We start from the raw sequence: 57671 nt of genomic DNA on the forward strand, positions 1-57671 counted from the left end.
CTGTTCGCCGTGCAGCAGGGCGTCGGCGACCTCGTAGACCCGGTCGTCGTCCCAGCCGGGCGCGTCGCCGCGGACCCGCAGGACCGCGCGATGGTCGCCGCGCAGGGCGGCGCCGTCGATGACGACCACCTTCACCCGATCCAGGCGGCGCAGCGCGCCCGGGTCGAGAACCAGCTGTCCGGAATTGGCGAGCCCGCGGCCCAAAATCGCCGCGAACGCCTGTCGGCCCATGTGCGCGGCCCGCGGCACCCCGGCTTCGATGGCCGCGGCCGCGTCGTCGGTGCCGCCGCCGGCCACCAGCGCGCTGACCGCGGCGATCAGCGAGCCGTTCGCCGCGGAATCGACGTAGCTCTCCACCGGCCCGGCCATCGAGCCCTTCGCCTTGTCCATCGCCGCGTCGATGGTTCCCCCGACCACGACGTGCGAAGCCTCGCCGGCCGCCGCGGCCGCCCAGCTGTGCCGGGGCACCTCCGACTTGGCGGACGAGATGACCGGGACCACCGGGGCCTGTGGCCGTTGCGGCGAGGCCAGGTGGGGTTCCCGGTCCCGCCACACCCGGCGGTGCGCCGCCGCCTCGGAGACCTGCAGGGTGCGCTGGGTCAGGTCGAGCATCGGCGTGCCGAACGACTGCGTCAGGCCATGGGCGGCGGCCGTCGTGGCGGCCAGCGCGATGTCGGTGCCCACCCGGCCCAGCCGCTCCTCGAGGATCGAGACCATGCGCGGTTGATGGTTGATGAGTGCGGCCGCGGCCCGGGTGGTCTGCGGCGCCGCGGGCAGCCGGGTCACCCATCCGGTCACCGCGGCGCCCATCGCGATCAGATCCAGTGCCGCCGCGGTGAGAGGCACCAGAATCGCCAGGGGGTTGCCCGGGTCGGCGAAGGGCGCGGACGGCGTCGCCGCCTCCGACTTCGACCAAGTGATGTCGGCGGCGATGGATGCGACGGTCGAGCGCACCTCGTCCAAGACGGCGTCGTGGTCCGTGCCGTCGGACAGTTCAACCACCAACCGGCCCAACGCACCCTCGACGTGCGCCTCGGCCACGCCCGGGATTCGGCGCACCGGCTCCTCGACGGCGGGCGCGTACTCGCCCCAGCGGGGGAACGGCAGCAACGGGTCCAGGTCCAGGTGCACGCGTTGCCCGCTGTGCCAGCGCACCGGCGGCGTGATCGGGGCGGCGGCGTTGTCGGTGGACGTGTCCGCACCGATTGCCCGGCCCGTGGTTTGAACCACCGATTGCAGGACGGGGCCCGCGAGCTCGGCGACCGGGCCGGCCAACGTCTGCAGCGCGCCGGCGGCCCCCGCCGCAGTCGACACGCCTGCCCGCACCACCTGCGCGGCTCCGCCGGCCACACCGGCGACGACGTCGGAAACGCCGGGAATCTTCACTCGTCACCCTTCAACTACGTCTCCCGCGCCTAATGATCCTGGCGTGTGAAGGACCTGTCCACACGTGGGGCGGGAAGGTAAACCGTCCGACGACATCGATGACGATGCGGGTCGATGCAGGTCGGGCTTCCCAAGATGGCAAGGGCTGCGATCACGTCCCTGGGACAAACATTACCGGGTTGCAGACAAACCAAACGCGCTGAACAAGTCGGGGTCGAGAAAGACGGTGATGCCGGCGATCCCGTCGCGACCGGGGGTCAAGACGTGGATCGAATGGGCCCGCAACACGTGATCGGCGGCGCGGCGGTACTCGGCGACGGCGGGTTGCGCGTTCGCGGCGGTCGGAACCATCGCGATATCGCCGGGCTGCGCCACGGCACGCTCGGCAAGGAACTTCAGCACCGTGTCCCGGCCGGCGAACCACACTGGGAGGGGCGGCATTTCGAGTTTGACGTCCGCCTGCAGCAGCGCGGTCAGCGCCGCCATGTCCGCGTTTTCGAATGCCGCGCAATACCGGTCGAGCAGTTCGCGCCGCCGGGCGTCGCCCGGCTCGGCCATCTGTTCCTCGCTGGGGGACAGCTCGGCGAGGTGGGCCCGGGCGCGCTGTAGCGAACTGTTGACCGCGGCCGGCGTGGTCTCCAGAAGCTCGGCGACCTCGGCGGCGCTGAACTGCACGACGTCGCGCAGGATCAGCACCGCGCGCTGGCGCGCCGGAAGCTCCTGCAGGGCGGTCATCACGGCCAGCCGCACGCTCTGCTTCGCGGTGAAGTCCTCCTCGGGGCTCTTGAACATCATGTCGTCCGGGATGGGTTCGAGCCACGCGTGCGCGCCCGCCGCACCGAGGTCGGCGTCCGGGTCCATCGAGCCCTCGCCCAGCCCGGCCGGCAGCACGCGGCGGGCGCGGTTTTCCAGCGCGCGCAGACAGGCCGTCGTCGCGATCCGGTACAGCCAGGTCTTCAACGCCGCGCGTTCCTCGAAGGCCTGATAGCCCCGCCAGCCCCGCAAATACGTCTCCTGCACGAGGTCTTCGGCGTCGTGCACCGAGCCCAGCATGCGGTAGCAATGCGCGATCAGCTCGGCACGAAACGGCGCCGCCCGCTCGACGAACTCCTCCTGCGCCGGCAATGCCCTCTCCTCTCGGCCGCGTGGTGAACCTACTCCTGTAGAGACATCCGGCCGCCGAAATTCATCGGCCGGCAGCGATGAATTCGGCCGCCCCGCCGTATCTCAATTAGTGAAGTCGCGGCACGGCCGCAGTCCACGCGAGGAAGCGAGCACGACATGAACCAGACCCCAAACCCCGGCGCCGACGGGTTCGCCGGCAGCACCGCGATCGTGACCGGGGCCGGCCGCGGCTTCGGCCGCGCGATCGCCACCGCGTTGGCGACCGCCGGCGCCGAGGTCGTCGGCGTCGCGCGCACCCGATCGCAGCTCGAGGAGGTGCGCGCCCAACTAGGCGACACCTTCACCCCGGTGGTGGCCGACGCCGCCGATCCGGCGACTCCCGGCCGGCTCATCGACCGGCACCGGCCGCGCACCCTGGTGCTGTGCGCCGGGGCGGCGCCGCGGATGGCGCCGCTGCAGGATCAGACCTGGGAGTCGTTCAGCGACAACTGGAACTCCGACGTCGCGCAGGCGTTTCACTGGGTTCGTGACGCGCTGCGGCGCCCGCTGGCGCCGGGCAGCTCGGTGATCGTGATGTCCAGCGGCGCCGCCCTGGCCGGATCACCGCTGTCCGGTGGCTACGCGGGCGCCAAGGCGACCGTACGGTTCCTCGCCGGCTATGCCGCCCTCGAATCGCAACGCGCCGGGCTCGGGATCGGCTTCACCGCCGTGCTGCCGCGGTTGACCCCGGCCACCGGCCTGGGCGCGGCCGCCGTCGCCGCCTACGCCGAGCGCCAAGGCGTCGACGTCGACACCTTCTTACAGGCCGCCGGGCCCGCGCTCACCGCCGAACAGGTGGGCAAGTCGGTGCTCGAGATCGCCGCCGCCGGTCCGGACCACGACGCCTACCTGCTCACCTCCGCCGGCCTCGCGCCGCTGACCTGAAAACACCCGAGTTCGAAAGGCGCACAACGATGAACACACCCCCGATCGTGACGGCCCAGGAGTGGGCGAGCGCGCATCGAGAGCTGCTGGAAGAGGAGAAGAAGCTCACCCGGGCCCGTGACGCGCTCGCGGCCCGGCGGCGCCGGATGCCCTGGATGGAGGTGGACTCCGACTACCGGTTCGAGGGACCCGAGGGCACGGTCAACCTGGCGGGTCTGTTCGGCGGCAGGCGCCAACTCATCGTCTACCGCGCGTTCTACGGGCCCGACATCGACGGCTGGCCCGAGCGCGGTTGCCGGGGCTGCTCGATGATGGCCGACCACGTCGGCAACCTGGCCCACCTGAACGCCCGCGACACCACGCTGGTGTTCGCCTCACGCGCGCCGCAGGCCGACATCGCGCGCCTGAAGGAGCGGATGGACTGGAAGATGCCCTGGTACACGATCACCGACGGCTTCGACGCGGATTTCGGCGTGGACGAATGGCACGGCACCAACGCCTTCATCCGTGACGGCGATCGGGTGTTTCGCACCTACTTCATCAACAACCGGGGCGACGAGGCGCTGGGGACCACCTGGAGCTTCCTGGACATGACCGCGCTCGGACGCCAGGAAACCTGGGAGGATTCGCCGGAGGGCTATCCGCAGACCGCTCCCTACGAGTGGTGGGACTGGCACGACGCGTACGGCGAGCACGAGCCCTCACGCTGGTTCGGTGACCCCGACCCGAACAACCCCAACGACATCCGGCCACCGAAGAGCTAAGTGGCACAGGCTGTTTGGCACGGCCCGAAAACACGAATGCGCGGTAGCCGTCGAACGGCTACTCGCGCAGTTGTTCCGCCGAGAATTCGTCGGCTATAAAATTCGGTGGTTCGCCCTGCCGACCTGGTAGCCGGTGGGGAACGATTTCTCGATGACCTGCAGTTGGTGATCCACCCGGGATTCGAGCTCGAGGACCACGCAGTCGCTGAGCGCCTTCGATTCGAGAACTATGTACCGCTGACCACAATCGGTGATCGGGTCGCCCGAGTGCAATTTCTCGACCGGCACCGACTCCGGAGTTCCATCTGCCTCCATCCATGACACGTTAGGTCAATTCCGCAAGCGAGGGAATAGACCGCTACGTGGCGGCGCCGGCCTGGCGCTGCTTGAAGAACACGCTGACGTGAACGATCAATCCGTCGTCGTCCCGCTCGAAGAGGATGCATTCGGGCCACGTGGTCGCGACGCCATCGATCTCGAACGTCTCGGACAGCTCGGCGTAGGAGGTTCGGGCGTCGACGTGCGAGATCCGCCGCACCTGCAACCGGTGGCCCTGCAGAGCGGTGCATACCTTGCGCAGGTAGGCGACGTAGTGCGCCTTGCCCTCGACGACGTCGCAGAACGGACCCTCCCGGGTCAGGCCGTCCTCGGCGAGGGTGCCGGCCAGTCCGTCCCAGTCGTGATCGGTCAGGCATTGCAGGTAGCGCTCGACCGCTTGACCTTCCGCCGCGTCGCCCATCGCGCCTCCGCTCCTGCGCTCCTGGCATTGCGCCGAGCGTAACGCTGCGGCGGAAAAACCGGCAGAATGTCGCCGTGGCGTTACATGCGCGGGCCCGGTCGCTGCTTTTCGTGCACGCCGACCGGACGCTGTCCGAGCGCGTGCCCGCGCCGCCCGATGCGGTGCGCGGCTTCTACGTGGACCTGGACAACATCAGGCTCGTGCACCCGCTGATCGTGTCCGTGGAAACGTTGTCCCGCGGCGAAACCCCGGAGGGCTACCAGCAGAGCTATCGGGTGGTCGATCGAATCCCCTTGGGGCCGTTGACCATCCGCACCGCATATCAGGCCCGGCTGCGAGTGCCGGCCGCCGGTGACGTGCTGACGGAGGCCGCCCAGTCACCCGGGGTGCGGTTACGCGGCACGGTGAGTTTCGTGCCCGACGACGGCGGCACCCGGGTCACCGAGCGCATCCGGATCTCCGCGCCGCGGCTCCTGGCCGGGGTGACCGTCCGCGAGGCGGTCAAGGCGCACGCCGAGATGCTGGCCGGCATCCGCAGGCACTTCGAAGTCACGCACCCGCGAAATCGATGACGCCGCGAATGTTGCGGCCCTCGCGCAGATCCACGAACGCCTCGTTGATCTGGTCGAGCCGGTAGTGGCGGGTGACCAACTCGTCGAGTTTCACCGCGCCCGCCTGATACAACGACAGCAGCATCGGCACGCTGGTGCGCGGATTCATGCCGCCGTAGAGCGCGCCCCTGAGCTGTTTGGCCGACAGCGTCATCTCCTGCAGGACCAACGGGACCGGGGGTTCGGTGAACGGGGTGATGCCGGTGAGCACGCAGATCCCGCCTTTGCGAAGCAGCGCCATCGCCAACGGAAGCAGGTCCACGTGCACCACGCCCGGGCAGACGACGACGCGGTCGGCCATCAGGCCGGCGGTGATCTCTTTGACCAGAGGTATCGCCTCCTCGGCGGAGGCGGCGGTGTGTGTGGCGCCGAAGACCTTGGCCGAATCGCGCTTGGACTCAACAGGATCCACCGCGACGACGTATTTGGCGCCCACGGCGCGCGCGCCTTGCAGGGCGTTCATCCCGACGCCGCCCGCGCCGATGACGACGACGGTGTCGCCGGGTTCGGTGCCCGCCGAGATCGTCGCGGAACCCCAGCCGGTGCTCACCCCGCACGACACCAGCGAGGCGGCATGGAACGGGATCGCGTCGTCGATCTTGATGACGGAGCGTTCCGATAGCACCGCGTATTCGGCGAACGTGCCGAGTTGCCCGTAGGCCAACAGGTTTTCGTCACCGAGGTGGCGCCGGCAGGTGCCGTCGGTGGGCATCTCCCGCACAAACAGGCTTGCGCCGATGTCGCAGATGTAGCTTTGGCCGTTGACACAGAACCGGCAGCTGCCGCACGCGGGGATGAAGGAGAGCGCCACGTGGTCTCCCGGCCGCACCGAGGTCACGCCGGGCCCGACTTCTTCGACGACGCCGGCTCCCTCGTGACCGCCGAGCAGCGGGAACCAGTCCGGCGCCGGCTGGCCGCTCGCGGCCAGCGCCTCGGGGGTCGGCACCACATCGCCGGTGAACAGATGATCGTCGGAGTGGCAGATCCCGGCAACGGCCATGCGCACCAGGACTTCACCGCCGCGGGGCGGATCCAGCTCGATCTCGCGGATCTCCCAGTCCTGGCCGACCCCGCGGATCACAGCGGCGCGACACTTCATTGCGACCTCCCTGATGTCTCATGGCATTCCCGCGGCGGCGCCAGCCGGGCCCGCAGCTCCCGCTTGAGCACCTTGCCGTAGCTGTTTTTTGGTAGCTCGTCGACGAATTCGTAGCGCTTGGGACGTTTGAACCGGGCGATGCGCGTCAGCAGGTGCGCGTCGAGCGCCGCGGGGTCGACGGGATCGCCTCTGCCGACGACGAATGCGACCACCACCTCGCCCCACTCGGCGTCGGGGGCGCCGACCACGCACGCCTCCGCGACCGCGGGGTGCTCGAGCAGGACCTCCTCGACCTCGCGCGGGTAGATGTTGCTGCCGCCGCTGATGACGACGTCCTTCGACCGATCGCGCAGCGTGAGGAAACCGCGCGCGTCGAACGAGCCCATGTCGCCGGTGTACAACCAGCCCTCTTTGAGCGTGGCGCGGGTGGCATCGGGGTTGCGCCAGTAGCCGGACATGACCGCGTCGCCGCGGCAGACGATTTCGCCGATCTCGTCGACGGGCGCCGGGTCGCCGCCGGCGCGCAGCACCGCGACGTCCATCCCGGACCGCGCATAGCCGACCGATCCCAGGACGGCGTCGTCGCCGGATTCGTGGTCGCTGCGGCGCAGCCCGGTGATGGTCATCGGTGACTCGCCCTGCCCGTAGATCTGGGCGAAGATCGGGCCGAACGCCGCAATCGCCTTGCGCAGGCTTTCGACATACATCGGGCCGCCGCCGTAGACGATCGACTTCAGGTTGGCCGGGCGGGCGCGGCCCGTGCCCACCAGGCGCTGCACCATCGTCGGGGCGAGAAACGCGCTGCCGCCGGGGTGATGCTCGCACAGATCGAGGAACTCGTCGGGGTCGAATGCGCCCGAGGCGGGCACCACCTGGCGGGCGGCGCGCAGCACGTACGGCAGGACGTAGAGCCCCGAGCCGTGCGACATGGGCGCCGCGTGCAGGAGGCTGCACCGTTCGTCCGGGTCGTCGATGTCGGCGAGGTGGGCCACGGTCATCGCGGTCAGGTTGCGGTGCGACAGCATCGCGCCCTTCGATCGGCCGGTGGTCCCGCTGGTGTAGAACAGCCAGGCGAGCGCCGACGGATCGGTGCGCGGCTTCGCCGACGGGGCGACGGTGAGCCGCCGCGAGTAGTCCTGCGAGTCAAAGGTTTCCATCGGCGTCGTGGTGATCGGCGCCAGTTCGCCCGCAATCGCCGTGGAGGCGAACACCCGCGCCGCGCCCGCGTCGTCGAGGATCTCGGCCATCTCGCGCGGATGCAGCTTGTAGTTGATGGGGACGACGACGCACTCGGCGGCCCAGATCGCGAACATCAACTCGATGATCTCGGGACGGTTGTGGGTCGCGATCGCGAGGCGGGCACCGGCCGCGTGCTGTTTTCGGATCGACGCGGCCAGGCGTAAGGCCCTGTCGCGCAGCTCGATCCAGGTGTACAGGCGCCGGGTGCCGTGATACACCGCGCCGCGGTGGGGGTGCCGGCTCGCGGCCTGATCGAGCATCGCGAACAGGTTCACCGCTCCGTCCACCGCGAGGACAAGGCGAACTCCGACAGATACTTCGTCGAACTCCATCCGCCGTCGACCACGATCGTCTGGCCGTTGATGAAACTTCCGCCCGGCGAGCACAAGAACGCGACCGTGCTGGCGATGTCGTCGACGCGGCCCAACCGCGGGTGCGGCGTCATCTCGGTGTTGATCTTGCGGAATCGCTCGTCCTGCAAGCGCTTCTCGACCATCGGTGTGACCGTGACGCCCGGCGCGACAGCGTTGCAACGGATGCCGGACGCGCCGTACTGGCAGGCGATGTGGGTGGTCAGCGCGGTCAGCCCGCCCTTGGCCGCGGAGTAGGCCCCGCCCCGCAGGCCGCCGACGACCGCGAACGTCGATGTCACGTTGATGATCGCCGAGCCGGGTCCCATGTGGGGCAGCACGTCACGCGCGAGCCGAAACGGTGCCCGTAGCATCAAACCCAGGAAGTAGTCCAGGGTTTCGTCGTCGGTTTCGTGCAGCGGCTTGGGGCTGCCGACTCCGGCGTTGTTGATCAGGAAGTCGATGTGGCCCCATCGCTGCACGGCGAGGTCCACGATGCGTCGCGGCGCGTCGTCGTCGGTCAGGTCGACGGCAAGTGTGGCAACGCGATCCGGATCGCCGATGGCCGTGTGCAGTTCGGCCAGCCGGTCCTGGTCGCGGCCCGTGCCCAGGACCGCCATGCCCATCTCGGCGAGTTTGGTGGCGCAGCCCAGGCCGATGCCGCTGCTTGCGCCCGTGACGATTGCGACCTGCATCTCACCCATCCTTAGTCTCCACCCGCGTGAGCGCCGCCCGGATCCGATGCTTGAGCACCTTGCCCGCGTCGTTCTTCGGCAAGGCATCCCAGATCACGACCTGTTCTGGCGCCTTGAATTTGGCGACGCCCTTGCTCACCAGCAGCGCAAGCAAACTCGCGACGTCCGGGCGCTGCGCGCCCGCGGGGACGATCACCGCGCAGGCCCGCTCCCCGGTGCGCTCGTCGGGCAGCCCGACCACAGCGATCTCGGCGATGCCGGGATGGTCGGCGAGCAGGTCCTCGACCTCCTTGGCCGAGATGTTCTCGCCGCTGCGGATGATGACGTCCTTGGCCCGTCCCGTCACGACGAGGTACCGGTCTCCGGAACCGGTCGAGACCCAGCGCCCGAGATCCCCGGTGCGGAAAAACCCATCGACATCGAAGGAATCGTCTTCGGGATGGCGGTAGCCCAGCAGCATCTGCGGCCCGCGCAGGTAGATTTCGCCGTCACCGGCGGGTGCGGCACCGTGGGGGACGAGCTTGATCTCGGCGATGCCGGCCCTGCCGTCGGTATCCGCGGCGCTGTCGGCTTCGTCGGGCCGGGGCGCGCCGACGGTCGCGACGGGCACCTCGGTGCAGCCGTACACCCGGGTGACCACCGCGCGGTCGAAATAGTCTGCGGCGCGCCGGATCAGCGACGGCGATACGGACGCGCCGCCGCAGATGAACACCTTCAGGTCGGGCAGGCGGGTGCCGAGGCCTTCGGCGGCGGACAGCAGCTGCTGCAGAAACGGCGTGGCCCCCGCCATATGGGTGCACCGTTCGGCGTTCATCAGCGCGACCGCCTGCGCCGGATCCCACCGGTCCATCAGCACCGCGGTGGTGCCCAGCAGCAGCGGGCATTCGAAGGCATAGATCGAGCCGCCGATATGGGCGACCGGCGACGGGACCAGGAACGTGTCGCCGGGCTCGATGCTCCAGTGCTCGCGGAGCTGGCGGATCAGGGCGTGCAGCGAATTGTGGGTGTGCAGGACGCCTTTCGGGCGGCTGGTGGTCCCCGAGGTGTACAGGATCATCCGCGCGGCGTCGGGATCGAGCGCCGGAAGCGTCGCGGGGTCCGGCGCATGGTCGAGCAGGTCCGGATAGGGGGTGTGCGGACCGGCGTGCCCAGTTTCGCGCAGCACAACGACCTCGGGCGCGTTGTCCATCGCGGCCGTCACCCGTTCGAGCATCGCCCCGTAGTCGTGGCCGCCGAATCGGTGCGGGACGAATAGCATTGCGGTGCCGGCGTCTTCGAGAATGAAGCGCAGATCGTGGTCGCGCAGCGACGGAAGGATCGGGTTCACCACCATGCCGGCCAGCGTCGCGGCCAGATAGATGACGGCGGTCTCATGCCAGTTCGGCAGCATGAAGGACACGACGCTGCCGGTGGGCATGCGCGCCAGCATCGCCGCGGCCAGCGCGCCGGCCTGCGCGTGCAGTGTGGCGCAGTCCAGCCGAACATCCTTGTCCACCAACACCGTTCGGTGCGGCGACGTCTGCGCGGCCGCGCGCAGGGAATCGGCGAGCGTGGTGTGCACCCACAGTCCGCGCCGGTAGGCCTCTGACGCATGCGCCGCGTCGTGGCGGGCCCGGGCGAGCAACTCAGCCGGCCTGACCGGTGACGCGACGCATGGTCATCGCATACCGAAACCTCGACGACAGGTGGGTGTTGATCGTCACCTGGGCCACCTCGCCGTCGGAGGTCGTGTAGGTGCGCCGCATCTGCAGTGCGGCCGTTCCCGCGTCCACGCCGAGGCCGTCGGCCAGTTCCGGGGAGAGCAGGACGGCCGCGATCTCCTGGTGCAACTGGGCGACGCTCACGCCGAAAAGATCCTCGATCAACGGGAAGATAGGGCCGGCATGGCGTTGCAGCAGCCTGCCCACCGCGGCGAAACTGCGGCTGATGTAGTACTCCGTCCGGCACATCGGCACCGACGCGCCGTCGGCCTGCCGGTAGCCACGCACCGAGAGCCACTGGGTGCCGGGCTCGAGTCCGGTCCGGGCGGCGAGGTCGTCGTCGATCGTCACCATCGCGTTGGATTCGATGGTCAGCTGCGCGCCGGCGGCGAACGCGAGCAGGTCGTCGATCGACATCGCGTCCTGGGCATAGGAACTCGACGCCGGGCGGGGTACCACCCGGGTGCCCGCCCGCGGCCGGGAGGCGACCAGGTTGTCCTCGCGGAGCCGGCGCAACGCTTCGCGAACGGTGTAGCGGCTCACCGCGAAGCGCTCACACAGTTGGTGCTCGGTCGGCAGCTGCGACCCCACCGGGTAGACCCCGTCGACGATCTCCTTGCGCAGCGTGCGGGCGATCTGCAGGTAGCGGTGGTCGCCCGCGATGGCCTGGGACATCAGTGGCCCGTGGGGCGCAGGGCGAGCACGCTGCCCTCGCCGTCGGCCGAGATGTACAGCGTCCCATCGGCCGCGGCCGTGATGCCGGCGAACGGACCCTGTGGCCCCGAAAACGGCGGCATGCCGCGCAGTGGCTTGGCAGTCACGCCCGGCGGGGGACCGACCGGCAGCCCGGACGCGATCGTCCGGCGTCCGTGGCCGGCGAGGTCGAAGGCGATCAGTTCCTTGGCGCCGGCATCGACCACGTAGAGCACACGGTCGCGGACCAATATGCCCTGCGGCCGTTGCAGATCGGCCACGACGGTGTCGGCCCGCGACCCGGCCGGCCGGACCACCCGGCCCGCGCCCGCCTCCGCCACCAGCGGGGCTCCGTCGGCGTCGATCGCGACCCCGACCGGCTCGCGCAGATCGGTCGCCAGCACGTCGACACCTCCGGACCGCAGCGACAACACCCGCCCGGTCCCCAACTCCGCAACCACCACACCGCCTGGAGTCACCGCGACACCGTAGAGCTGGTCGAAACCGTCGGCCAGCACCTCGGTTTCGCCGGCTTCGGGCCGGTAACGGGCGACCTGGCCGCCCGAGGTCGTGACGACGAACTCGCCGGGCCCGCCGGCGGCGAGGCCGCGCAGGAACCCGGGATAGCCGGGGCTGAACAACATTCCCGCGGTCTGCAGGGACCCGTCGGGCAGGGCGACATAGAAGTACGTGCCGTCGGCGATGTAGAGCTGCCCGTCCTGGCCCACGGCCAGGTCCAGCGGCCAGTTGAGTCCGCCCGGCAACACCGATGTCGTTGCGCCGTCGGGCGATATCTCGGTGATCTCGCCACTGAAGTTGGAGACGAACAGCCGGTCGCCGACGAAGGTGCAGTTGTCCAGCCCCGGATTCAGCTGGGCGAGCAGGCGACGTTCGCCGCTGCGGGGATCGATGCGCAGCACCTGCCCGCTGGCCACCTGGGTGGAGACGAGGTAGCCCCGGGCGTCGAACTTCACCGAGTCGGGCACGCCGAGATCTTTTGCGACACAGTGTGGCTCGCCGCCGTCGGGGTCGACGCGCCAGATTTCGTTGGCGCCCATCACCGGGAAGTACAGCAGGCCGTCGGGACCGACCTCCATCGCGTTCGGTGAGGGCACGTTCTCCAAGAGCACCCGTGGCGGGCCGCCCGACAGGTCGAATTCGAGCAGCCGCCCGCCCTCCCGGCATTCACCGATGAACAACCGGCCGTCATAAAACGTGATGCCGTTGGCCGACGGGACGTCGTCGCGCAGCACCCGCGTCCGGCCGCTGGTCTCGCGCACGCTGACCCGGCCGTCCATCACCTCGGTCGCGTACAGGTTGCCGCGGGGATCGAACGCGACGTCGTCGGGTGCCACGATGTCGCCGCCCTTGGGGCTGGCGGTCACCAGTTCCCCGGTGCGGTGGTCCAGCGCGCTGATCTGACTGCCGGTCACCTGCGCGATGTAGATGCGGCCGTCCGGGCCGGTGCGCAGCCCGTTGGCCCCGAACAGCCGGCTGGGCGCGGTCAACCGGTCGAGTTCCCAGCCCGGAGCGACGTCGATCGCGTCCGGGACTACGTACCGCGTCGGCTGCGTTGAGAGGGCCCTTGAAATGGACATGCTCGTCGAGGTCCTTCCGTCAGCCGGTTGGGCTGGACGTTATCAATTCCTCCTAGTCCAGACAATAGCCACTATGGTGTCCCGGCTCGATCTTGACAGCGAAGTCCGCCGGTCGGAATAGTGTTCTCCCAGGGACAGAATGCCATATTTTGTCCGGACAAACTGGTAGCGAATGTCGCGGCCGGCGCGGGACGGCGCCGTCGGCGGCCGAAAGCAGGTCATGGACGATCAATTCGGGCACCTGAAGCTTGATGGTCGCGTCGTGGTGGTCGCCGGCGCCGGCGGAGGCGGCATCGGCACCACCGTCACAGCCATGACCGCCCGGGCCGGGGCCACCGTGATCGCGGTGAGCCGATCGAAGGAAAACCTCGACGAGCACATCGCCCCGCTGGCCGCCGCCCACGGCCTGGCCGTGGTGCCCGTCACGGCCGACGCGTCCACCGACGAGGGCATCGCCGCGGTGATGGACCACGCGCGCCGCGCCGACGGAAGCTTGTACGGGCTGGTCAATGTCGCCGGCGGCGCCGAGCCGTCGACGTGGATGCCGTCGACGCGCGTGACCCGCGGCGACTGGCGCAAGATCTTCGCCGACAACCTCGAGACGGCGTTCTTCATGAGCCAGGCCGTGGCGGCCGAGCTCGTCGCGCAAAGATTGCCGGGGTCCATCGTGTCGATCTCGTCGATCAGCGGCATGAACACCGCGCCGTTTCACATCGCCTACGGGACCGCCAAGGCCGCGATCACCGCGATGACCCGCACGATGGCCCTCGAGTTGGCGCAGGCCGGAATCCGGGTCAACGCCGTCGCGCCCGGCGTCACCGAGACGGCGGCCTCGCGCACCTACGTCGACGAGGACCCCGAACGGGATCGGCAGGCGATCGCCATGGGACGGCGGGGCCGGCCCGAGGAGCAGGCCGGCGCCATCCTGTTTCTGCTCTCGGAGATGTCGAGCTATATCACCGGCCAGACGCTGTTGGTCGACGGCGGCCTGGACCTCAAATGGAGCCATCTCGGCGCCGACAACACGTCGCTCTTCTTGCGTGACGAATCCTTCCGCGCGGCCATTAGGAGGATGTGATGACCGATCTCGCCAAGGGCACGAATTCCGCCGGGGCCGAGGAACTCTCGTCCCCGATGACGATCGGCGTCGAGGCATACATCTCCGAGGACTACGCCCGCGCCGAGCGCGACAAGCTGTGGCGGCGGGTCTGGCAGCAGGTCGGCCGCGTCGAGGAACTACCCGAGGTGGGCAGCTATTTGACCTACGACATCCTCGACGACTCGATCATCGTGGTGCGCACCGGCCACAACGAATTTCACGCGCACCACAACGTGTGCATGCACCGCGGCCGCCGGCTGATCGACACCCCCGAGGGCGCCAAGAACGCCTGTGCCCGCACCCGAAAGTCGTTCGTCTGCGGCTTTCACGGCTGGACCTATGGCTTGGACGGGGCGTGCACGCGCATCCGCGAGCAACAGGACTGGCAGGGAGCGCTCACCCCGGACAACACCCACCTTCGACCGGTTCGGGTCGACACCTGGGGCGGCTGGTTGTGGATCAACATGGACCCCGACTGCGAGCCGCTGGCCGATTACCTGTTCCCCGCCGCGAAGATCCTCGACCCGTTCGGGTGTGAGAACTTGCGCTACAAGTGGCGCAAATGGCTTGAATTTGACTGCAACTGGAAGGTCGCGCTGGAAGCGTTCAACGAGACCTACCACGTCTACACCACGCACCCCGAGTTCAACAAGTTCGGCGAGTTCAAGGGGTGGGCGAAAGCCCAAGGCAGACACAGCAACATCGGCTACGACGCCCCAGAGGACATGGAGGCCACCAAGTCCAAGATCCGCCTCGGCATCGGCGCCGACCCGCGGGTGTCCACCGCGGAGATGCAGGTGTACACGATGGAGGAGACCAACGCCACCACCACCCAGACGCTGGTGAACGCGGCCAAGCGACTCGTCGACGAGTTGCCCGAGGGGACGCCGGCCGACAAGGTCCTCGAGCACTGGCTGGCATCGGCGCGCCGCGACGACGAGGCCCGTGGCGTCGTCTGGCCGACGATTCCCGCCGACATCCTCGGGCAGGCCGGCACCGCGTGGCAGATCTTTCCGAACTTCCAGATCGGACAGGGCCTGACCAGCGCGCTGTGTTACGGCGCGCGACCGCACCCCAGCTACAACCCCGACAAGTGCATCTTCGAGGTGTCGGTGTTCGAGCTGTACCCGAAAGGCCAAGAGCCCCAGACCGAGTGGGAGTACACCCCGGTCGGGGATCCCCGTTGGCGGTCGGTCCTACCGCAGGACTTCTCCAACATGGCGGCCGTGCAGCAGGGGATGAAGTCACTCGGCTTCGCCGGCACCAAGCCCAACCCGTACCGCGAACGCAGCACCGTCAACCTGCACTACCAATTGTCGAGATACATGGGTACCGGTGAGCCCCAGGAACTGTCACGCAAGGAGTCACCATCGGCATGACCATGCACCAGGACAGCTGCGGGCCCACCCAGACGCCCGACGACGTCGACATCGCCGCGCTGCGCGAGAAGTACCGGCTGGAACGCGAAAAGCGGCTGCGCAAGGAAGGTTCCAAGCAGTACATCGAACTGGAGGACGACTTCGCCGGGTACTACGAGGTCGATCCCTACACCCCGGCCGCGCCACGCGACCCGATTTCGGAGGACATCGACGTCGCGGTCCTCGGTGGCGGCTTCGGTGGATTGCTGTCGGCGGCCCACCTGAAGAAGGCGGGCGTCGACGACGTACGCGTGATCGAACTCGGCGGCGACTTCGGCGGTGTCTGGTACTGGAACCGGTACCCGGGCATCCAGTGCGACAACGAATCCTACTGCTACATCCCGCTTCTCGAAGAGCTCGATTTCATGCCGTCGAAGAAGTTCGCCGACGGCGCCGAGATTTACCAGCACTGCCGCAACATCGGCAAGCATTTCGGCCTCTACGATTCGGCGATCTTCTCCACCCAGGTGCGCGATCTGCGTTGGGACGAGGAGATCAAGCGCTGGCGAATCGGCACCAACCGCGGCGACGACATCCGCGCCCGGTTCGTGGTGCTGGCGTCGGGCCCCTTCCACCGGCCCAAACTGCCCGGCATTCCTGGGATCAAGGACTTCAAGGGCCACGCGTTCCACTCGTCGCGGTGGGACTACGACTACACCGGCGGCGACAGCGGCGGCAACCTGCACAAGCTCGCCGACAAGCGCGTCGCCGTCATCGGCACCGGCGCCACCGCGATCCAGATCGTCCCGTTCCTGGCCCGAGACGCCCAGCACCTCTACGTCTTTCAGCGCACCCCTTCGACCGTCGACGAACGCAACAACGCGCCGACCGACCCGGAGTGGGCGAAGTCGTTGCGGCCGGGCTGGCAGCGGGAACGGCAACGCAACTTCCACTCCTGGACGTTCGAGGGCATGGCGCTGGGTCAGCCGGACCTGGTGTGCGACTTCTGGACCGAACTCGGGCGCAACACCGCGGCCCGGGTGCTCGCGCTGGACGACCCCGCGTCGCTGACGCCCGAGCAGTTCATGGCGATCCGCGAGGAAGAGGATTACAAGCTGATGGAGCGGCTGCGCCGCCGCATCGACGTGATCGTCGAGGACGCGCAGACCGCCGAGGCGCTCAAGCCCTACTACCGGTTCCTGTGCAAGCGGCCACTGTCCAACGACGAGTACCTGCCGATGTTCAACCGGCCCAACGTCACCCTCGTCGACGTCTCCGATTCCAAAGGGGTGGAACGGATCACCGAAAAGGGGCTGGTGGCGGGCGGCGTCGAGTACGAGGTCGACTGCATCATCTATGCCAGCGGCTTCGAGATCACCACCGAGATCAGCCGCCGCTATTCCATGGAGACGATCGAGGGCCGCGACGGGCTGTCGCTGTTCGACCACTGGCGCGACGGCTACAAGACGCTGCACGGGATGACCAGCCGCGGCTTCCCGAACCAGTTCTATACCGGTTTTACCCAGGTCGGCATCTCCGCCAACATCGCCGCCAACTACGAGCTGCAGGGCGAGCACATCGCCTACATCCTCGCCGAGGCGTTGAAGCGGGGCGCGACCACCGTGGAGCCCAGCGCGGCCGCCCAGGAGCAGTGGTGCGCGACGATCCGGGAAACCGCCGTCGACAACTCGGCGTTCGACGCCCAGTGCACGCCCGGCTACTACAACAACGAAGGCGGCGGCGGGGGAGAGGGCATCCGGTCACACCTGGGCGAACCGTACGGCCCCGGCTTTTACGCGTTCGAGGACTTGCTGCGCGTGTGGCGTGACAAGGGCGACCTGGACGGGTTGGTGCTCGGCACTTGAGCGAAACCCCTGCAGAGCAACTACGATTCGACGGCCGCGTCGCCGTGGTGACCGGGGCCGGCCGCGGGTTGGGTCGCGCCTACGCGCAGCTGCTGGCCTCGCGTGGGGCGAAGGTGGTCGTCAACGACGTCGGCGGCGGCCTCGACGGCGAAGGGGTCGACGCCGGCCCGGCGGAGCGGGTCGTCGCCGAGATCACCGCGGCCGGCGGACAGGCCGTCGCGTGCAGCGCTTCGGTCGCGACCGCAGCGGGCGGCGACGCGATCATCGCGACCGCGCTCGAGCACTATGGCCGCGTCGACATCCTGGCGCACAACGCCGGCAACGTCCGCCGCGGCTCGCTGAAGGAGATGAGCTACGAGGACTTCGACGCCGTGCTCGACGTGCACCTGCGCGGCGCGTTCAACGTGGTGCGCCCGGCGTTCCCGCTCATGTGCGGGGCGGGCTACGGCCGCATCGTGCTGACGTCGTCGATCGGCGGCCTGTACGGAAACCGCGACGTGGCCAACTACGCGGCGGCCAAGGCGGGCGTCATCGGGTTGTCCAATGTCGCCGCGCTCGAGGGCGCCGCCGAGGGCGTCCGCTGCAACGTGATCGTGCCGGCGGCGTTGACGCGCATGGCGGACGGCATCGACACCTCCGCCTACCCGCCGATGGGACCGGAACTCGTTGCGCCCGTGGTGGGTTGGCTCGCGCACGAATCCTGCTCGGTGACCGGGGAAATATACATCGCGCTGGCGGGCCGCGTGGCCCGGGCGGTCGTCGCGGAGAGCCCCGGCGTGTGCCGGTCGTCGTGGACGATCGAGGACGTCGGCAGCCATCTGGACGCGATCCGCTACGCGGAGGCGCCGCTGATCTTCCCGGTCGTCCCGGATGGCCATGACGAGCACATCCGCTACAGCTTCGAGCTGGCGCAGAGGTCAAGCGAACTCCATGGCTCGCCCGATCAAGGAGCGCTCAATGGCTAGCCCCGCGGGCCCGATGGCCGGTGTGCGCGTGATCGATCTCACCGCGATGGTGATGGGGCCCTACTGCACCCAGATCATGGCCGACATGGGCGCCGATGTGATCAAAGTCGAACCGCCCCAAGGCGATAACACCCGCTACATCTCGGTCGGCCCGGCGCCGGGCATGAGCGGGGTGTTCGTCAACGTCAACCGCGGCAAGCGCAGCGTCGTGCTGGACCTGCAGACCGACGCCGGAAAGCGGGCGCTACGCGCTTTGGTCGAGACCGCCGACGTGTTCATCCACTCGATGCGCGCCAAGGCGATCGCCAAGCTCGGCTTCGGCTACGACGACGTCGCCGCGATCAATCCCAAAGTCGTCTACACCAATTGCTACGGGTACGGGCGACGCGGACCCGATCGCGACCGCCCGGCCTACGACGACACGATCCAGGCCGAATGCGGCCTGCCGGCGGTGCAGCAGCAGTTGACCGGCGAGGCCGACTACGTCGGCACCATCATGGCCGACAAGATCGCCGGGCTGACAGCGCTGTACGCAACGACGATGGCGTTGTTCCACCGCGAGCGCACCGGGCAGGGCCAAGAGGTCGAGGTCGCCATGTTCGAAACCATGGCGTCGTTCATGCTCGTCGAGCATGCCAACGGCGCCCTGTTCGATCCCCCGCTGGGGCCCGCGGTGTATCCGCGCACCGTGGCGCCCAACCGCCGTCCTTACCGCACCAGCGACGGCCACATCGCCGCACTGATCTACAACGACAAGCACTGGAACGCGTTCATGAACGCCGTGCGGCCGCCGTGGGCCAGCGAGCTCTACGCGACGCTGGAACAGCGCGCCCGCGAAATCGACACCGTCTACGGGCTGGTGGCCGAGACCATGAAAGAGCGATCCACCGCGGAGTGGTTGGAGCTGCTGCGCGAACTCGAGATCCCGGCCGCGCCGCTCAACACGCCCGGCGCGCTGTTCGACGATCCGCATCTCAAGGCCGTCGGCATGTTCGAGACCGTGGACACCCCGCACGGGCCGGTGCGCTTCCCCGGCGTGCCCACCTGGTTCTCCCAGACACCGGGCCGTGTCGCGGGGCCGGCGCCCGAACTCGGCGCCCATACCGAGGACGTGCTCGCCGAAATCGGCGCGAGCGGTCCCGGACTCGCACGAAACACACCGCCAGAGCACGATTTTGCGTCTGCTCGCCAGGGAGAGGAACTTCAACAATGACCGTGCCGGTGTACAAGCGCATTCTCGACCTGTTCGAGGCCGAGGGGGTGAACACCCTGTTCGGGATCCCGGACCCGAACTTCGTGCACATGTTCGCCGAGGCCGACGCGCGCGGGTGGTCGGTGGTCGCGCCGCATCACGAGTTGAGCGCGGGATTCATGGCCGAGGCGGCGTCACGGATGACCGGCAAGCCCGGGCTGTGCATCGGGACGCTCGGCCCGGGCATGGCCAACATGGCCGGAGCGATCCAGTGCGCGCTCGTGGAGAACTCGCCGGTGATCTTCCTCGGCGGCCAGCGCGCCCGCATCACCGAGCGCCGGGTGCGGCGCGGGCGCATCCAATTCGTCCGCCAGGAGCCCCTTTTCGCCCCGTCCGTCAAGTACAGCGCGTCCATCGAGTACGCCGACCAGACCGACGAGATCATCCATGAGGCCATCCGCCGGGCCATGTCCGGCACTCCCGGCCCGGCCTACGTCGAATACCCGTCGCACGTCATCCTCGAAGAGCTCGACGTGGCCGATCCGCTGCCGCCGCATCGGTATCGCCTCGTCAACCAGGGGGCGGGCGCCCCAGAGATCGCCAAGGCCGCCAAGCTGATTCGCGAAGCGAAGAGCCCGATCCTGTTGGTGGGCCACGGCGTGCACACGTCGCGCACCGGCCCCGCGGTGAAGGAGCTCGCCGACCTGATGGCCTGCCCGGTCATCCAGACCTCCGGGGGTACTTCGTACATCCCGGGCCTGCAGGAGCGGACCTTCCCCTACCTGTTCTCCCCGGCCGCCAACGAGGCGGTCGAGCAATCCGACCTGTGCGTCGCGTTGGGAACCGAACTCGGTGAGCCCATGCATTACGGCCGGACCCAGCATTGGGCGGGCAACGACGCGAATCGCAAATGGGTGTACGTCGAGCAGGACCCGGCCGCCATCGGCGTCAACCGACAGTTCGACGTGCCGCTGGTCGGCGATCTGCGCGGCGTCGTGCCGCAGCTGGTCGAGGCGCTCCGGGACACGCCGCGCACCCCGTCGCCCAGCCTCGAGAAGTTGGTCAAGGCCGACGCCGAGGAGCTCGCACAGCTCGCCGAGACCGCGCCGTCGGGTCGTTCGCCGATCCACCCGGCGCGCTATGTCGTCGAGGCCACCAAGGCGTTCAACGAACTCGACGACGCCATCATGGTCCGCGATGGCGGCGCGACCGTCATCTTTCAGTGGACCTACTCGCAGGCCAAACCGCGCGATGTCATCTGGAACCAGAACTTCGGCCACCTCGGCACCGGCCTGCCCTACGCGGTCGGGGCTTCCGTCGCCGAGGGCGGCAAGCGCCCCGTCATGCTGCTGACCAGCGACTCGGCCTTCCTCTTCCACATCGCGGAACTGGAAACGGCTGCGCGGCAGAACCTTCCGCTGGTGTGCGTGGTGGGCGTCGACCACCAGTGGGGCCTGGAGGTCGGCGTCTATAAGCGCACGTTCGCCCAGCCGTCACCGCAGCCCGGCGTGCACTGGAGCAAGGACGTCCGGATGGACAAGATCGCGCAGGGCTTCGGGTGCCATGGCGAGTTCGTCGAGAAGGAATCCGAGATCGGGCCGGCCATCGCACGCGCCTACGCCAGCGGCAAAGTCGGTGTGGTGCACGTGTGCATCGACCCGAAGGCCAACTCCGAGGAGATGCCCAAGTACGACCGATTCCGTACCTGGTATGCAGAAGGCACCCAGTGAGCGCCGCAACTAAGGAAGAGTGCTAGCTATGCGCGAATACCTGAAGTTCTACATCGACGGACAATGGGTCGACCCGGTGCGGCCCAACCCCTTCGAGGTGGAAAACCCGGCGACCGAGCAGGTTTCGGGAAAGATCTCGCTGGGGTCGGCGGCCGACGTCGACGTGGCGGTTCAGGCCGCCCGGCGCGCCTTCGCGGGCTGGTCGCTGAGCACCCGCGAACAGCGCCTGGACCTGTTGCAGTCCATCCTCGCCGAATACCAGAAGCGGGCCGACGATCTCGCCGAGGCGGTCACCGAGGAGATCGGCGCGCCGCCCTCACTGGCTGCGGGCCCGCAGGTCTTCCTCGGCATCGGCCACCTCACGACGGCCATCGACGTGCTGAAGAACTTCCCGTTCTCCGAACACAAAGGGGAGACCCTGATCGCCAAGGAGCCGATCGGTGTCTGCGGCTTGATCACGCCGTGGAACTGGCCGATCAACCAGGTCGCCGTCAAGGTGTATCCGGCGCTGGCCACCGGCTGCACCGTCGTCCTGAAACCCTCTGAGGTCGCGCCATATTCGCCGTACATCTTCGCCGAGATCCTGGCTGCCGCGGGCGTGCCGGCCGGGGTGTTCAATCTGGTCAACGGTGACGGCGCGGGCGTGGGCGCGGCGCTGGCGAGCCATCCCGACATCGACATGGTGTCGTTCACCGGGTCCACCCGCGCCGGCATCGAGGTCGCCAAGAACGCCGCCCCGACGGTGAAGCGAGTGACCCAGGAACTCGGCGGCAAGAGCCCCAACATCGTCCTCGACGACGGCGGCTTCGCCGACGGCGTCCGCGCCGGCGTGGCCAACATGATGCCCAACTCCGGGCAGAGCTGTAACGCGCCGTCGCGCATGCTGGTGCCGAATTCACGGATGGCCGAGGCCATTACGATCGCGCGCGAGGTGGCCGAACAGGTCAAGGTGGGCAGCGCCGACGACGCGACGGCGATCGGGCCCGTGGCGTCGAGGACGCAGTTCGAGAAGGTGCAGCGGCTGATCCAGCAGGGCATCGACGAGGGCGCGACCGTGGTCGCGGGCGGCCCGGGCCGACCGGCGGGGCTGGACACGGGGTACTACGTCAAGCCGACCGTCTTCGCGCATGTCACCAACGACATGACGATCGCGCGCGAGGAGATCTTCGGGCCGGTGCTGTGCATCCTCGGCTACGACGACATCGACCAGGCCGTCGAGATCGCCAACGACACCGAGTACGGCCTCGCCGGCTATGTCTCCGGGGCCGACCTCGACAAGGCGCGCGAGGTTGCCCGCCGGATCCGCGCGGGATGGGTGACGATCAATCACGCGTTCGACATGAACGCGCCGTTCGGCGGCTACAAGCGCAGCGGCAACGGCCGCGAATGGAGCGAATTCGGCTTCCACGAGTACCTGGAGGTCAAGAGCACCCTGGGCTACGCGCCCGGCAAGGCCTGACGCCCGACCCCGAAATCCGAACGCAGCGCAGCGCAAAACCGTTGCGTGTCCTCCACGCGATCCCGCGCGTCCGCCCTTAAGCTGGCTCCGTTCACGAGGAGGGGCAGCGACGTATCGGCATCAACCATGGCGCCGGGCGGGATGGTAGTCACGGCGCGCTGACAGCGAGCATCGAGCCGGGCGGGTCTCACCCCGCACCGGCTCGTCGTTCTCGGCCCCGATGGGTCGCCCCCGTGCGCCGGGTCGGCCGGCTGGGGGTCTGGGACGGGCCGGAGGGGCGCAGCGGAATCCCGGCGCTCGACGGCCTGCGCGCGATCGCCGTTGCGCTGGTGCTCATCGGGCACGGCGGCATCCCCGGCGTCAGCGGCGGATTCATCGGCGTCGACGTCTTCTTCGTCCTGAGCGGATTCCTCATCACCTCGCTGCTGCTCGACGAGCTGGGACGCACCGGTCGCATCGACCTCACCGGCTTCTGGATCCGGCGCGCGCGGCGACTCCTGCCGGCGCTGGTGTTGATGGTGCTCACCGTGGCCGCGGCCCGGCAGCTGCTGCCCGAGCGGTCGCTCACCGGCCTGCGCGACGACGCCATCGCGGCGTTCGTGTGGCTGGCGAACTGGCGGTTCGTCGCCCAGAAGACCGACTACTTCACCCAGGGCGCACCGCCGTCGCCGCTGCAGCACACCTGGTCGCTCGGCGTGGAGGAGCAGTACTACTTCGTCTGGCCGCTGCTGCTGATCGCGGTCACGCTGGCGGTGGCGGCGCGCGCGAGGCGCCGTTTCACCCGGGCCACCGTCGGCGGCGTGCGCTTCGCGACGTTCGTCATCGCCACCGTGGGGGCCCTGGCGTCCGCGGCGCTCGCCATCGTCATGGTGTCCGACGGCACCCGCGACCGGATCTATTTCGGCACCGACACCCGCGCGCAGGCGCTCCTGGTCGGCGCGTCGGCAGCGGCCCTGCTGGTGCGGGATTGGCCGTCGATGAACCGCGGCTGGTGCATGATCCGCACGCGGTGGGGGCGGCGCGCCGCCCGGATTCTGCCGCTGCTGGGCTTGGCGGGTCTGGCGGCCGCGACCCACTACGCCACCGGCGCCAGCGGCGAATTCCGCCACGGCTTGCTGATCGGCGTCGCGATCGCGGCCGTGTTCGTCATCGCCCCGGTCGCCCTGGAGCAGCGCGGCGTCGTCGCGCGCGCGCTCGCGTTGCCGCCGCTGGTGTGGCTCGGCACCATCTCCTACGGCGTGTACCTGTGGCACTGGCCGATCTTCTTGGCGCTCAACGGCGAACGCACCGGATGGTCCGGGCTGCCGCTGTTCGCCGCGCGGTGCGCCGCCGCGGTGGTGTTGGCCGCGGCGTCGTACTGGGTGCTCGAGCAGCCCATCCGGCGCTGGCGGCCGGCGCGGGTGCCGCTGCTACCGCTGGCGGCGGCGACCGTCGCCAGCGCCGCGGCGGTGACGCTGTTGGTGGTTCCGGTGGGAGCCGGGCCGGGGCTGCGCGAGCCGGGCTTGCCGCCCGGAGTCTCCGCGGTCGCGGCCGTCTCGCCGTCACCGCCCGGCGAAAGCCGGCCGCGGGATCCCAACCGCCCGTTCACCGTATCGGTGTTCGGGGACTCGATCGGGTGGACGTGGATGCACTACCTCCCGCCGACGCCGGGATTCGCGTTCCTCGACCACACCGTCATCGGATGCAGCCTGGTGCGCGGCACCCCGTACCGGTATGTGGGCCAAACCCTCGAGCAGCGATCCGAGTGCGACGGCTGGCCGATCCGATGGGCCAGGCAGGTCGCCCAGGACCAACCCGACGTCGCGCTGCTGATCATCGGCCGCTGGGAAACCGTGGACCGCGTCAACGAGGGCCAGTGGACCCACATCGGCGACCCGACCTTCGACGCCTACCTCAACGGCGAGCTGGAGCGGGCGCTGACCATCGCCGGCTCCACCGGTGTGCGGGTGGTGGTCGCGACCGTGCCCTACAGCCGCGGCGGTGAAAAGCCGGACGGCCGGCTGTATCCGGAGGACCAGCCGGACCGGGTCAACCTGTGGAACACCATGCTGCGCAAGACCGTCAGCCACCACCCGAACGTCGCGATCCTCGACCTGAACAAGAAGCTGTGCCCCGACGGCGTCTATACCGCCAAGGTCGACGGCATCAAGGTGCGCAGCGACGGCGTGCACCTGACCCCGGAAGGGGTGAAGTGGCTGACGCCGTGGCTCGAGGAGTCGCTGCGCTAGCCGCTAAGTGCCTGTGCGGCAGCTGATCTCCATGCTGTCGCTGTCGCGGACCTGGAAGTTGAAGCTGACGTAGCCGTTGGCCTGGTCGCGCACGCGGTCGAGATACGGGGCCATATCGGCCGAGCTGGCGTTGTCGGCGATGACCAACGCACCCGTGGACAGCCGGGGCTCCAGCAGCTCGATCACGGGCAGGTACAAATCTTTCCAACCGTCGAGCAGCAGAAAATCGACCGCCCCGTCCACGCTTTTCAACGTGCTCAGCGCATCGCCCTCCAGGATCGTGATCACATCGTCCAAGCCCGTCTCGGCGAACGTCTTCTTCGCGGCCGCGATCTTGGCGGCGCTGAGCTCGGTGGTCACGACGCGGCCGCTCCCGTTGTCACGCACCGCGGCGGCCAGGTGAACGGCGGAAATGCCGAACGACATCCCGAATTCGACGACCGTCGCCGGGCGGGTGGCGCGAACCAACGAATACAGCAGCCGGCCGGCTTCGGGCGTCACGGGGATGTAGAACTCGCTCATCGCGTCGGCCCGCTCCTGGGCGGACATCGGTTGATCGAAGGTGCCACGCCGCTCGCGCAACAGCGACATCTGGTTCTTCGACTCGGCGTACATGCGGTCGAGCGTCGATGCGACCCGGGGATCCTGCAGCGTTGTGGTCATCTCGCCGAGCCTAGGCGTGCGGCCTGGGTGGGCGCTGGGAGCCCGCCGACGGCGCCACGCTCAGCGCAAATGAGTTTGACGAGCCCGGGCCGCGGTGCCACTATGGACTCCGCAAGCACCTCGGTAGGTGAGGCGTCTGCATGGATACAGGCCACTGACCCCGAACGTCGAGAGACGCCCCGGGTCAGGACAGCTCTTCCCGGACCCAAGGGTTGAGCCCAAGTGGCTTCTGGAACGTTCCGGATACGCCGTGCAGTGCCGAAGCTCCGACGAGAGGGGTGCGACCGGCGGCTTTGGTGCCGTCGGTCGTTCCTGCCTCTCTCGTTCAGGTGAATGTGACGACACCCGCGTGTGTCCCGGCCGTGAGGAGGTGAGGGCGAGATGAGTCCCGGCGATAGTCCGCATCCGAAATTCGTTTTGTCCCGATCCGGCTCCGGCATTCCTTCCGCCGCCTGACCTTGCGTTTGGTCCTGCGCGGCTGACACGTCCCACGGACAGTGTCGATGCCGATCGGACCCCTGGCAGGAGAAGATCATGGCTTTTGTTGTTACGCACCGTTTTTCCGCCGTTCCGCGGGGACGCCGGCGGTCGATGCTGCGCGCGGGCCGGTTGCTGGCCGACAAGCTGCACCTGCGGACCAACCTGACCCCGCAGGAGCGCGCCAACCTGTACGTCTCGCGGATGCCGATCGCGGTGGTCACCGCCTCGCTGGGCGGGCACGCGTCGGGACGCCCCGACAACCACTGGTGATTCGCCCCACGCATCGAGTGCATCCGCATGCCCTCACCCGTGGTGAGAGCGATTCGTACAGCGAGGACCAGATGACGTCGATCCACACCGGCGGCGGCCGTGGCCTGGGTTCGGGCCGCACGGCCGCCGCCGCGGAGAACCCGCGCGCCGAGGCGCCGGCGTCGACGGTGCTCGACACCGCGCACGTCGGCGACATCGTCGGCGCGTTCGGTCGCATCGGGCGCACCGACGGGACCGTGACCGGCAGCTGGCGGCGGCTGAAGACACTGGCGGTCATCACCGGTCCCGGCCTGATCGTGATGGTCGGCGACAACGACGCCGGTGGCGTCGCGACCTACGCCCAGGCCGGCCAGGACTACGGGATGGGCCTGCTGTGGACGCTGGTGCTGATGATCCCGGTGCTCTACGTGAACCAGGAAATGGTGCTGCGGCTGGGCGCGGTCGCCCGGGTGGGTCACGCGCGCTTGATCTTCGAACGGTTCGGCAAGTTCTGGGGCGCCTTCAGCGTCGGCGACCTGCTGATCTTGAACGCGTTGACGATCGTCACCGAATTCATCGGTGTGTCAATGGCTCTCGGGTTCTTGGGTTGTCCGAAGTTCGTCGCCGTCCCAGCGGCCGCGGTGCTGTTGTTCGCCGTCGTGGCCGGGGGTTCGTTTCGCCGCTGGGAGCGGTTGATGTTCCTGTTGATCGCGGTGAACGTGCTGATCATCCCGATGGTGCTGCTGGCGCATCCGGCCCCGAAAGCGACTGCGGCCGGGCTGATCCCGCAGTTCCCCGGCGGGCTGAACTCGACCGTGCTGCTCCTGGTGGTCGCGATCGTGGGGACGACGGTCGCGCCGTGGCAGCTGTTCTTCCAGCAGTCCAACGTGGTGGACAAGCGCATCACCGCGCGCTGGATCCCTTACGGCCGGGCCGATTTGGTGATCGGGATCGTCGTGGTCATGGTCGGGGCGACGGCGCTGATGGCGGTGACGGCCTTCGGGATGGCGGGCACCGCCGACGCCGGGCACTTCACCGACGCCGGAGCGGTCGCCGCGGGGTTGTCGCGGCATCTGGGCGGCACGGTGGGGGCGCTGTTCGCGATCATCCTGCTGGACGCGTCGCTGATCGGCGCCAACGCCGTCGGCCTGGCGACCACCTATGCCGTCGGCGACGCCCTGGGCAAGCGGCACTCGTTGCACTGGAAGATCGGCGAGGCGCCGGTGTTCTACGGCGGCTACGCGGTGCTGCTTGCGGTGTCGGCCGCGGTGTCCTTCAGCCCCGACCACGTCCTGGGCCTGGTGACCCAGGGCGTGCAGGCGCTCGCCGGCGTGCTGCTTCCCTCGGCCACCGTGTTTCTGGTGTTGCTGTGCAACGACCGCGCGGTGTTGGGACCGTGGGTGAACACGGTGCGGCAGAACATCGTTGCGTGGAGCATCGTGTGGTGTCTGGTGCTGTTGTCCCTGGCGTTAACGGCGACGACCTTCTTCCCGGACCTGTCCACCGCCACCATAGAGACCGGGCTCGCCGCCGGCGCCGCGGTCGGCATCGCCGGCGGCGCGGTGATGGTCGTCGTCGGCCGCAGGCATCGCAGCCTGGCCGAGGCGGAAGCCATCGTGCGCACGCTCGGAGGCGGGCTGGACCCGGAGCAGGTCGACGAACTCGACGACGCCGCATCGCTCACCCGTGCCGAACGGCGGGCCGTGCGCCGCCAGGACCGGGCCGGCTGGGTCACCCCGAACCTGGCCCTGCTCGACCGGCCCGCGATGTCGCCGATGCGCCGGGCGGGGTTGTTCACCCTGCGCGGCTACCTCGTGGTCGCCGTCGCGTTCGTCATCATCAAAATCGTGCAGGCAGGGGTCGTCGGGCCGGTCTCGTCATTGTGAGTCGGTAGGCAGCAGAACGATTTTCCCGTGGGTGTGCCGTCGCTCGAGTTCGGCGAAGGCGTCGGCGACCCGGTCCAGCGGATAGGTCGCGGCGATGTCGAAGTCGACGGCGCCGGAGGCGATCAGGCCGGCCATCTCGGCGAGCACCTCGGGTGTCGAGGCGTCCATGCTGCCCTCGGTCTTGGCGCCCACCTCGCCGGCCTTCTGGAAGGCGATGATGGTGTTGATCCGCTCCGGCGCGACGCCGAGGTCCACCGCGAGCTGGACGTAGTCCGGGCCGAACAAGTCGATGAACGCGTCGATGCCGTCGGGCGCCGCGTCGCGCAATCGCCCGGCGAGCCCGTCACCGTAGGCGATCGGGACGACGCCATGCGCGCGCAGCCAGTCGGCGTTGCCGGGGCCCGCGATGCCTAGCACGCGCGCCCCGCGCAGCGCCAGAAGTTGCACCACCAGGCTGCCCACCCCGCCCGCGGCCGCCGACACGGCGACCGTCTCACCGGCCTGCGGCGCCACCGCGCGCACGGCCGCGTACGCGGTCACGCCGGCCACGTAGAGCGAACCCGCCGTCTCCCAACCGAGTTGGGCGGGCTTACGAATCAGTTGACCCACCGGCACGGCGGCGTGGGTCGCGTGGCTGGACCGGCGCAGGCTGAATCCCAAAACCTCGTCGCCGACCGCAAATTCGGTGACCCCGGGCGCCACCGCGGTCACGACACCGGCGAGGTCGCTGCCCTCCCCGGAGGGAAAGGTGGCCGGGAACCTCTCGTGCATCGCCCCGACCCGGATGCCGGCCTCGCCGGGATTGATTCCGGCCGCGCGGACCTCGACGACAACCTCGCCCGGTCCGGGCGTGAGCATGTCGATGTCCGCCACGTACAACACCTCACGCCCCCCGTACCGGTCGAACCGTACGGCGCGCGCCGCTGCAGCGGTCATGCCGATCTCCTCACCGCGACGATGCCCCCACCCACGCCAGCATAGGCACGCAAAGAGCTACCCACCGGCGGCCCGTTGGGCATATGTTCGTAGCAACTCGGGCACGGATGACGCGTGGAAGGAACATGCGTGGGGGCTCCTCGAATCGGTATCGCCGGCCGGGTCGTGTGGCACGCGGCCGCGATCGTCGCGGTCGGCGCCGCGAGCACGGGCTGCGGCGGCTCCGACAAGCCCCCACCGCCGTCGGCGGCGGAGTCGGGCCCGTCCGCATCCCCGACCGACTCGGGCGCGGTCACCGGGCCGCCGCCGGGGCAACCCGCCGATTACGGCTACCTGCTGATCAAGCCGGGCGACGTGGGCGGGGGTCTCACGGCACCCCAGTCGCCGATGCTCAACCCCAACAACGCGCCGGGGGTCGCGCAGCTGTTCGCCAACGCCGACAGCGGCCGCCGGCTGTGGGACACCATCGTGGTGACCGCCGACCCGTCGGCGGCCGCGGCCGAACTCGCCGGCAGCAGAGCCGAATACGCGGGCAAGGTGGTCGGCGACTGGCGGCCGCTCGCCGTGGGCGCCAACGGGTCGGCGATTTCGGGTGCCTCGCCCGACAACTCCCAAGCCATGACGGTCCTGCTGTTCACCGAAGGCAAGGCGCTCGTCACCCTGGAATTCGACAGCGCACCCGACGACCCGTTCGACCCGGCCGTGACCGTCGACATCGCGCGCAAGCAAGACGATGCGATCAAGCGGGGACTGCCCGGTTAGCACCGCACGGGGCTACACCAGGCCCAGCAGGCGTAGGTCGGCGACGTACTTGTCGATCAACGCCGCCGACAGGTGCGGAATGTCCTCGTCCGCACCGATTTTGGCCGTCCGCACCGCGTGGCGGAAGACGTCGGTGGGGGCCGGCGCTCCCCGCAGTGGCGTCGCGGGTTCCCGGTAGGCGTCCAGCAGCGGCAACACCGAATGCTGGCGCTGCTTGTCCGGTAACGCGCGAAGCGCCGTGGTGAAGCGGCCCAGCCATTCGTCATAGTCCTCGATGCGCCGGATGTCGTGTCCGGCGGCGATCAGCCAGTCGACGAACACGTCCAGGGAGACGCCGTCGTCGTGTGGGTTCATCACGTCATAGGAGCGGTACTCGCCGGATTCCTCGGCCGCCATCTGTTCGCCGAGCGTGGTGACCGCTTCGGCCACGAAGTCGGCGGGCAGCCCGTCGTAGTGGGCCACGGCTCGGTTTCCGTGTTCGTCGGTCCGGTAGAACGTGGTCGGCGCGATGCCGGTGGTCAGCAGGCTGAACATCAAGCGGGTGAAGGCATCTGGCACGTTCAGCTGCCCGGCATACCGGCTGTGCGCGAGGATCATGTCGGAGCGGAAGACGGCGACCGGCAACCCGCACAGGTCGTGCGCCTCACGCAGCAACACCTCACCGGCCCACTTGCTGTTCGCGTACCCGTTCGCATAGCTGTCGTCGATCGGGCGTACCGCGCTGACCGCGCGGATGTCGCCGTCTTCGGCGAACTCGCCGGGATCGACCGTCATCGCCACGGCGACGGTCGACAGATAGGTGACGGGCTTGATGCGCGTCGTGATCGCCAGGCGGATCAACTCGGCGGTGCCGACGACGTTCGGACCGAACAGTTGGTCGTACGGCAGCACGTGGTTGACCAACGCGGCCGGGTGGACGATCAGATCCACGCTCTGGGCCAGGCGCTGCCAAGTCGCTTGGTCCAGGCCGAGATTGGGCTCACCGATGTCGCCGACGATGACTTCCAGGTGCTCGGCGGCCAGCGTCCGGAACCGCTCCAGCAACTGCGGATCCCCGCTGTCGAAAACGGCCTCCAGCCGTTTGCCGGCCGTCGCGGTGTCCGTCGCGCGGACGATGGAGACGAGCTTCCCGCCGGTCTCGGCGAGGCGCTCGAGCCATTCGAGGGCCAGGAAGCGGCCGAGGTAGCCGTTGGCGCCGGTCAGCAGGACCGTGTGGGGTGTGCCGGTCGCGCGCGGCAGGTTCGGTGCGGCGGCCAAGGTCGTCGCGTCGATGAACTTGTCGAGGGTGAGCTCCGCGGCGCGGACCTCGGCGGCGTCGCGTCCGTGCACCGTCGCGAATGTGGGCCGCCGCGATCCCGATTTGCGTTCGGATTCAACGTATTCCGCGAGCTGGCCCAGGTCGGTGGCGGGCCCGGTGATCATTCCCACCGGCACGTCGACGTCGAAGATGTCGCGCAGCAGGTTGGAGAAGGTCAGCGCCGACAGGGAATCGCCGCCGAGTTCGATGAAGAGTGCGTCGGGGGCGGGCGGGCCGCCGGCCACACCCAGTAGCGCCTCGGCGGCCCGGGTGAGGGTGAAGACGACGGGGTGTTTGTCCGCCCCCTCGCGCAGCGCACGCAACTCGGTCACGCGGTTTTCGGCCAGCTCGGCGTAGAGCTGTTCGAGCCGGTCGGCGTAGCGCTCCTTGAGCTTCGGCCGCAGCAGCTTGCCCACGCCCGAGAGCAGGCCGTTGTCCTCGCTGAACGGCTCGGTCTCGACGACGAAGTCGACGGGCACCTCGTAGGACTGCAGTTCGGCGAGTTGCGCCGACTGGCGCAGGGATTCGGCGACGGCGGCCTTGAGGCCCTCGGGATCTCCGGTGAATCGCTCCGCGGCGTCGGCCGTCGGCACGACGACGGCCAGCAGATAGGGGCGTTCGCTGTTGCCGTATACGAAGATCTGGCGGATCAGCGGCGCGCTGGCGAAGACGGCCTCCAGGCGGGCGACGGCGACGAACTCGCCCTGCGCCAACTTCAACACGTTGTTGCGGCGGTCGACGTAGGCCAGCCGGTCCGGCTCGAGCTCGGCCATCACATCGCCGGTCCGGTAGTAGCCGTCGGGATCGAACGCGTTGGCGGTGACGTCCGGTCGTTTGAAGTAGCCCGGCGTCGCGGTCAGCGACTTCACCAGCAATTCGCCACGCGGATAAGGCTTGTCGGTGTGGAAATAGCCGAGTTCGGGAACGTCGATGAGCTTGTAGTCGAGCACCGGGGGACGGGTCATGCGCCCGTCCTTGGTCACCATGCCGACCTCGGTCAGCCCGTAGCCGTCGAGAACGTGGACGTCCAAACAGGTTTCGACGAAGGCCCGCATCTCCGCGGCCAGCGGCGCCGTCCCGCAGAAGGCGGTCACGATGCGCCCGCCGAGGACCTGCTCACGCAGCTCGGCCCGCGCCCGGGCCTCGGCGGAGCCGGCGTCGGCGCCCGAAGCCACGAGTCGGTCGACGGCGCTCTGGTAGCGCTGGTAGAGCATTTCCGCCACCCGGGGTACCAGGCCCATCTCAGTGGGGCGCACCAGGTTCCAGTCGTCGAACAACGTGGACAGGTCGCTTTCCGGCACGAAGTAGCTGGTGCCGCCGGCCTGGAACGCGGTCGACAGCGGTATCCGGCCACCGAGGTGATTCAGCGGCATGAAGTTGACGTTGAACACGGGTGTGTCCGCGAAGTCGGGCATCAGCTCGTTGGTCCACACCTTGGCCAGCATCTGCTCGGTGTACATGGCGCCCTTGGGTAACCCGGTGCTGCCCGAGGTGTACATGATCATCGCCAGCCGCTGATCGGTATCACCGGTGTACATGGGCTCGGGCGGCAGGGCGCGTCCGCGTTCGATGATTTCGTCGAGGGTCTCGATGGTCACCGCCGCGCCGGCGGCCGCCAGCGTCGCCTGGGCGCGCTGCAGCGCCTCGCGTTGCTCGTCGACCTCGGGCTGGTAATCGAAGACCACGAGCCGCCGCAACGACGAGCTGCCCGACGCCGCCTCGACCGCGAGGTCGAGATAACCGACGCCGGCGGCCAGTATCGACGGCTCGACCTCGTCGACGATCGGTCGCAGCCGTGAGGGGGTCGTATTGTGTTGCAGCGGAACGGCAACCAGCCCGAGGTAGCCGCAGACCAGGTCGAGTGTCAGATATTCGGCGCTGGCGAAACCGACCGTCGCGACGAAGTCCCCGGGCGACACGGGGTTCGCGGCGTCGTGCCGCCACGCGGCGGCGATCGCGCGCACATCGGCCCACAGCTCGCGGTAGGTCATGGTGTCGAAGCGGGGGAGCAGTCGCGTGGTGGTACGCCCGGTCGCGGGGTCGGTGCTCAGTGTCCTGGCCCGCCAGCCCACCGCGGGCCGATCGGCGTAGCCCTCGACGAACAGCTCCAGAATCTGGGGCAGGCGCAGGCCCGGTTGGCGCGCCGCCTGCTGCAGCGACAGATCGGGTTGGGCGTTGCGGAACTGTTCGTCGGTCGCGGCCAACTCGCGGATGCGGGCGGCTACCCGCTCGCGCGCCGGGCCTCTAGAGCTAACTTTCGTGCGCTTCGCATCGCCGGTCATGGCCCGCCTCTCGTTCAAGTGCCTCGCTCCAACGAGAACTCACCGCCGCGGGCCGGTCTTCCTGTCGGCGCGTGTGACGACGGTCACACGCCGGGGACTGGGGGTGACGCTCAGGCCACGACCTGGATGGGGTCGCCGACGTTGACCTGGTTGAAGTACCAGGCGGCGTTGTCGGGGCTGAGGTTGATGCACCCGTGGCTGACGTTGGCGTAGCCCTGGGAATCGACCGACCACGGGGCCGAGTGGACGTACACGCCGCTCCAGGTGACCCGGACGGCGTACTGCGCGGTGATCTTGTAGCCCTCGGGGGAGCTGAGCGGGATGCCGATCGTGCGCGAGTCCATCACCACGGTGCGCTGCTTCTCCAGCGCGGTGAAGCTGCCCATCGGCGTGGGCCTGCTGGGCTTGCCCATCGACGCGGGCATGGTGCGCAGCACCTCTCCGTCCCTGCTGACGGTGAAGGTGTGCTTGGAGATGCTGGCGACACCGAGCAGCGCATCGCCGGTGTCGAAGCCGGTCGTCAGCGCCTGCACACCCACCGAAACGTGCGTGTGGGGGGCCCAGTACTGGTCGGGGACCCACTGCACCACCGTGTTGTGAACCCACTCGAAGTGCCCCGGCGTGCCGCCCGGCGACGTCACACGAATCGACCGCTCGACGGCGGCCCGATCGGCCACCGGTGCGGTGAACGTCACCACGACGGGGTGCGCCACGCCGACCACGGCGCCGTCGGCGGGCAAAATCGAGGCGACCTCGGGTGCGGCGTGCGGCGTGGGCACGGCGGCGCTGCCACGGGCCGCCGATCCCACCAGGCCCATGACCGTGATCGCGACCATAACAAATAGATAACGAACACCTCGACGCATAGCGTCCACCCTTCGAGATGGTGCGATCAACACACGGTCATTCTACGGGTTACCCACGAATCACCGGTTTCAGCAAACAATGACAGCCCACTGGACCCGCTGCGGTCACGATTCGACTGCCGATTGGGCTCGATTGGGTCAGCGGCGCGCAGCCCGGGTGGCACGCGCTTCGAAAACGGCACCGATACACCGATTTTCGCGGCCGCAGCCCCCAAATCGTGCCCGGGCGTGGTCGAAGGTGCCGCCGCGGGCTTGGCGCACCCGTCGGGCGCGCGTTAGCCTCAGCGAGATCGGCGCCCAAGCCCGAGCCCGGAACCCGAGGAGTGCGGTGCTCTTCCGCCAGCTGGAGTACTTCGTTGCGGTCGCCTCCGAGCGCCACTTCGCCCGGGCCGCCGAGAAGTGCTTCGTCTCCCAGCCGGCGCTGTCTGCCGCGATCGCCAAGCTGGAGCGGGAGCTGAACGTCACGCTGATCAACCGTGGCCACAGCTTCGAGGGCCTCACTCCCGAAGGCGAGCGGTTGGTGGTGTGGGCCAGGCGGATTCTCGCCGAACACGACGCCTTCAAGGCCGAGGTCGACGCCGTCCGTTCCGGCATCACGGGGACGCTTCGGCTGGGCACCGTGCCGACCGCATCGACGACCGCGTCGTTGGTGCTCTCGGCGTTCTGCTCGGCGCACCCACTGGTGAAGGTGCAGATCCTGTCCCGGCTGGCGGCGACCGAACTGTACCGACGCCTGCGCGAGTTCGAGCTCGACGCCGCGATCGTGCACGCGGCACCCGACGAGGCGGACGTGAACCTGGTCCCGCTGTACCAGGAGCGCTACGTGCTGCTGTCGCCCGCGGAGATGTTGGGATCCGGGGCGGCGACGATGACCTGGGCCCAGGCCGCGCAATTGCCGCTGGCGTTGCTCACCCCGGACATGCGCGACCGTCAGATCATCGACAAGGCGTTCGACGATCATGGCATCACCGTCAGTCCGCAGGTCGAAACCGACTCCGTCGCTTCGCTATTCGCTCAGGCGTCCGCCGGAAAGTGGGCTTCCATCGTGCCGCACACGTGGCTGTGGACCTCCCCGCTGGGCCCGGAGATCCGGGCGGTGGAGATGGTCGATCCGGTGCTCAAGGCCGACGTCGTGTTGGCGACCAACGCGAGCGGACCCGGTTCGCCGATCGCGCGTGCGCTGGCGGCGTCGGCCGCGGGCCTGGCGCTGAACGAGTTTTTCGACGCCCAACTCCTGGGCGTCACCCGCCGCCGCTGACCGCCGCCGCGCGAGCCGGGTTCAGGCCGGCCAGATGACCGCTTTCCACCCCGGCGGCCGGATCGAGCTCGCAGTCGATGACCGAGGGCGCCCCGGAGCCGATCGCCTCGGTCAGCGCCGCGCGCAGCTCATCGGGTGTGGCGACGTGATAACCCTTGCCGCCGAACGCCTCTGCGATCAGCTCGTGGCGCGCCCGGGCGTTCAGCACGGTGGGGGCCGGGTCCGACGGGTGTGCCGCGGTCTCGTCCCCCCGATAGACGCCGCCGTTGTTGAGGATGACGACGGTCACCGGCAGCCGGTAGCGGCAGATGGTCTCGATCTCCATCCCGCTGAAGCCGAACGCGCTGTCACCCTCGATCGCGACGACCGGCCCGCCGGTCTCGACGGCGGCCGCGATCGCGTAGCCCATGCCGATCCCCATGACGCCCCAGGTTCCGGTGTCGAGCCGGTGCCGCGGCAACTCCATGTCGATGACGTTGCGCGCCAGGTCGAGCGCGTTGGCGCCCTCGTTGACGACGTACACGTCCCGGTTGTCCTGCAGCACAGCGCGAATCGCGCCGAGGGCGTTGTAGAACCGCATGGGGTGCGGGTCGTCGGCGAGGCGCTCGCGCATCTTGGCGTCATTGCGCGCCTTGCGGTCGGCCAGCTCGGTCGCCCATTCCGTTGGCGCGGCGAACGGGCGGGCGGTCACGGCGTCACACAGCGCGGACATCGCCGAGCCGATGTCGCCGGCCAACGGCGCGGCGATCGGCTGGTTGCTGTCGAATTCGCTCGCCGCGATGTCGACCTGCACGAATTGGGTGTCGGCGGACCATTGCGGCGACTCCCCATGGCCCAGAAGCCAATTCAGCCGCGCGCCGATCAGCAGGACGGCGTCGGCCCGTGAGATCGCCAGCGACCGTGCGGTGGCCGCGGACTGCGGGTGCGAATCGGGGAGCAGCCCCTTGGCCATCGACATCGGCAGGAATGGGATGCCGGTGGCTTCGACGAATCGTCGAATCTCGTTGTCCGCCTGGGCGTACGCCGCGCCCTTGCCGAGCACGATCAGCGGCCGCCGCGCCCGGGCCAGGACTTCCAGCGCGCGGTCGACCGCGTCGGGAGCGGGCAGTTGACGGGGAGCGGGGTCGACGACCCGCCATATCGTGCCGGCGGCGGCCGAGGCCTCCAGGGCCTGGCCCAGGACGTCGCCGGGGATGTCGAGGTAGACGCCGCCGGGACGCCCGGAGACCGCGGTGCGAATCGCGCGCGCGACGCCGCGACCGATGTCCTCGATCCGGTTGACCCGAAAGGCCGCCTTCGCGAACGGCCGTGCGGCGTTGAGCTGGTCGAGGTCCTGGTAGTCACCGCGTTGCAGGTCGACCAGCGCCCGATTGCTCGAGCCGGAGATCTGGATCATCGGGAAGCAGTTCGTCGTGGCGTTCGCCAGCGCGGGCAGAGCGTTGAGGAAACCGGGCCCGGATGTCGTGAGACACACGCCGGGGCGGCGGGTGAGGAATCCGGCGGCCGCCGCGGCGTTGCCGGCCGAGGCTTCCTGCCGAAAGCCGATGTAGCGGATGCCCGCCGCCTGCGCGGTCCGGGCGAGGTCGGTTATCGGGATGCCGACGAGGCCGTAGATGGTTTCGACGTCGTTGGCCATGAGCGCGTCCACCACGAGGTGGAAGCCGTCGATCACGCGGGTCGACCCCCGCGCGTCGCTTCCCGACGCCGAAACGGTGGACATGGGCGACTCCTCGGTGCGCGGGCGGTAATGACTAGCCATCACTGTGACCCCGGCCCCCGGCGCGTGTCCAAGTCGAAGCCGCTATCCGATGATCGACGGCGTCTATCGCCACAGCTCAGAGGGGCGGCGTTGCGCTTCGATAGCCGACGGTTATCGGTCGTAAGCGGATCGGTATTGGACGCGCCGCGAGCCCGCCCGGCAGGGTGGCATCGACGGCACAAGGACGGCAACAGAGGGGAAGGAGCGCGGTGATGGGATCCGATTCGACAACCGGCGGCGAGGTCACGGCGTCCACCGGCCCGCGCATCGCCGACCTGGTCGAGGCGGCGGCGCGGCGGGCGCCGCAGGCGTGCGCGCTGGTCGTCACCGCCGAACGCGTCCCGGTCAGCTACCACGACTTGACCCGACTGGTCGACGATCTGGCCGCACAACTGGCGGCCGGCGGCCTGGTCCCGGGCGACCGGGTCGCGCTGCGCGCCGGCAGCAACGCCGAATTCGTCGTCGGGCTGCTCGCCGCGTCCCGGGCGGATCTCGTTGCGGTTCCGCTCGATCCGGCGCTGCCGGGCACCGAGCAGCGCGCCCGCAGCGAGGCGGTGGGCGCGCGGGCGGTGCTCGTCGACCGGCTCGGCGATGACGAGACCGCCGGGGCGACACCGCCGGCCTGGCCCATCGCGGTGAGCGCCGGACCCGACGGCGCCGCCCCGGCCGTCACCCTGACGGTCAGCGCCGCACCGCAGCGCGACGTGTCGACGCCGCAGGGCCTGCGCGACGACGACGCCATGATCATGTTCACCGGCGGCACCACCGGCATGCCCAAAATGGTGCCCTGGACGCGCCACAACATCGCCGGCTCGGTCGCGGCCATCGTCGCCGGATACGCCCTGGGGGAACGGGATTCGACCGTCGCGGTGATGCCGCTCTACCACGGGCACGGCCTGCTCGCCGCCCTGCTGGCGACCCTGGCGTCCGGGGGAACGGTGTTACTGCCCGCGGGTGGGCGATTCTCGGCGCACACCTTCTGGGACGACATCGAGGCGGTCCGGGCCACCTGGTACACGGCCGTCCCGACGATCCATCAAATCCTGTTGGAACGCGCCCGCACCGAGCGGCCCGCCGGCGCCGGCGGCCTGCGGTTCATCCGCAGCTGCAGCGCGCCGCTGACCGCCGAGACGGCGCAGGCCCTGCAGGACACGTTCTCGGCCCCGGTGGTGTGCGCATTCGGGATGACCGAGGCGACCCACCAGGTGGCCACCACCGCAGTCGAAGGCGCCGGGCACAGCGAAAACCCGGGCGCCACACCGGGTCTCGTCGGGCGCTCGACCGGACCGCAGATCCGGATCGTCGGACCCGACGGTCAGTCGCTGCCCGCCGAGACCGTCGGCGAGGTCTGGCTGCACGGCCCCACCGTGGTGCGGGGCTACCTCGGCGACCCGTCGATCACCGACGCCAACTTCACCCAGGGGTGGCTGCACACCGGCGATCTGGGCACCCTGTCGCCGGCCGGCGACCTCGTGATCCGCGGCCGCATCAAGGAACTCATCAACCGCGGCGGGGAGAAGATCTCGCCGGAGCGGGTCGAGGCGGTGCTGGCCAGCCACCCCGGCGTGCTGGAGGTGGCCGTGTTCGGCAAGCCGGACACGCTGTACGGCGAGACCGTGGCCGCGGTGATCGTCGCGCGCGGATCCGCCGCGCCGACGGCCGACGAGCTGGCGTCGTTCTGCCGTGACCGGTTGGCCCCCTTCGAGGTGCCGACCGACTTCCAGCAGGCGGCGGAGTTGCCGCACACCGCCAAAGGCTCGCTGGACCGGCGCGCCGTCGCCGAACGGTTCGCTCGCGGGGCCTGAACGCTCAGACGCCGGCGTTGACCCGCGCCGCGGCCGATTCCGGCATCGGCTCGTAGCGGGCGAACGACCGGGTGAACGAGGCGGCGCCGTGCGCCAGTGACCGCAGGTCGATGGCGTAGCGGGTCAGCTCCACCTGGGGCACCTCGGCCTTGACCACGGTGCGTTCGTTGCCCGCGGTGTCGGACCCGAGGACTCGGCCGCGCCGGCTGGACAGATCGCCCATCACCGCGCCGACGAAATCGTCGGGCACCAGCACCGAGATCTCGTCGATCGGCTCGAGCAGCGCCACCTTCGTCGCGGCCGCGGCCTCCCGCAGCGCCAGCGAGCCGGCCATCTGGAACGCGAAGTCCGACGAGTCGACGCTGTGCGCCTTGCCGTCGAGCAGGGTGACGCGGATGTCGACCACCGGGTAGCCCGCGTGCACGCCCTTCTCCATCTGGGCGCGCACACCCTTCTCGACGCTCGGAATGAACTGACGCGGCACCGCCCCGCCGACCACCTTGTCCACGAACTCGAAGCCCGAGCCCTCCGGCAGCGGCTCCACCTCGATGTCGCACACCGCGTACTGGCCGTGACCGCCGGACTGCTTGACGTGACGGCCATGGCCTTTCGCCTTGCCGCTGAAGGTTTCTCGCAGCGGGACGCGCAGCTCCACGGTGTCCACGGTGACGCCGTACCGGTTGGCCAGCGCGTCGAGCACCACCCCGGCGTGGGACTCACCCATGCACCACAGCACGACCTGGTGGGTTTCCTGGTTCTGCTCGATCCGCAGCGTCGGGTCCTCGGCGGCCAACCGGCCCAGCCCCACCGACAGCTTGTCCTCGTCGGTCTTGGCGTGGGCGGCGATCGCGACCGGCAGCAGGGGTTCGGGCATGGTCCAGGGCTTCAGCACCAGCGGCTCCGACTTGTCCGAGAGGGTGTCGCCGGTCTCGGCGCGGCTCAGCTTGCCGATCGCGCAGATGTCACCGGCCACCACGGCCGCGGCCGGGCGCTGCTGCTTGCCCAGCGGGAAGGACAGGACGCCGACGCGCTCGTCCTCGTCGTGATCGGGGTGCGCATGCCCGTTTCCATTAGACGTGCCGAAGAACGACGCAAAATGGCCCGACACGTGAATCGTGGTGTCGGGCCTGATGGTCCCGGAGAACACCCGGACCAGGCTGACCCTGCCGACGTAGGGGTCCGACGTCGTCTTCACCACCTCCGCGAGCAACGGCGCGTCGGTGTCGCACGTCAGGCCGGCGCGGGGCGCCCCGACTTGCGTGAAGACCTCCGGCAGCGGGTGTTCCATCGGCGACGGGAACCCGCGGGTGGCGACCTCCAGCAACTCGTAGGTGCCCACGCCCGTGGTGCTGCACACCGGGATCACCGGGAAGAACGACCCCCGGGCGACGGCCCGCTCCAGGTCGGCGATGAGGACGGCTTCGTCGATGGACTCACCGCCCAGGTACCGCTCCATCAGCGACTCGTCCTCGGACTCCTCGATGATCCCTTCGATCAGGGCCCCGCGCGCTTCCTCGATCTGCGCGGCGTCCGACGGGTCCGGCGCCTGCACGCTGCGCTTGCCGTCGGCGTACTCGTAGCGCGCCTGCGACAGCAGACCGATCAGCCCGCGGCAGGAGGGCAGCCCGGTCGGCAGGTACAACGGTAAAACCTTGTCGCCGAACGCATCCTGCGCCGCGGCCAGCGCCTCGGAATAATTCGCGCGGGTGTGGTCGAGCTTGGTGATCACCACGGCGCGGGGCATGCCGACCTGGTTGCACTCCTGCCACAGCGATTTGGTGGGCTCGTCGACGCCTTCGTTGGCCGCGATCACGAACAGCGCGCAATCGGCGGCCCGCAGCCCGGCCCGCAGCTCCCCGACGAAGTCGGCGTAGCCGGGCGTGTCGATCAGGTTGACCTTGACGCCGTCATGCGACAGGGAGGCCACCGCGAGGCCCACCGATCGTTGTTGACGGATCTCGGCCTCGTCGTAGTCGCAGACCGTGCTGCCGTCCGCCACCGAGCCGCTTCGCGTCAGCACGCCGGCGGCGACCAACAGCGCTTCGACGAGCGTGGTCTTGCCGCCGCCGGACGGTCCCACCAGAACCACGTTGCGAATCTCGCCCGGACCGTTGGCGGTAGGAGCGTTTGCCGCGCCTTGGGAAGTAGTTGTCCTGTCTGCCATGACTTCCTCCAGGTTGCCGGGGCGCGTGGTCGCTGACCTAGCTAGCACCTATCTAGCTACCATTCACCCAACTCCCGTCGACCACAAGACCGTCGGGCCAGATCGAACGGCCGGCCGATCAGGGATGCCAGCTCGACCAGCGGTGCACGGCGACGGCGATGACCGGGCCGTCCAGCGAAACCGATTGATACTGAGGGTATTTCGCGCGCAGCAGCCGGCGGCCCGATTCCAGTGCCCGGCCGTCGTCGTGGATGGTGGCGACACCGTCGGCCCGCACCCACCACAGCCGCGCCCAGTCATCGGAGTAGTGGTCCACCAGCAGGCTCACCCGCGGGTCGGCCTCGATGTTGGCCAGCCGGCGCAGCCGCCGCGTCGTCTTCGGTTTCGCGTCGACGGCCGTGTACACCACGTCCCGGCCGCCCGGGTCGGCGGCGACCGCGAACACCACCGGCACCAGGTGCGGCGCCCCGCCCGGGGTGACGGTGGCCAACCGCGCGACCGGCGACTCGATGAATCGGGCCCGGGGGTCGAATTCGCCCACCGCGTCAGCTTAGGGGCGCGCCGGGCGTGACAGCAGGGCCGGCGCGAGCCTGGGACATGCCGTGCACAGCTACCTGCATTACGGTTATGTACACGAATTGTGCCGCCCAGAGCCTGAGGCCGGGACAGTTTGTTGGTTACGGCGAAGCAGGAGGGTGACACCGATGAGCAAATCGCACCACCGCTCGGTCTGGTCCAGGATGGTCAGCGTGGTGGCCGTGGTCGCACTCGGCCTCGGTCTGGACGCCGGTATCGGCCTCGGAATGGCCACCGCGTCACCGCCCGCCCTGCCGCTGGACCCGTCGGCGATGGTCGGTCAGGTGGGGCCGCAGGTGGTCAACATCGACACCAAGTTCGGCTACAACAACGCCGTCGGTGCCGGCACCGGCATCGTGATCGACCCGAACGGTGTCGTGCTGACCAACAACCACGTGATCTCGGGGGCCACCGACATCAGCGCCTTCGCCGTCGGCAACGGGCAGACCTACGCCGTGGACGTGGTCGGCTACGACCGCACGCAAGACATCGCGGTGCTGCAGCTGCGCGGTGCCGCCGGGCTTCCCACCGCCGCGATCGGTGGTGAGGCCAGGGTGGGCGAGCCGATCGTCGCGCTGGGGAACGCCGGCGGTCAGGGCGGAACCCCCAGCGCGGTCACGGGCAAGGTCCTCGCGCTCAACCAGAGCGTCTCGGCGACCGACACCCTGACCGGCGCGCAGGAGAATCTGGGCGGCCTCATCCAGGCCGACGCGCCGATCAGGCCGGGCGACTCCGGTGGGCCCATGGTGAACAGCGCCGGGCAGGTGATCGGTGTGGACACCGCCGCCACCGACAGCTACAAGATGTCCGGCGGGCAGGGCTTCGCGATTCCGATCGGCCGCGCGATGGGTGTCGCCAACCAGATCAGGTCCGGCGCCGGCTCCAACACCGTGCACATCGGCCCCACCGCGTTCCTCGGCCTGGGCGTGATGGACAACAACGGCAACGGCGCGCGGGTCCAGCGGGTGGTCAACGGCGGGCCCGCCGGGGCGGCCGGGATCGCCGCGGGCGACGTCATCACCGGGGTCGACAACGTCGCGATCACCGGGGCGACGTCCATGACCGAGGTGCTCGTCCCGCACCACCCCGGGGACACGATCGCCGTGCATTACCGCTCCACCGACGGCGGCGACCGCACCGCGAACATCACACTGGCGGAGGGGCCGCCGGCCTGACACACCCGGCGACGACATCCGGCCGGAGGCCAATTCGTTTGCCCCCGGCCGTGATTCGTCTCCCAGGAGTGGGCGTGATTCCGAATGTCGCGCCTCGGGTACCCGTGGCATCGTGGATTTGATGAACGACGCAAAAGAAGCTGTCGAGCACCATCCCGAAGGGGGCAGTCACGTCCAGGACGGCGTCGTCGAGCACCCCGACGCCGAGGACTTCAACAACGCCGCCGCGCTACCCACCGACCCGACCTGGTTCAAGCACGCCGTGTTCTACGAGGTGCTGGTGCGGGCGTTTTTCGACGCCAACGCCGACGGCGCCGGTGACCTGCGCGGACTGCTGGGGCAGCTGGACTACCTGCAATGGCTGGGCATCGACTGCATCTGGCTGCCCCCGTTCTACGACTCGCCCCTGCGCGACGGCGGTTATGACATCCGGGACTTCTACAAGGTGCTGCCCGAGTTCGGGACGGTCGAGGATTTCGTCGCGCTGCTCAACGCCGCGCACGAGCGGGGCATCCGCGTGATCACCGACCTGGTGATGAACCACACATCGGATTCGCACCCCTGGTTCCAGGAGTCGCGCCACGACCCCGACGGCCCGTACGGCGACTACTACGTGTGGAGCGACACGAGCGAGCGCTACACCGATGCCCGGATCATCTTCATCGACACCGAGGAGTCCAACTGGACCTTCGACCCGGTGCGCAAGCAGTTCTACTGGCACCGGTTCTTTTCGCACCAGCCGGACCTGAACTACGAAAACCCGGCCGTGCAGGAAGCCATGATCGACGTGCTGCGGTTCTGGCTCGGCCTGGGCATCGACGGGTTCCGGCTGGACGCGGTGCCCTACCTGTTCGAACGGGAGGGCACCAACTGCGAGAACCTGCCGGAGACGCACGCCTTCCTCAAACGCGTCCGCAAGGTCGTCGACGACGAATTCCCGGGGCGGGTGCTGCTGGCCGAGGCCAACCAGTGGCCGGCCGACGTCGTCGAGTACTTCGGCGACCCCAGCACCGGCGGCGACGAATGCCACATGGCCTTCCACTTCCCGCTGATGCCGCGCATCTTCATGGCGGTGCGCCGGGAGTCCCGGTTCCCGATCTCGGAGATCCTGGCCCAGACGCCCGAGATCCCCGACATGGCGCAGTGGGGGATCTTCCTGCGCAACCACGACGAGTTGACGTTGGAGATGGTCACCGACGAAGAGCGCGACTACATGTACTCGGAGTACGCCAAGGATCCGCGGATGAAGGCGAACGTCGGCATCCGCCGCCGCCTGGCCCCACTGCTGGACAACGACCGCAACCAGATCGAGCTGTTCACCGCGCTGCTGCTGTCGCTGCCCGGCTCGCCGGTCCTGTACTACGGTGACGAGATCGGCATGGGCGACGTGATCTGGTTGGGAGACCGCGACGGGGTGCGCACCCCGATGCAGTGGACGCCGGACCGTAACGCCGGCTTCTCCAAGGCCAATCCCGGCCGGCTGTACCTGCCGCCCAGCCAGGACTCCGTGTACGGCTATCAGGCGGTCAACGTGGAGGCCCAGCGCGACACGTCCACGTCGCTGCTCAACTTCACCCGCACGATGTTGGCCGTGCGGCGCCGCCACGAGGCCTTCGCCATCGGGAGTTTCGAGGAACTGGGCGGCTCGAACCCGTCGGTGCTGGCGTTCCTGCGGCAGGTGTCCGGCGACGGCGACACCGTGCTGTGCGTCAACAACCTGTCGCGGTTCCCGCAGCCGATCGAACTGAACCTGCAGCATTGGAGCGGACGCACGCCGGTCGAGCTGACCGGGCAGGTGGAGTTTCCGCGCATCGGTCACCTGCCCTACCTGCTGACACTGCCGGGACACGGGTTCTATTGGTTCCGGCTGAGCGGATGCGAGGAGGATGCATGACGATCACTCGCGCCGGCGTCAATCCAGGCAAGAAAGAGGAGCGGCGCTGATGACTTCCCCGGAGAAATTGCCCTGGTCCGAGTGGCTTCCACAGCAGCGTTGGTACGCCGGGCGCAACCGCGAACTGTCCAGCGCCGAGCCGAGCGTCGTCGTGGCGCTGCGCGACGATCTCGACTTGGTGCTCGTCGACGCCTCCTACGCCGACGGTTCCCGGGACCGCTACCAGGTGATCGTGAGGTGGGATTCCGCCCCGGTCGTCGAGTACAGCAACGTCGCCACCATCGGCGCCGCCGACGACCGGACCGGCTTCGACGCGATGTACGACGCCGACGCGCCGCAGTTTTTGCTGTCGCTCATCGACTCGTCGGCCGCGCGCGGCGCGTCGGGCGTCGAGGTGAGATTCGCCAAGGAGCCCGACGCCGAGCTGCCGCTGGAGGCGATGGCGCACGTGTCCGACGCCGAGCAGTCCAACACGAGCGTCATCTTCGACCGCGACGCGATCTTCAAGGTGTTCCGCCGCGTCAGCGGCGGCATCAACCCCGACATCGAGCTCAACCGCGTGCTGGGCCGCGCGGGCAACCCGCACGTCGCCCGGCTGCTGGGCACCTACGAGATGACGGGTCCGGGCGACGAGACGTGGCCGCTGGGCATGGTGACCGAGTTCGCCGCCAACGCCGCGGAAGGCTGGGCGATGGCCAGCGCCAGCGTTCGCGACCTGTTCGCCGAGGCCGATCTCTACGCGTACGAGGTCGGCGGCGACTTCGCCGGCGAGTCCTTCCGCCTCGGCGAGGCCGTGGCGTCGGTGCATGCCACCCTGGCCGAGACCCTCGGCACCGCGCAGGCGGTCTTCCCGGTGGAGAACGTGCTGGCGCGGCTGTCGTCGACCGTGGCCCTGGTGCCCGAGCTCGAGGAGTTCGCCGCGACCATCGACGAGCGGTTCCGCAAGCTGGTCGCCGAGACGATCACCGTGCAGCGCGTCCATGGCGATCTGCACCTGGGGCAGGTGCTGCGCACGCCGGAGAGCTGGTTGCTCATCGACTTCGAGGGTGAGCCGGGGCAGCCGCTCGAGGAACGCCGCGCGCCCGATTCGCCGCTGCGCGACGTGGCCGGCGTCCTGCGGTCATTCGAATACGCCGCCTACGGGCCGCTGGTGGACCAGGCCGATGACAAGCAGTTGGCGGCCCGGGCCCGCGAGTGGGTCGAACGCAACCGCACCGCGTTCTGCGACGGCTACGCGGCGGCCTCCGGGATTGACCCCCGCGATTCGGCGCAGCTGCTGGCCGCCTACGAACTGGACAAGGCCGTTTACGAAGCCGGCTACGAGGCCCGGCACCGGCCCGGCTGGCTGCCGATCCCGTTGCGTTCCATCGCCCGCCTGACCGCCGTCTGAGCGGCGATCGCAAGCGCGGCGTAGCCGGGCGCAGTCGCCCGTCGGCAAGCGGCGTGCGCTGCACGCGCCGCCGCCGTCTGGAACCATGTGCGTGTGCCGAACGAGATCAATAACAGTGAGTCGCGGTTGTCCTGGGTGCTGGCGGTGCTGGCGGGGATCCTGGGAGCGACCGCCTTCACCCATTCCGCCGGCTACTTCGTGACCTTCATGACCGGGAACGCCCAGCGGGCCATGCTCGGGTATTTCCGCGGCGACGTGTTGCTGTCGGTGACGGCGGGCGTGTTGATCGTTTGCTTCGTCTCAGGCGTGGTGATCGCCTCGGTGTGCCGGCGGCATTTCTGGGTGGCGCACCCGCATGGGCCGACGGTGCTGACGACGTTCAGCCTGCTGGCGGCCACCATGGTGGACGTCATCGATGAGGGCTGGGAAGAGAATCTGCTCGATTTCGCGCCGATCATGTTGGTGGCCTTCGGCATTGGGGCCCTCAACACATCGTTCGTCAAGGACGGCGAGGTGTCGGTCTCGCTCAGCTACGTGACCGGGACGCTGGTCAAGATGGGCCAGGGCATCGAACGCCACCTCGCCGGTGGGACGGCGGCCGAATGGCTGGGTTATTTCCTGCTGTTCGCCAGCTTCGTGGTGGGCGCAACCGTGGGCGGGTTCATCAGCCTGTTCGTCAACGGGACGTGGATGCTGGTGGTGGCCACGGTCGTGTGCGCGCTGACCACCGGCTACACCTACTTCCACTCCGATCGGCGCGCCCTGCTCGACGCGGGTGAAAAAGAGCATCGGCAGTAGCGCTGACCGGTGCGCTACTGCCGATGCTGGCTTGCCGGGATTTAGGTCGCCGGCTGCGCGGGTTGCGCCGGCTGTGCCGGTTGCGCGGGTTGCGCGGTGGTGTTGCTGGCCAGCAGCACCTGCTGCATGTCGGGCTTCATGGCCATCAACTGCTGGTTCCAGTAGGGCCACGAGTGCGTCCCGTTGGCGGGGAAGTTGAACACCCCGTTGCGCCCGCCCGCGGCCGCGTAGTTGTTCTGGAACTGCTCGTTGGTGCGCAGCGTCAGGCCCTCCAGGAACTTGGCCGGCATGTTGTCGCCGCCCAGGTCGCTGGGAGTGCCGTTACCGCAGTAGACCCAGATGCGGGTGTTGTTGGCGACCAGCCGCGGAATCTGGACCATCGGGTCGTTGCGCTTCCACGCCGGGTCGGTGGACGGGCCCCACATGCTGTTGGCGTTGTAGCCGCCCGCGTCGTTCATCGCCAGGCCGATCAGGGTGGGCCACCACCCCTCGGACGGGTTCAGGAACCCGGACAGGGCGGCGGCGTAGGGGAACTGCTGCGGGTAGTAGGCGGCCAGGATCAGCGCCGAGCCGCCCGACATCGAGAGCCCCACCGCGGCGTTGCCCGCCGGGGAGATCTGCTTGTTCGCCTGCATCCACAGCGGCATTTCCTGGGTCAGGAAGGTCTCCCACTTGTAGGTGTAGTTCTGCCCGTTGCCCGACGACGGCTGGTACCAGTTGCTGTAGAAGCTGGACTGGCCGCCGACCGGCATGATCACCGACAGGCCGGACTGGTAGAACTCCTCGAAGGCGGGGGTGTTGATGTCCCAGCCGTTGTAGTCGTCCTGCGCGCGCAGGCCGTCCAGCAGGTACACGGCGTGCGCGCCGCCGGGCTGGAACTGGACCTTGATGTTGCGGCCCATCGACGGCGACGGAACCTCGAGGTATTCCACCGGGAGCCCCGGCTTGGAGAAGGCGCTCGCGGTGGGGAAGCCTCCGGTGGCGGCGACGAGACCGGACAGCAGGGAGGCCCCCACGGCAGCGATCGCCAGTCGGCGCGGCATGTTCGCCCCCGCGCCACGCAACTTTCGCACCTTTTCGATGAACGACATAGCTCTCTACCCATCCCAACTTTCATCTGCCGCACCATGCGGTGGAATCTGTTCTCGGGGAGTGAAACACAGCGCGAGCGCCGAATTCGGTTGTCGCGGCCGCAGCGACAGATCGCGGTTAGCTAACGATTGCGAGTCGGCCAGACATCGTCACGTTCGGGTCACGATCGGCTCTCGGAACCGCGCCGGCCCTTGCGCCGTGATGGCGGGCGCGCTAGCACCGCCGGTGGCGCTCTAGGCGACCAATCGGCGCAAAAGCGTTGACGCAGTGGTGATTCCGAGCACCGCCGCCACCACCAGCACGACGATGCCGACCGGGCTGAACGGGGTTCCGATCAGCAGCGCCCGCAGCGCGTCGACCTCGTAGCTGAGGGGATTGACCTTGCTCAGCGCGCGCAACCACGCCGGCATCACGTCGACCGGGTACAGCGCGTTGGAGGCGAAGAACAGCGGCATGGTGATCGCCTGTCCGATGCCCATCAGGCGATCGCGGTTGCGCACCAAGCCGGCCAGCGTCATCGACAGGCACGCGAAGAACGCGGCGCCGAGCATGACGACCCCCATCGCCGCCGCGATCCGCAGGGGATTGATCGTCAGGCCGACACCCATCAGGTACGCCAGCGCCATCACACCGACGACCTGGGCCACCGAACGCACCCCGGCCGCGAACGCCTTGCCGGTGATCAGCGCCGATGCCGGCGCCGGCGTCACCATGAGCTTGGCGAGTACGCCGGCGTCGCGATCCCAAATGATCTGTATCCCATAGAAAATGGAGATGAACAACGCCGACTGGGCGATGATCCCGGGTGCCAGGAAGGCCAGATACGACACCGATCCGGTCGCGATGACGTGTAGGTGGCTGAAGGTGGTACCGAAAATCAGCAGCCACAGCGCGGGCTGCACCATCCGGGTGACGAGTTCGGTCCGGTCGTGTTGCAGCTTCTGCAGTTCGACGATCGCGAATGCTCCGATGCGGCCGGTGAGCGCGCCGACCCGCTGCCATCCCCGCGGCGCGCGAAGCAGTGTCCCCGCCGCGCCGCCATCAACCGACACGGCGCGCCACCTTTCTGCTGGAACGGATTTCCCGGATGGACCCGGGTTCCTCCGTCGACGCCGCCTTGTCGTCCAAACCCGTTGCCGCGTAATGGCGGAACACATCCTCGAGCGTGGCGCCCGGCGACCCGTTGGACAGCCGGGCCTTCAACGCGTCGGGTGCGCCGACGGCCCGCAACGCGCCGCGGTGCATCAGCGCCACCCGGTCGCACAGCGCGTCGGCCTCCTCCATGTAGTGCGTCGTCAGCAGCACCGTCATGCCGAACTGCGCCTGCATCTTTCGCACCTGCGACCACACGCCGTCGCGCGCAATGGGATCCAGCCCCACGGTCGGCTCGTCCAACACCAGCAGCGACGGACGATTGACCAGCGCCTGCGCCACCTCGAGACGGCGGACCATGCCGCCGGAGTAGGCCGACGCCATCCGGTCGGCCACGCCCAGCAGGTCCATGGCGACCAGCGCCTGATCGACGCGATCGGAGCGCTCGGCGCGAGGCACACCGTACAACCGCGCGAACCACTCCACGTTCTGCCGGCCCGTCAGCGCGGGCTCGATCGAAAGCTGTTGCGGCACATAGCCGATGTTGCTTCTGATGTCGGTGGTTTGGCGGCGCGCGTCCATCCCGAAAATGTGGAGCTCGCCCTGCTGCACCGGGGCCAGCGTGGTCAGCATCCGGACCATGGTCGTCTTCCCGGCGCCGTTGGGGCCCAACAGGCCCATGGTTTCGCCGGGCCGGACCTGCAATGTCACGTCGTCGACGGCGGTGAACTGGCCGTAGCGGTAGGTCAGGTGCCGGGCGTCGATCGCCATCGGCAGCGTCACGCTCATGATCTTCGCTCCTGAAGCATGCGGGTCATCGTGTCGAGGACCTCCAATCCCTTTGCCAAGGACTCGATTTCGTCGGCGTCGAGTTCGTCGAGCAGCTCGGACAGCAGGTCGCGCCGGGCGGCCCGGGACGCGTCGAGGATCTGCTGGGCGGGCTCGGCGAGCCGAAGCTGGCACACCCGGCGATCGGTGTCCCCGGCGGTGCGGAGCAGCAGCCCGTCGGAGACCAACCTGGTGACCAGGGTCGAGGCGGTATTGGGCACCAGCCCGAGTTCGGCCGCGGCGGCGCTGACCGAGATTCCCGGACGCCGGCCGACCAGCCACAGCAGTTCGGACTGCGATTCGGAGAGCCGCGACGAATCGAACGCCCGGCCGGCCGATCGGCGTAGTTGCCGCCGGAAGCGGCCGACCACGCCGAACAGGTCGGTTGCGACGTCGGTGCGTGTCTTCACTTCCGCCATGATACCTCTGTAGCCGAGCTATTTAGGTGGGGAAGCTCCGCGTACGGTAAGTACCCGCTACCTGGGCAGGCGATGCAGCGCGACGCCGGTCACGGCGCCGTCGTCGACGTCGGCGGTCATGTACGTGCAAAACGGCTGGCGGCGCCGATCCGTCGGCGACCCCGGATTGAGCAGGCGCAACCCGGTCTCGGTGGTGCTGTCCCAGGGGATGTGGCTGTGCCCGAACACCAGCACCTGGCTGTCCGGGTACAGCCGTGACATACGCGCGTCGCGGCCCGCTGCGGCGCCGGTCTCGTGGGTGACCGTGAACCGGACGCCCGCCAGGGTCACGTCCGCCCGCTCGGGGAGCCGGGCCCGCAACGCCGGGCCGTCGTTGTTTCCCCAGCACCCGACCAGGCGTGTCGCGGCGCTATCGAGGCGATCCAGGAACTCCGGTGAGATCCAGTCGCCGGCGTGGATGACGACGTCGGCCTCGGCGACCTCATCCCACACCTGCGCGGGCAGGTCGCGGGCGCGTTTGGGGATGTGGGTATCGGCGATCAGCAGCAGCCTCACCGACCCATTGTGGGCGAAATTCTGGGTAGTCCACGGCTGAAAGAGGAGGAATCACATGACACCGGGATTGAGCACCACGCTGCACACCTCGTTCGAGGACGCGGTGGAGCGCACCACGCAAGCGCTGGCCGACCAGGGTTTCGGCGTGCTGTCCACGATCGACGTCAAGGCCACGCTCAAGCAAAAGCTCGGCGAGGAGATGGAGGACTACCTCATCCTGGGCGCCTGCAACCCGGCGCTGGCGCACCGGGCGCTGAACGCTTACCGCCAAATCGGCCAATTGTTGCCGTGCAACGTGGTGGTGCGCTCCGACCCCGCCGGCGACGCGGTCTTGGTCGAGGCCATGGATCCCCAGCTCATGGTCAAGGTGACCGGCGAAGCCGGGGCGCTGCAGGAGGTCGCGGATCAGGCCACCACCAGGCTGCAAGCGGCAATCGGCGCACTCGGGTAAACCGTCAGCCGCGCTCGCTGCGGGCCTCGGCGCCCGATTCGCCGGCATCGAACGAGTCATCGGAGCCCGCGGCGCCCACGTACGAGCCGTCGTCCTCACCCGCGGCGGCGCGGGACCGAGCTTGGTGGGTGTCGGGTTCCACGTCTTCCTCGGCTTTGTGGCCCTTGCGGTCTGGCATGGCGGTTCCTTTCTGAAGCCCACGGCGACGCCGCGGCATCGAACACCTGGCGCGGCAACGTCCACCTCCCGAATTCCCCCGACGGCTCAGGCGAAACGGGGGCGGCGCGTCGTTCGGCGCCCGGGCGCTACCGCGCAGGAAGTCGAGCAGGGCCGCATTGAATTGGTCGGGATGGCTTGAGATGGGTTCGTCCGTCCACCGGCTGCCACCCGCGAGGGCTCGGTGTTAACCGCGCGGCCCACCGTTATTGTTAGCAGCCGAAACCAAGGAGAACACCCAATGCGCACCTTCGAATCAGTCGCCGACCTCGCCGCCGCCGCGGGCGAGGAGCTGGGCCACAGTGACTGGGCCACCATCACCCAGGAAGACGTGAACCTGTTCGCCGACGCGACCGGCGATCACCAGTGGATCCATGTCGACCCGGAGCGGGCCGCGTCCGGGCCGTTCGGCACGACCATCGCCCACGGTTTCATGACCCTGGCGCTGTTGCCGCGACTGCAGCACCAGATCTACACCGTCAACGGCATCAAGCTCGCAATCAACTACGGCCTCAACAAGGTTCGCTTCCCCGCGCCGGTCCCGGTCGGCTCGCGGGTGCGCGCGCAGAGTTCGTTGGTCAGCGTCGACGACGTGGGCAACGGCGCCGTGCAGGCGACCATCTCGACCACCGTCGAGATCGAAGGGTCGGCCAAGCCGGCGTGCGTGGCCGAGAGCGTCGTCCGCTTCGTCGCCTGAAAACGCCGCGTCGACGCCTGAAAACGCCGCGTCGAACGTCAACTTGTTGCGGCGAAACACGGCCTCTTCGCGCAACAAGTCCACGTTCGGGTGTCGGGCGGCCGCGGATCAATCCTCGCCGCGGGTGTCGATCACGCGCTGGGCGATGTCGATGAGCTTGGTCTGACTCTCCTGCGACAGCCGGCGCAGCAACTCGAAGGCACGCACGTCGTCCACGCCGTAGCGCTCCATGATGATGCCCTTGGCCTGCCCGATGCGGTCGCGCGACGACAGGGCCGATTGCATCTGCCGTCCGTGGCGCCCGGCCATGATCGCCGACGCGGCGTGCGCGGCGAACACGGTTCCGATGGTCTCGGCCTCGGTATCCCACACGTTGGGCCGGAAGCTGAACAGGTTCAGGGCGCCGGCGGTGCGCTCGGCGGTGTACAGCTTGAACGACAGGCTGCTCAGCACCCCGTGTTCGACCGCCGCCGGCGCGTACTTGGGCCAGCGTGGCTCGTCGCGCAGGTCGTCGCTGCGCACGATCGTTTCATTCAGGGCGGCGTCGTGACAGGGACCCTCACCGAAGTCGTGCTGCAGCTTGTCGAGCTTCGCGACCAGGCTGTCGGTGTCGGCGACCGATTCGAACTCCCCACCCGCCTTGAGCAGCAGCACCCCCGCGATGTCCGCGGCCGGTATCAGCTCAACCGCGGCGGTGGTCACGTCGGCGAAGACGTCGTCCAGCGAACGTGGGGTGGCGATCTCGCGGGCGAGCTCGGCAATGCGCACGGCCAACTCGTGCTTCGAGGTTGGGTCCAAAGACTCCATAGGGGCGCATTCTCCACGATGGATCCCCGACGCGTAACCCCGGCGATCAGCGGCCCCGGCCGGACGGCCGACCGATGGGAAGTTGCGATGCCCCGAGTTTGGCGTCATAGGCCCCGGGTATCCGGCGTCGACCAGCCCCATCTCGATCCCCCAGGGAGGCCCCAGTGTTTGTGCACAACAAAGATCTTCAATTCGAGGTACGGGTCGACCGGCCCGACCCTCGATTCGCGTCGCTGCTGATGGACCAGTTCGGCGGCGCCAACGGTGAACTCACCGCGGCGCTGCAGTACTTCACCCAGGCTTTCGTGCTTCGCCAGAAGAACCCGAAAATGTATGACTTGTTCATGGATATCGCGACCGAGGAGCTCAGCCACCTCGAAATGGTCGGGTCGATGATCACCATGCTGCTCGACGGGCTCAACGACAACCTCAAGATCGCCAACGAGAAATGCGACTGGATGCCGGCGGTGACGGCGAACGGCGGCGGCCGGGACGGCCTCATCCACTCGGTCGCGGTCAACCCGCTGTTCCTGGTGCTCAGCGGCGGTGGACCGGACGTCAAGGACTCCGGCGGAAACAACTGGACCGGCGCCTACATCGACGCCAACGGCGACCCGACCGTCGATCTGCGCAACAACGTCGCGGCGGAATCGCGCGCCAAGATCGTCTACGAATACCTCAAGCAGTTCACCGACGACCCCGGCGTCCAGGACACGCTGACGTTCCTCATGACGCGCGAGGTCGCGCACTATCAGCAGTTCACGGCAGCGCTCAACGAGCTTCCGGTGAACTTCCCGCCGGGACAGCTGCCCGGCGACCCGCGGTTCCAGAACGTGGCGTTCAACATGTCCAACGGGGGCGGCGAGTCCGTTCGCGGTCCGTGGAACCAAGGACAGGGCCCCTGGCCCGAGGGCACGGAATGGGAGTACGTGGAAAAGCCCGAGCAGCAGTGGCTAGGCGGCGCCACGCGCAAGAACACCGGCGCCAAGGAGAACCCGCAGGGCTCGCCGGCCGTCAACGCCGAGAAACCGTTCACGCACGAACAGCACGTTCCCACAGGCTAATTGGAGACGAGATGGCCGGGCGTCCGATCAAGACGCCCGGCCATCGTCGTTGCCGTGTCAGTGCATCTGCGGATCCGGCGGATTGTCCTTGCCGCGTCCGGTCACCGCGTCCCGGACGTGGTCGACGATCGCCGCGCCCATCCCCATCGTCTTGAGCACGGCCGGGTTCGGCGGCGTGTCCGGGTGCGGTCGCGTCGGAGCGATCTTCTTTGCCGCTTCCAGCTTTTCGCCGATCTTTTCCAACTCCTCACGGCTGAGCACCGTTTCGACTTGGGGCCACACCTCATTCTGTTCGTAGGCGATGTGGTCGCGGCCCGCCGCGACGAATTCCTGCAACGCCTCGTGGTAGTCCGGCTCGCCCGGCTTACCGTCCTCGAGCCGCTGCAGCAGCTTCTTGCCGGCCTGCTCCTGCTCGATCGCCTTGTCGACGAGTCCATCGCCCATCGCGTCGCGCACCGCCGGCCAAAAGAATTGCTCCTCAATCGCTTCGTGCTGCGATTCGGCGATGATGAGGTTGTTCACCATGGTTTCCAGGCCGCTCGCCTGCGCGCCGGGGCCCGACGGCGCGCCGTCGAGCGTCTCCAACAGACCGAGCACGCTCTTGTGGTCCTGACGGAGAAAAGTGATTGCGTCCATGCTTTGCCTTCCAATTGGGCTGTCCCTCGAAGTTGGGTGCGGATACCCGGGCCCGGGGCTTCGAAACAGCTTCGAAACGACGGGTGCCCGAAGTTCGCTCAGCGCAACTTCGGCAGGACATCGGTGCGGTAGAAGTCGATGGCGGTGATGGGGTCGTCTTGGGGAAAGTGCAGGAAGGGGACGGCCCCGGCGTCGAGCACCCGCTGCACGGCGCTGATGTGCGGGGCCGCGTCGGTGCCGACGGTCCAGCCGGCCAACACCTTGTCGACGGGGTTGGACTCGGCGGCGCGCTGGATCTCGACAGGATTGGGCTGGTCGACGGCGCCGGCCGTGAAACGCCACAGCGTAGCGGCGCGGGCCGCCTCGGCATTGCCGCCGACGACCGCGAACAGTTCGGCGCGTTTACCCAACGTGGTGACATCCCGCCCGGCGGCCTGCGCTCCGGAACCGAAGGCCGCCAACAGTTTTGGGTCCGTCACATCGTGGGCCTGGGTGATCCAGCCGTCCCCGTGCTGCCCGGCCAGTTTCGCGCTCTTCGGGCCGCCGGCCGCCACGAAGATCGGCGGCGGGGTGGCCGGCACGTCGTAAAGCTTCAACGAGTTCGTCTGAAAGTATCTCCCCGAGAAGGAGATTCGCGATCCGCTCCACAACCGGCGGATCAGGTCGATCGCTTCGACCAGCCGGTCATGGCGCTCGGCGTAGTCGCCGTAGGCATTGGTGGTGGCCTGTTCGTTGAGCCGTTCACCGGTGCCGACGCCCAGGAACACCCTGCCCGGGTTGAGGATTGCCAGCGAGGCGAAGGCCTGGGCGACCGTGGCGGGGTGGTAGCGGTAGGTCGGGCAGGTCACCCCGGTGCCGAACGAGATCCGGCTGGTGGCGCTGCCGACCAGCGCCAGCGTGAGCCACGGGAACATCGAATGGCCCTGGTTGTCCTGCCAGGGCTGAATGTGGTCGCTGGCCCACACGTGGTGGAAGCCGGCCTCTTCGGCCGCCTGCGCCTGCGCCACCAGCCGGTCGGTGCGGAACTGCTCGTGGGACAGCACGAACCCCACGCCCTTGCCCGACGGCGGTGGCGGACCGGCGGACGTGGCGTGGTCGGTGCCCCGCGTCGTGCAGCCGTCCGACAGCCCGACGGACCCGAGCATGCCCGCGCCGGCGGCCACCCGCCCGAACGCTCGCCGCGACATGCCGGTCACCCGGGTCGGCATACCCGCGCCGCATCACCTCAACACCCACTAGCGTGACGTGGATGACCCCGCACGTCCGCCCGGCGCTCAAGGCCGACGTCCGCGAGCTGTCGCGCACGCTGGCCCGCGCGTTCTACGACGATCCGGTGATGGTCTGGCTGATGCCCGATCAGAACAAGCGCACCGCGGGCCTGGCCCGGCTGTTCGCGACGATGACCCGCCACCATCATCTCGGCCGCGGCGGCGTGGAGGTGGCCACCGAGGATTCGGGCATCGGCGCTGCGGCGCTGTGGGATCCGCCCGGCCAGTGGCAGGAGACGCCCGGTGCGCAGCTGGCGATGACGCCCACGTTCCTGCGGGTGTTCGGTCTGCGCTCGATGCGCGGCCGTGCGGTCCAGGAATTGATGAAGAGCGTGCACCCCGAGGAACCGCACTGGTATCTGGCGGTCATCGGCAGCGACCCGGCGGTCCGTGGCCAGGGATTCGGTCAAGCCCTGATGAGGTCGCGGCTGGACCGCTGCGACGCCGAATACTGTCCGGCCTACCTCGAATCGACCAAATTCGAAAACGTCCCGTACTACGAGCGTTTCGGCTTCACCGTCACCCGCGAGATCGTGCTGCCGGACGGCGGCCCGAAGATGTGGGCGATGTGGCGGGCGCCGCGGGCCGTTTAGTCACCCAATCCGGCGGGCAACCGTTTTGGCATGAGCGAGAACCCCCAAGCCGACGATCTGGTCGATCCCGCCGACTTTCCCGAGGAGGGCGGACCGGGCGACACCCTGAACGCGAGCGAAGGAACCGACTCCGACGAACTGCGCAACGACGACGGTGACATCGTCGTCGATCCCCCCGAGGGCTGGAGCGAGGCCAATCGCTTCGGTGTGACGGCGAGAGAAGAACGAGAGGGCGAATCCCTCGACGAGCGACTGGCCGCCGAGGAGCCCGATGTGCCCGATGACATCGAGCCCGTGGACGACGGGCCGCGGCGCGCGCATCGCGGCCAGATCGACGGCACCCCGGAAGACGGCGATTCGCTCTACGACGTGGTCGACGAGTAAGTCAGTGCTCGCCTGTTTACTGCAGCCGATGTGATCAGGGAGTGCTCTGCCACCCGGCGATGCCGGTCGCGATCATCCGCAACTGCTTGACCGCGAGCCGGCGGATGTCCTCGGTCGCCTCGGCGCTCTGCGAATCCTCGATGGCCTCCGCGATGACGATCATGGCGTTGACGAACAAGGTCGCCAGCACGTTGAGATCCTCGGTGGTCCACTTGTTCAAACCGGGGAAACGCGCCAGGTCGGTGGCCAGCTCGGAGGTGATCAGCCGGATCTCGGTGCGAATGGCGTAGCGCAGCACGGACAGGCCGCTGTTGCGCTCGCGACCGATCAGCCTCCAGTGCTCGCGCCGGTCGGCCACGCTGGCGACCAGGATCTCGACGGACGACTCGATGACCCGGTTCGGGTCGAGCTTGCCGGCGCGGGCGTCGCGCAAGGTGTCACGCAGGCTGCGAAACGACTCGTCGATCAGGACCAGGCCGAGCGCCTCCATCGATTCGAAGTGGCGGTAAA

52 protein-coding genes and 1 riboswitch (2 of these 53 running past the window's edge) are annotated in these 57671 nt (G+C 68.8%); of the genes, 25 read left to right on the forward strand and 27 right to left on the reverse strand.

Features of this window, described 5'->3' with window-relative positions; genetic code table 11:
- Positions 1–1386 carry the 5' end (the start) of a cation-translocating P-type ATPase gene (locus QGN31_RS00515; protein ID WP_014381517.1) on the reverse strand. It extends 3447 nt beyond the left edge of the window, so 1386 of the gene's 4833 nt are visible here — the first part of the coding sequence; its start codon is at positions 1384–1386; the stop codon falls past the left edge of the window.
- Positions 1387–1557: 171 nt separating this feature from the next.
- Positions 1558–2511, reverse strand: coding sequence for a sigma-70 family RNA polymerase sigma factor (locus QGN31_RS00520; RefSeq protein WP_014386099.1), 954 nt, complete (start codon positions 2509–2511; stop codon positions 1558–1560).
- 156 nt (positions 2512–2667) lie between these two features.
- Between QGN31_RS00520 and QGN31_RS00525 the strand changes: the two genes are divergently transcribed.
- The gene (locus tag QGN31_RS00525) at positions 2668–3435 is read left to right on the forward strand and encodes an SDR family oxidoreductase (RefSeq protein ID WP_014943169.1); all 768 of its coding nucleotides are present in this window, start codon (positions 2668–2670) and stop codon (positions 3433–3435) included.
- A 29-nt stretch (positions 3436–3464) separates the two neighbouring features.
- A complete protein-coding gene (locus QGN31_RS00530; protein ID WP_009957139.1) occupies positions 3465–4199 on the forward strand; it encodes a DUF899 domain-containing protein in 735 nt (244 codons plus the stop codon).
- A 93-nt stretch (positions 4200–4292) separates the two neighbouring features.
- On the opposite strand, the gene QGN31_RS00535 is transcribed toward QGN31_RS00530, so the two are convergent.
- Complete coding sequence (locus QGN31_RS00535; RefSeq protein ID WP_009957137.1) at positions 4293–4514, reverse strand: hypothetical protein; 222 nt, start codon at positions 4512–4514, stop codon at positions 4293–4295.
- 43 nt (positions 4515–4557) lie between these two features.
- Positions 4558–4938 carry a nuclear transport factor 2 family protein gene (locus QGN31_RS00540; protein ID WP_009957136.1) on the reverse strand — a complete coding sequence of 127 codons (381 nt, stop codon included), beginning with the start codon at positions 4936–4938 and terminating at the stop codon, positions 4558–4560.
- Positions 4939–5012: 74 nt separating this feature from the next.
- Here QGN31_RS00540 and QGN31_RS00545 point away from each other — a divergent pair, with 74 nt between their 5' ends.
- On the forward strand, positions 5013–5510 hold the full coding sequence (locus QGN31_RS00545; RefSeq protein WP_014943168.1) for an SRPBCC family protein: 498 nt from the start codon (positions 5013–5015) through the stop codon (positions 5508–5510).
- Here QGN31_RS00545 and QGN31_RS00550 read toward each other — a convergent pair.
- The 6 genes from QGN31_RS00550 to QGN31_RS00575 are packed head-to-tail and all read right to left on the reverse strand — an operon-like array spanning position 5488 to position 12923.
- A complete protein-coding gene (locus QGN31_RS00550) occupies positions 5488–6630 on the reverse strand; it encodes an NDMA-dependent alcohol dehydrogenase (RefSeq protein WP_014943167.1) in 1143 nt (380 codons plus the stop codon). The genes QGN31_RS00545 and QGN31_RS00550 overlap by 23 nt on opposite strands.
- Positions 6631–6644: 14 nt before the next feature.
- Positions 6645–8174 carry an acyl-CoA synthetase gene (locus QGN31_RS00555; protein WP_014943166.1) on the reverse strand — a complete coding sequence of 510 codons (1530 nt, stop codon included), beginning with the start codon at positions 8172–8174 and terminating at the stop codon, positions 6645–6647.
- On the reverse strand, positions 8159–8941 hold the full coding sequence (locus tag QGN31_RS00560; protein ID WP_009957131.1) for an SDR family NAD(P)-dependent oxidoreductase: 783 nt from the start codon (positions 8939–8941) through the stop codon (positions 8159–8161). Before QGN31_RS00560 ends, QGN31_RS00555 begins: the two co-directional genes overlap by 16 nt.
- The gene (locus tag QGN31_RS00565; protein ID WP_014943165.1) at positions 8934–10556 is read right to left on the reverse strand and encodes an AMP-binding protein; all 1623 of its coding nucleotides are present in this window, start codon (positions 10554–10556) and stop codon (positions 8934–8936) included. Before QGN31_RS00565 ends, QGN31_RS00560 begins: the two co-directional genes overlap by 8 nt.
- A gap of 1 nt (position 10557) precedes the next feature.
- Positions 10558–11307: a GntR family transcriptional regulator gene (locus tag QGN31_RS00570; protein WP_008262192.1), complete on the reverse strand. Its 750-nt coding sequence runs from the start codon at positions 11305–11307 to the stop codon at positions 10558–10560.
- Entirely contained in the window at positions 11307–12923 is a 1617-nt protein-coding gene (locus QGN31_RS00575) for an SMP-30/gluconolactonase/LRE family protein (protein ID WP_014943164.1), read from the reverse strand. Before QGN31_RS00575 ends, QGN31_RS00570 begins: the two co-directional genes overlap by 1 nt.
- 220 nt (positions 12924–13143) lie before the next feature.
- Here QGN31_RS00575 and QGN31_RS00580 point away from each other — a divergent pair, with 220 nt between their 5' ends.
- From QGN31_RS00580 to QGN31_RS00615, 8 genes are all read left to right on the forward strand, one after another.
- Entirely contained in the window at positions 13144–14001 is an 858-nt protein-coding gene (locus tag QGN31_RS00580) for an SDR family NAD(P)-dependent oxidoreductase (RefSeq protein ID WP_043955892.1), read from the forward strand.
- Positions 14001–15401: an aromatic ring-hydroxylating oxygenase subunit alpha gene (locus QGN31_RS00585; protein WP_041785319.1), complete on the forward strand. Its 1401-nt coding sequence runs from the start codon at positions 14001–14003 to the stop codon at positions 15399–15401. Before QGN31_RS00580 ends, QGN31_RS00585 begins: the two co-directional genes overlap by 1 nt.
- Positions 15398–17245: a flavin-containing monooxygenase gene (locus tag QGN31_RS00590; protein WP_014943162.1), complete on the forward strand. Its 1848-nt coding sequence runs from the start codon at positions 15398–15400 to the stop codon at positions 17243–17245. The genes QGN31_RS00585 and QGN31_RS00590 overlap by 4 nt, the downstream gene beginning before the upstream one ends.
- On the forward strand, positions 17242–18210 hold the full coding sequence (locus tag QGN31_RS00595; protein WP_014943161.1) for an SDR family NAD(P)-dependent oxidoreductase: 969 nt from the start codon (positions 17242–17244) through the stop codon (positions 18208–18210). The genes QGN31_RS00590 and QGN31_RS00595 overlap by 4 nt, the downstream gene beginning before the upstream one ends.
- A 13-nt stretch (positions 18211–18223) precedes the next feature.
- Positions 18224–19423, forward strand: a complete 1200-nt coding sequence (locus tag QGN31_RS00600) for a CaiB/BaiF CoA transferase family protein (protein WP_014943160.1) — start codon at positions 18224–18226, stop codon at positions 19421–19423.
- Entirely contained in the window at positions 19420–21132 is a 1713-nt protein-coding gene (locus QGN31_RS00605) for a thiamine pyrophosphate-binding protein (protein WP_014943159.1), read from the forward strand. Before QGN31_RS00600 ends, QGN31_RS00605 begins: the two co-directional genes overlap by 4 nt.
- Before the next feature lie 28 nt (positions 21133–21160).
- Complete coding sequence (locus QGN31_RS00610) at positions 21161–22591, forward strand: aldehyde dehydrogenase family protein (protein WP_014943158.1); 1431 nt, start codon at positions 21161–21163, stop codon at positions 22589–22591.
- Positions 22592–22824: 233 nt separating this feature from the next.
- Positions 22825–24819 carry an acyltransferase family protein gene (locus QGN31_RS00615; protein ID WP_014943157.1) on the forward strand — a complete coding sequence of 665 codons (1995 nt, stop codon included), beginning with the start codon at positions 22825–22827 and terminating at the stop codon, positions 24817–24819.
- A 3-nt stretch (positions 24820–24822) separates the two neighbouring features.
- On the opposite strand, the gene QGN31_RS00620 is transcribed toward QGN31_RS00615, so the two are convergent.
- Positions 24823–25482, reverse strand: a complete 660-nt coding sequence (locus QGN31_RS00620) for an O-methyltransferase (protein WP_014386084.1) — start codon at positions 25480–25482, stop codon at positions 24823–24825.
- A gap of 112 nt (positions 25483–25594) precedes the next feature.
- A riboswitch (M-box (ykoK) riboswitch) is annotated at positions 25595–25767 on the forward strand.
- A 249-nt stretch (positions 25768–26016) separates the two neighbouring features.
- On the opposite strand from QGN31_RS00620, the gene QGN31_RS00625 reads away from it, so the two are divergent.
- Together QGN31_RS00625 and QGN31_RS00630 are read left to right on the forward strand one after the other, a co-directional pair.
- Positions 26017–26232, forward strand: a complete 216-nt coding sequence (locus tag QGN31_RS00625; protein ID WP_131810750.1) for a hypothetical protein — start codon at positions 26017–26019, stop codon at positions 26230–26232.
- A gap of 71 nt (positions 26233–26303) precedes the next feature.
- The gene (locus tag QGN31_RS00630) at positions 26304–28097 is read left to right on the forward strand and encodes an NRAMP family divalent metal transporter (protein WP_233425296.1); all 1794 of its coding nucleotides are present in this window, start codon (positions 26304–26306) and stop codon (positions 28095–28097) included.
- On the opposite strand, the gene QGN31_RS00635 is transcribed toward QGN31_RS00630, so the two are convergent.
- Positions 28089–29033 carry an NADP-dependent oxidoreductase gene (locus QGN31_RS00635; protein ID WP_043955510.1) on the reverse strand — a complete coding sequence of 315 codons (945 nt, stop codon included), beginning with the start codon at positions 29031–29033 and terminating at the stop codon, positions 28089–28091. The two genes, QGN31_RS00630 and QGN31_RS00635, sit on opposite strands and share 9 nt — an antisense overlap.
- A 129-nt stretch (positions 29034–29162) precedes the next feature.
- Here QGN31_RS00635 and QGN31_RS00640 point away from each other — a divergent pair, with 129 nt between their 5' ends.
- On the forward strand, positions 29163–29795 hold the full coding sequence (locus tag QGN31_RS00640; RefSeq protein ID WP_014943154.1) for a hypothetical protein: 633 nt from the start codon (positions 29163–29165) through the stop codon (positions 29793–29795).
- A gap of 12 nt (positions 29796–29807) precedes the next feature.
- Here the strand turns inward: QGN31_RS00640 and car are convergent, their stop codons facing one another.
- Positions 29808–33374 carry a carboxylic acid reductase gene (gene car / locus QGN31_RS00645; RefSeq protein ID WP_043955507.1) on the reverse strand — a complete coding sequence of 1189 codons (3567 nt, stop codon included), beginning with the start codon at positions 33372–33374 and terminating at the stop codon, positions 29808–29810.
- A 110-nt stretch (positions 33375–33484) separates the two neighbouring features.
- Positions 33485–34240 (reverse strand): L,D-transpeptidase, encoded by a 756-nt coding sequence (locus tag QGN31_RS00650; protein ID WP_014943152.1) that lies wholly within the window; start codon positions 34238–34240, stop codon positions 33485–33487.
- Positions 34241–34568: 328 nt separating this feature from the next.
- On the opposite strand from QGN31_RS00650, the gene QGN31_RS00655 reads away from it, so the two are divergent.
- A complete protein-coding gene (locus QGN31_RS00655) occupies positions 34569–35498 on the forward strand; it encodes a LysR family transcriptional regulator (protein WP_014943151.1) in 930 nt (309 codons plus the stop codon).
- Here QGN31_RS00655 and oxc read toward each other — a convergent pair.
- Positions 35482–37218: an oxalyl-CoA decarboxylase gene (gene oxc / locus QGN31_RS00660; protein WP_009957107.1), complete on the reverse strand. Its 1737-nt coding sequence runs from the start codon at positions 37216–37218 to the stop codon at positions 35482–35484. The genes QGN31_RS00655 and oxc overlap by 17 nt on opposite strands.
- A gap of 251 nt (positions 37219–37469) precedes the next feature.
- Here oxc and QGN31_RS00665 point away from each other — a divergent pair, with 251 nt between their 5' ends.
- Positions 37470–39062 carry a FadD7 family fatty acid--CoA ligase gene (locus tag QGN31_RS00665; protein WP_008262151.1) on the forward strand — a complete coding sequence of 531 codons (1593 nt, stop codon included), beginning with the start codon at positions 37470–37472 and terminating at the stop codon, positions 39060–39062.
- A gap of 4 nt (positions 39063–39066) precedes the next feature.
- Here the strand turns inward: QGN31_RS00665 and QGN31_RS00670 are convergent, their stop codons facing one another.
- Together QGN31_RS00670 and QGN31_RS00675 are read right to left on the reverse strand one after the other, a co-directional pair.
- Positions 39067–41226, reverse strand: coding sequence for an elongation factor G-like protein EF-G2 (locus tag QGN31_RS00670; protein ID WP_008262150.1), 2160 nt, complete (start codon positions 41224–41226; stop codon positions 39067–39069).
- A 118-nt stretch (positions 41227–41344) separates the two neighbouring features.
- Positions 41345–41767 (reverse strand): TIGR03668 family PPOX class F420-dependent oxidoreductase, encoded by a 423-nt coding sequence (locus QGN31_RS00675; protein WP_008262148.1) that lies wholly within the window; start codon positions 41765–41767, stop codon positions 41345–41347.
- 163 nt (positions 41768–41930) lie between these two features.
- Between QGN31_RS00675 and QGN31_RS00680 the strand changes: the two genes are divergently transcribed.
- The 4 genes from QGN31_RS00680 to QGN31_RS00695 all read left to right on the forward strand — a co-directional run bounded on the left by QGN31_RS00680 (position 41931) and on the right by QGN31_RS00695 (position 47059).
- Positions 41931–42977 carry a S1C family serine protease gene (locus QGN31_RS00680; protein ID WP_008262147.1) on the forward strand — a complete coding sequence of 349 codons (1047 nt, stop codon included), beginning with the start codon at positions 41931–41933 and terminating at the stop codon, positions 42975–42977.
- A gap of 121 nt (positions 42978–43098) precedes the next feature.
- Complete coding sequence (gene treS / locus QGN31_RS00685; RefSeq protein WP_008262145.1) at positions 43099–44871, forward strand: maltose alpha-D-glucosyltransferase; 1773 nt, start codon at positions 43099–43101, stop codon at positions 44869–44871.
- A 49-nt stretch (positions 44872–44920) separates the two neighbouring features.
- Entirely contained in the window at positions 44921–46261 is a 1341-nt protein-coding gene (locus QGN31_RS00690) for a maltokinase N-terminal cap-like domain-containing protein (protein ID WP_008262144.1), read from the forward strand.
- A 93-nt stretch (positions 46262–46354) separates the two neighbouring features.
- The gene (locus tag QGN31_RS00695; RefSeq protein WP_008262142.1) at positions 46355–47059 is read left to right on the forward strand and encodes a YoaK family protein; all 705 of its coding nucleotides are present in this window, start codon (positions 46355–46357) and stop codon (positions 47057–47059) included.
- A 41-nt stretch (positions 47060–47100) separates the two neighbouring features.
- Here QGN31_RS00695 and ag85C read toward each other — a convergent pair whose 3' ends face one another.
- The 5 genes from ag85C to QGN31_RS00720 all read right to left on the reverse strand — a co-directional run bounded on the left by ag85C (position 47101) and on the right by QGN31_RS00720 (position 51045).
- Positions 47101–48150 (reverse strand): diacylglycerol acyltransferase/mycolyltransferase Ag85C, encoded by a 1050-nt coding sequence (gene ag85C, locus QGN31_RS00700; protein ID WP_008262140.1) that lies wholly within the window; start codon positions 48148–48150, stop codon positions 47101–47103.
- A gap of 234 nt (positions 48151–48384) precedes the next feature.
- Positions 48385–49203, reverse strand: coding sequence for an ABC transporter permease (locus QGN31_RS00705; RefSeq protein ID WP_014943149.1), 819 nt, complete (start codon positions 49201–49203; stop codon positions 48385–48387).
- On the reverse strand, positions 49193–50032 hold the full coding sequence (locus QGN31_RS00710; RefSeq protein WP_008262136.1) for an ATP-binding cassette domain-containing protein: 840 nt from the start codon (positions 50030–50032) through the stop codon (positions 49193–49195). The genes QGN31_RS00705 and QGN31_RS00710 overlap by 11 nt, the downstream gene beginning before the upstream one ends.
- Positions 50029–50490, reverse strand: coding sequence for a MarR family winged helix-turn-helix transcriptional regulator (locus tag QGN31_RS00715; RefSeq protein WP_008262134.1), 462 nt, complete (start codon positions 50488–50490; stop codon positions 50029–50031). Before QGN31_RS00715 ends, QGN31_RS00710 begins: the two co-directional genes overlap by 4 nt.
- A gap of 57 nt (positions 50491–50547) precedes the next feature.
- Complete coding sequence (locus QGN31_RS00720; protein ID WP_014943148.1) at positions 50548–51045, reverse strand: metallophosphoesterase family protein; 498 nt, start codon at positions 51043–51045, stop codon at positions 50548–50550.
- Positions 51046–51100: 55 nt separating this feature from the next.
- Here QGN31_RS00720 and QGN31_RS00725 point away from each other — a divergent pair, with 55 nt between their 5' ends.
- The gene (locus tag QGN31_RS00725; RefSeq protein ID WP_009956678.1) at positions 51101–51496 is read left to right on the forward strand and encodes a DUF302 domain-containing protein; all 396 of its coding nucleotides are present in this window, start codon (positions 51101–51103) and stop codon (positions 51494–51496) included.
- Between the two features lie 4 nt (positions 51497–51500).
- On the opposite strand, the gene QGN31_RS00730 is transcribed toward QGN31_RS00725, so the two are convergent.
- Positions 51501–51674: a hypothetical protein gene (locus QGN31_RS00730; protein ID WP_008262122.1), complete on the reverse strand. Its 174-nt coding sequence runs from the start codon at positions 51672–51674 to the stop codon at positions 51501–51503.
- Positions 51675–51953: 279 nt separating this feature from the next.
- On the opposite strand from QGN31_RS00730, the gene QGN31_RS00735 reads away from it, so the two are divergent.
- A complete protein-coding gene (locus tag QGN31_RS00735) occupies positions 51954–52409 on the forward strand; it encodes a MaoC family dehydratase (RefSeq protein ID WP_008262120.1) in 456 nt (151 codons plus the stop codon).
- Positions 52410–52517: 108 nt separating this feature from the next.
- Here the strand turns inward: QGN31_RS00735 and QGN31_RS00740 are convergent, their stop codons facing one another.
- On the reverse strand, positions 52518–53216 hold the full coding sequence (locus QGN31_RS00740; RefSeq protein WP_009956677.1) for a GAF and ANTAR domain-containing protein: 699 nt from the start codon (positions 53214–53216) through the stop codon (positions 52518–52520).
- 164 nt (positions 53217–53380) lie between these two features.
- Between QGN31_RS00740 and QGN31_RS00745 the strand changes: the two genes are divergently transcribed.
- Positions 53381–54280, forward strand: a complete 900-nt coding sequence (locus tag QGN31_RS00745) for a manganese catalase family protein (RefSeq protein WP_009956675.1) — start codon at positions 53381–53383, stop codon at positions 54278–54280.
- 57 nt (positions 54281–54337) lie between these two features.
- On the opposite strand, the gene QGN31_RS00750 is transcribed toward QGN31_RS00745, so the two are convergent.
- Positions 54338–54916, reverse strand: coding sequence for a hemerythrin domain-containing protein (locus QGN31_RS00750; RefSeq protein ID WP_009956674.1), 579 nt, complete (start codon positions 54914–54916; stop codon positions 54338–54340).
- A 98-nt stretch (positions 54917–55014) separates the two neighbouring features.
- On the reverse strand, positions 55015–56112 hold the full coding sequence (locus QGN31_RS00755) for a F420-dependent hydroxymycolic acid dehydrogenase (protein ID WP_085978392.1): 1098 nt from the start codon (positions 56110–56112) through the stop codon (positions 55015–55017).
- Positions 56113–56165: 53 nt separating this feature from the next.
- Between QGN31_RS00755 and QGN31_RS00760 the strand changes: the two genes are divergently transcribed.
- Positions 56166–56777, forward strand: coding sequence for a GNAT family N-acetyltransferase (locus QGN31_RS00760; protein WP_036459961.1), 612 nt, complete (start codon positions 56166–56168; stop codon positions 56775–56777).
- Between the two features lie 30 nt (positions 56778–56807).
- Complete coding sequence (locus tag QGN31_RS00765; protein WP_008262101.1) at positions 56808–57161, forward strand: hypothetical protein; 354 nt, start codon at positions 56808–56810, stop codon at positions 57159–57161.
- A 34-nt stretch (positions 57162–57195) separates the two neighbouring features.
- Here QGN31_RS00765 and QGN31_RS00770 read toward each other — a convergent pair whose 3' ends face one another.
- Positions 57196–57671 carry the 3' portion of a TetR family transcriptional regulator gene (locus QGN31_RS00770; protein WP_008262100.1) on the reverse strand. 199 nt of this gene lie beyond the right edge of the window, so the window shows 476 of its 675 coding nt (coding positions 200–675); its start codon lies off the right edge, out of view; its stop codon occupies positions 57196–57198.

The organism is Mycobacterium sp. 2-64 (genome assembly GCF_035918375.1).
Taxonomy (GTDB): Bacteria; Actinomycetota; Actinomycetes; order Mycobacteriales; family Mycobacteriaceae; genus Mycobacterium; species Mycobacterium intracellulare.

Excerpts from the sequence above, each read along its gene's own strand:
- QGN31_RS00525 (WP_014943169.1), top strand. The coding sequence starts at position 2,668 with ATGAACCAGACCCCAAACCCCGGCGCCGACGGGTTCGCCGGCAGCACC.
- QGN31_RS00530 (WP_009957139.1), top strand. The coding sequence starts at position 3,465 with ATGAACACACCCCCGATCGTGACGGCCCAGGAGTGGGCGAGCGCGCAT.
- QGN31_RS00535 (WP_009957137.1), bottom strand. The coding sequence starts at position 4,514 with ATGGAGGCAGATGGAACTCCGGAGTCGGTGCCGGTCGAGAAATTGCAC.
- QGN31_RS00540 (WP_009957136.1), bottom strand. The coding sequence starts at position 4,938 with ATGGGCGACGCGGCGGAAGGTCAAGCGGTCGAGCGCTACCTGCAATGC.
- QGN31_RS00560 (WP_009957131.1), bottom strand. The coding sequence starts at position 8,941 with ATGGGTGAGATGCAGGTCGCAATCGTCACGGGCGCAAGCAGCGGCATC.
- QGN31_RS00570 (WP_008262192.1), bottom strand. The coding sequence starts at position 11,307 with ATGTCCCAGGCCATCGCGGGCGACCACCGCTACCTGCAGATCGCCCGC.
- QGN31_RS00575 (WP_014943164.1), bottom strand. The coding sequence starts at position 12,923 with ATGTCCATTTCAAGGGCCCTCTCAACGCAGCCGACGCGGTACGTAGTC.
- QGN31_RS00580 (WP_043955892.1), top strand. The coding sequence starts at position 13,144 with ATGGACGATCAATTCGGGCACCTGAAGCTTGATGGTCGCGTCGTGGTG.
- QGN31_RS00585 (WP_041785319.1), top strand. The coding sequence starts at position 14,001 with ATGACCGATCTCGCCAAGGGCACGAATTCCGCCGGGGCCGAGGAACTC.
- QGN31_RS00590 (WP_014943162.1), top strand. The coding sequence starts at position 15,398 with ATGACCATGCACCAGGACAGCTGCGGGCCCACCCAGACGCCCGACGAC.
- QGN31_RS00600 (WP_014943160.1), top strand. The coding sequence starts at position 18,224 with ATGGCCGGTGTGCGCGTGATCGATCTCACCGCGATGGTGATGGGGCCC.
- QGN31_RS00605 (WP_014943159.1), top strand. The coding sequence starts at position 19,420 with ATGACCGTGCCGGTGTACAAGCGCATTCTCGACCTGTTCGAGGCCGAG.
- QGN31_RS00610 (WP_014943158.1), top strand. The coding sequence starts at position 21,161 with ATGCGCGAATACCTGAAGTTCTACATCGACGGACAATGGGTCGACCCG.
- QGN31_RS00620 (WP_014386084.1), bottom strand. The coding sequence starts at position 25,482 with ATGACCACAACGCTGCAGGATCCCCGGGTCGCATCGACGCTCGACCGC.
- QGN31_RS00625 (WP_131810750.1), top strand. The coding sequence starts at position 26,017 with ATGGCTTTTGTTGTTACGCACCGTTTTTCCGCCGTTCCGCGGGGACGC.
- QGN31_RS00630 (WP_233425296.1), top strand. The coding sequence starts at position 26,304 with ATGACGTCGATCCACACCGGCGGCGGCCGTGGCCTGGGTTCGGGCCGC.
- QGN31_RS00635 (WP_043955510.1), bottom strand. The coding sequence starts at position 29,033 with ATGACCGCTGCAGCGGCGCGCGCCGTACGGTTCGACCGGTACGGGGGG.
- car (WP_043955507.1), bottom strand. The coding sequence starts at position 33,374 with ATGACCGGCGATGCGAAGCGCACGAAAGTTAGCTCTAGAGGCCCGGCG.
- QGN31_RS00650 (WP_014943152.1), bottom strand. The coding sequence starts at position 34,240 with ATGCGTCGAGGTGTTCGTTATCTATTTGTTATGGTCGCGATCACGGTC.
- oxc (WP_009957107.1), bottom strand. The coding sequence starts at position 37,218 with ATGTCCACCGTTTCGGCGTCGGGAAGCGACGCGCGGGGGTCGACCCGC.
- QGN31_RS00665 (WP_008262151.1), top strand. The coding sequence starts at position 37,470 with ATGGGATCCGATTCGACAACCGGCGGCGAGGTCACGGCGTCCACCGGC.
- QGN31_RS00670 (WP_008262150.1), bottom strand. The coding sequence starts at position 41,226 with ATGGCAGACAGGACAACTACTTCCCAAGGCGCGGCAAACGCTCCTACC.
- QGN31_RS00680 (WP_008262147.1), top strand. The coding sequence starts at position 41,931 with ATGAGCAAATCGCACCACCGCTCGGTCTGGTCCAGGATGGTCAGCGTG.
- treS (WP_008262145.1), top strand. The coding sequence starts at position 43,099 with ATGAACGACGCAAAAGAAGCTGTCGAGCACCATCCCGAAGGGGGCAGT.
- QGN31_RS00690 (WP_008262144.1), top strand. The coding sequence starts at position 44,921 with ATGACTTCCCCGGAGAAATTGCCCTGGTCCGAGTGGCTTCCACAGCAG.
- ag85C (WP_008262140.1), bottom strand. The coding sequence starts at position 48,150 with ATGTCGTTCATCGAAAAGGTGCGAAAGTTGCGTGGCGCGGGGGCGAAC.
- QGN31_RS00710 (WP_008262136.1), bottom strand. The coding sequence starts at position 50,032 with ATGAGCGTGACGCTGCCGATGGCGATCGACGCCCGGCACCTGACCTAC.
- QGN31_RS00715 (WP_008262134.1), bottom strand. The coding sequence starts at position 50,490 with ATGGCGGAAGTGAAGACACGCACCGACGTCGCAACCGACCTGTTCGGC.
- QGN31_RS00725 (WP_009956678.1), top strand. The coding sequence starts at position 51,101 with ATGACACCGGGATTGAGCACCACGCTGCACACCTCGTTCGAGGACGCG.
- QGN31_RS00730 (WP_008262122.1), bottom strand. The coding sequence starts at position 51,674 with ATGCCAGACCGCAAGGGCCACAAAGCCGAGGAAGACGTGGAACCCGAC.
- QGN31_RS00735 (WP_008262120.1), top strand. The coding sequence starts at position 51,954 with ATGCGCACCTTCGAATCAGTCGCCGACCTCGCCGCCGCCGCGGGCGAG.
- QGN31_RS00740 (WP_009956677.1), bottom strand. The coding sequence starts at position 53,216 with ATGGAGTCTTTGGACCCAACCTCGAAGCACGAGTTGGCCGTGCGCATT.
- QGN31_RS00750 (WP_009956674.1), bottom strand. The coding sequence starts at position 54,916 with ATGGACGCAATCACTTTTCTCCGTCAGGACCACAAGAGCGTGCTCGGT.
- QGN31_RS00760 (WP_036459961.1), top strand. The coding sequence starts at position 56,166 with ATGACCCCGCACGTCCGCCCGGCGCTCAAGGCCGACGTCCGCGAGCTG.
- QGN31_RS00765 (WP_008262101.1), top strand. The coding sequence starts at position 56,808 with ATGAGCGAGAACCCCCAAGCCGACGATCTGGTCGATCCCGCCGACTTT.